At 71.1% G+C, this 56256-nt stretch carries 54 protein-coding genes, 1 tRNA gene and 1 riboswitch (2 of these 56 cut by a window edge); of the genes, 27 read left to right on the forward strand and 28 right to left on the reverse strand.

What is annotated here, in order from left to right:
* Positions 1-599, reverse strand: the 5' end (the start) of a protein-coding gene (thrC, locus tag ABZ939_RS22225; protein WP_361857751.1) for a threonine synthase. The gene continues 688 nt to the left of window position 1, outside the view; 599 of the gene's 1287 nt are visible here — the first part of the coding sequence; it begins with the start codon at positions 597-599; its stop codon lies off the left edge, out of view.
* A gap of 17 nt (positions 600-616) precedes the next feature.
* A riboswitch (SAM riboswitch) is annotated at positions 617-808 on the reverse strand.
* Positions 809-929: 121 nt separating this feature from the next.
* Between thrC and ABZ939_RS22230 the strand changes: the two genes are divergently transcribed.
* The 4 genes from ABZ939_RS22230 (at position 930) to ABZ939_RS22245 (ending at position 6325) form a co-directional block, all read left to right on the forward strand.
* Entirely contained in the window at positions 930-1898 is a 969-nt protein-coding gene (locus tag ABZ939_RS22230; RefSeq protein WP_361857754.1) for a glucosyl-3-phosphoglycerate synthase, read from the forward strand.
* 56 nt (positions 1899-1954) lie between these two features.
* Complete coding sequence (locus ABZ939_RS22235) at positions 1955-2269, forward strand: hypothetical protein (RefSeq protein ID WP_361857757.1); 315 nt, start codon at positions 1955-1957, stop codon at positions 2267-2269.
* Positions 2270-2348: 79 nt separating this feature from the next.
* Positions 2349-3785, forward strand: coding sequence for a trehalose-6-phosphate synthase (locus ABZ939_RS22240; RefSeq protein ID WP_361857760.1), 1437 nt, complete (start codon positions 2349-2351; stop codon positions 3783-3785).
* Positions 3786-4024: 239 nt separating this feature from the next.
* A complete protein-coding gene (locus ABZ939_RS22245; RefSeq protein ID WP_361857762.1) occupies positions 4025-6325 on the forward strand; it encodes an immune inhibitor A domain-containing protein in 2301 nt (766 codons plus the stop codon).
* A 61-nt stretch (positions 6326-6386) separates the two neighbouring features.
* Here the strand turns inward: ABZ939_RS22245 and ABZ939_RS22250 are convergent, their stop codons facing one another.
* The 4 genes from ABZ939_RS22250 to ABZ939_RS22265 form a co-directional block, all read right to left on the reverse strand.
* Positions 6387-8138, reverse strand: coding sequence for a hypothetical protein (locus ABZ939_RS22250; protein ID WP_361857765.1), 1752 nt, complete (start codon positions 8136-8138; stop codon positions 6387-6389).
* 219 nt (positions 8139-8357) lie between these two features.
* Positions 8358-9203, reverse strand: a complete 846-nt coding sequence (gene otsB, locus ABZ939_RS22255; protein ID WP_361857768.1) for a trehalose-phosphatase — start codon at positions 9201-9203, stop codon at positions 8358-8360.
* A gap of 23 nt (positions 9204-9226) precedes the next feature.
* Positions 9227-9472 (reverse strand): DUF3263 domain-containing protein, encoded by a 246-nt coding sequence (locus ABZ939_RS22260; RefSeq protein ID WP_361857771.1) that lies wholly within the window; start codon positions 9470-9472, stop codon positions 9227-9229.
* A gap of 17 nt (positions 9473-9489) precedes the next feature.
* Positions 9490-10761 carry an extracellular solute-binding protein gene (locus ABZ939_RS22265; RefSeq protein ID WP_361857773.1) on the reverse strand — a complete coding sequence of 424 codons (1272 nt, stop codon included), beginning with the start codon at positions 10759-10761 and terminating at the stop codon, positions 9490-9492.
* 219 nt (positions 10762-10980) lie between these two features.
* On the opposite strand from ABZ939_RS22265, the gene ABZ939_RS22270 reads away from it, so the two are divergent.
* From ABZ939_RS22270 to ABZ939_RS22280, 3 genes are all read left to right on the forward strand, one after another.
* Positions 10981-11919 carry an ROK family protein gene (locus ABZ939_RS22270; RefSeq protein WP_361857776.1) on the forward strand — a complete coding sequence of 313 codons (939 nt, stop codon included), beginning with the start codon at positions 10981-10983 and terminating at the stop codon, positions 11917-11919.
* A complete protein-coding gene (gene nagA / locus ABZ939_RS22275) occupies positions 11919-13064 on the forward strand; it encodes an N-acetylglucosamine-6-phosphate deacetylase (RefSeq protein ID WP_361857779.1) in 1146 nt (381 codons plus the stop codon). The genes ABZ939_RS22270 and nagA overlap by 1 nt, the downstream gene beginning before the upstream one ends.
* 144 nt (positions 13065-13208) lie before the next feature.
* The gene (locus ABZ939_RS22280; RefSeq protein WP_361857782.1) at positions 13209-14135 is read left to right on the forward strand and encodes a 1-phosphofructokinase family hexose kinase; all 927 of its coding nucleotides are present in this window, start codon (positions 13209-13211) and stop codon (positions 14133-14135) included.
* Positions 14136-14214: 79 nt separating this feature from the next.
* Here ABZ939_RS22280 and ABZ939_RS22285 read toward each other — a convergent pair whose 3' ends face one another.
* Together ABZ939_RS22285 and cdgB are read right to left on the reverse strand one after the other, a co-directional pair.
* Entirely contained in the window at positions 14215-15195 is a 981-nt protein-coding gene (locus ABZ939_RS22285; RefSeq protein ID WP_361857784.1) for a CBM35 domain-containing protein, read from the reverse strand.
* Between the two features lie 109 nt (positions 15196-15304).
* Positions 15305-16924: a diguanylate cyclase CdgB gene (gene cdgB / locus ABZ939_RS22290; RefSeq protein WP_361857787.1), complete on the reverse strand. Its 1620-nt coding sequence runs from the start codon at positions 16922-16924 to the stop codon at positions 15305-15307.
* Positions 16925-17237: 313 nt separating this feature from the next.
* Here cdgB and ABZ939_RS22295 point away from each other — a divergent pair, with 313 nt between their 5' ends.
* A complete protein-coding gene (locus tag ABZ939_RS22295; protein ID WP_361857790.1) occupies positions 17238-17801 on the forward strand; it encodes a flavin reductase family protein in 564 nt (187 codons plus the stop codon).
* Between the two features lie 46 nt (positions 17802-17847).
* Here the strand turns inward: ABZ939_RS22295 and arfB are convergent, their stop codons facing one another.
* The gene (arfB, locus tag ABZ939_RS22300; RefSeq protein ID WP_361857793.1) at positions 17848-18285 is read right to left on the reverse strand and encodes an alternative ribosome rescue aminoacyl-tRNA hydrolase ArfB; all 438 of its coding nucleotides are present in this window, start codon (positions 18283-18285) and stop codon (positions 17848-17850) included.
* A 114-nt stretch (positions 18286-18399) separates the two neighbouring features.
* Between arfB and ABZ939_RS22305 the strand changes: the two genes are divergently transcribed.
* On the forward strand, positions 18400-18975 hold the full coding sequence (locus ABZ939_RS22305) for a TerD family protein (RefSeq protein ID WP_361857796.1): 576 nt from the start codon (positions 18400-18402) through the stop codon (positions 18973-18975).
* Between the two features lie 55 nt (positions 18976-19030).
* On the opposite strand, the gene ABZ939_RS22310 is transcribed toward ABZ939_RS22305, so the two are convergent.
* Both ABZ939_RS22310 and ABZ939_RS22315 read right to left on the reverse strand, forming a co-directional pair.
* Positions 19031-20437: a M1 family metallopeptidase gene (locus ABZ939_RS22310; RefSeq protein ID WP_361857799.1), complete on the reverse strand. Its 1407-nt coding sequence runs from the start codon at positions 20435-20437 to the stop codon at positions 19031-19033.
* A gap of 152 nt (positions 20438-20589) precedes the next feature.
* The gene (locus ABZ939_RS22315) at positions 20590-21132 is read right to left on the reverse strand and encodes a heme-binding protein (protein ID WP_361857802.1); all 543 of its coding nucleotides are present in this window, start codon (positions 21130-21132) and stop codon (positions 20590-20592) included.
* A gap of 293 nt (positions 21133-21425) precedes the next feature.
* On the opposite strand from ABZ939_RS22315, the gene ABZ939_RS22320 reads away from it, so the two are divergent.
* From ABZ939_RS22320 to ABZ939_RS22335, 4 genes are all read left to right on the forward strand, one after another.
* The gene (locus ABZ939_RS22320; RefSeq protein ID WP_361858120.1) at positions 21426-22553 is read left to right on the forward strand and encodes a sensor histidine kinase; all 1128 of its coding nucleotides are present in this window, start codon (positions 21426-21428) and stop codon (positions 22551-22553) included.
* Positions 22550-23176: a response regulator transcription factor gene (locus tag ABZ939_RS22325; protein ID WP_361857805.1), complete on the forward strand. Its 627-nt coding sequence runs from the start codon at positions 22550-22552 to the stop codon at positions 23174-23176. The genes ABZ939_RS22320 and ABZ939_RS22325 overlap by 4 nt, the downstream gene beginning before the upstream one ends.
* Before the next feature lie 63 nt (positions 23177-23239).
* On the forward strand, positions 23240-24466 hold the full coding sequence (locus ABZ939_RS22330) for an FAD-dependent monooxygenase (RefSeq protein ID WP_361857808.1): 1227 nt from the start codon (positions 23240-23242) through the stop codon (positions 24464-24466).
* Positions 24467-24576: 110 nt separating this feature from the next.
* The gene (locus ABZ939_RS22335; protein WP_361857811.1) at positions 24577-25077 is read left to right on the forward strand and encodes a hypothetical protein; all 501 of its coding nucleotides are present in this window, start codon (positions 24577-24579) and stop codon (positions 25075-25077) included.
* A gap of 6 nt (positions 25078-25083) precedes the next feature.
* On the opposite strand, the gene ABZ939_RS22340 is transcribed toward ABZ939_RS22335, so the two are convergent.
* Entirely contained in the window at positions 25084-25749 is a 666-nt protein-coding gene (locus ABZ939_RS22340; protein ID WP_361857814.1) for a pentapeptide repeat-containing protein, read from the reverse strand.
* Between the two features lie 97 nt (positions 25750-25846).
* On the opposite strand from ABZ939_RS22340, the gene ABZ939_RS22345 reads away from it, so the two are divergent.
* Together ABZ939_RS22345 and ABZ939_RS22350 are read left to right on the forward strand one after the other, a co-directional pair.
* Complete coding sequence (locus ABZ939_RS22345) at positions 25847-27022, forward strand: NAD(P)-binding protein (protein WP_361857817.1); 1176 nt, start codon at positions 25847-25849, stop codon at positions 27020-27022.
* A gap of 52 nt (positions 27023-27074) precedes the next feature.
* Positions 27075-28073, forward strand: a complete 999-nt coding sequence (locus tag ABZ939_RS22350) for a zinc-binding dehydrogenase (RefSeq protein ID WP_361857820.1) — start codon at positions 27075-27077, stop codon at positions 28071-28073.
* A gap of 3 nt (positions 28074-28076) precedes the next feature.
* Here ABZ939_RS22350 and ABZ939_RS22355 read toward each other — a convergent pair whose 3' ends face one another.
* The 3 genes from ABZ939_RS22355 to ABZ939_RS22365 all read right to left on the reverse strand — a co-directional run bounded on the left by ABZ939_RS22355 (position 28077) and on the right by ABZ939_RS22365 (position 29970).
* Positions 28077-28487 (reverse strand): Rid family hydrolase, encoded by a 411-nt coding sequence (locus ABZ939_RS22355; RefSeq protein ID WP_361857823.1) that lies wholly within the window; start codon positions 28485-28487, stop codon positions 28077-28079.
* Between the two features lie 90 nt (positions 28488-28577).
* The gene (locus ABZ939_RS22360) at positions 28578-29054 is read right to left on the reverse strand and encodes a GNAT family N-acetyltransferase (RefSeq protein WP_361857826.1); all 477 of its coding nucleotides are present in this window, start codon (positions 29052-29054) and stop codon (positions 28578-28580) included.
* A 19-nt stretch (positions 29055-29073) separates the two neighbouring features.
* Complete coding sequence (locus ABZ939_RS22365) at positions 29074-29970, reverse strand: aminoglycoside phosphotransferase family protein (RefSeq protein ID WP_361857828.1); 897 nt, start codon at positions 29968-29970, stop codon at positions 29074-29076.
* A 213-nt stretch (positions 29971-30183) separates the two neighbouring features.
* Between ABZ939_RS22365 and ABZ939_RS22370 the strand changes: the two genes are divergently transcribed.
* A complete protein-coding gene (locus ABZ939_RS22370) occupies positions 30184-31575 on the forward strand; it encodes an FAD-dependent oxidoreductase (RefSeq protein WP_361857831.1) in 1392 nt (463 codons plus the stop codon).
* Between the two features lie 128 nt (positions 31576-31703).
* Here the strand turns inward: ABZ939_RS22370 and ABZ939_RS22375 are convergent.
* Positions 31704-31777 (reverse strand) — tRNA-Thr (locus ABZ939_RS22375).
* Positions 31778-32139: 362 nt separating this feature from the next.
* Here ABZ939_RS22375 and ABZ939_RS22380 point away from each other — a divergent pair.
* The 4 genes from ABZ939_RS22380 (at position 32140) to ABZ939_RS22395 (ending at position 36187) form a co-directional block, all read left to right on the forward strand.
* Positions 32140-33336, forward strand: a complete 1197-nt coding sequence (locus ABZ939_RS22380) for a transposase (RefSeq protein WP_361858123.1) — start codon at positions 32140-32142, stop codon at positions 33334-33336.
* Positions 33337-33693: 357 nt separating this feature from the next.
* Complete coding sequence (ugpC, locus tag ABZ939_RS22385) at positions 33694-34791, forward strand: sn-glycerol-3-phosphate ABC transporter ATP-binding protein UgpC (protein WP_361857833.1); 1098 nt, start codon at positions 33694-33696, stop codon at positions 34789-34791.
* A gap of 191 nt (positions 34792-34982) precedes the next feature.
* Complete coding sequence (locus tag ABZ939_RS22390; RefSeq protein ID WP_361857836.1) at positions 34983-35396, forward strand: hypothetical protein; 414 nt, start codon at positions 34983-34985, stop codon at positions 35394-35396.
* A gap of 74 nt (positions 35397-35470) precedes the next feature.
* Positions 35471-36187, forward strand: a complete 717-nt coding sequence (locus ABZ939_RS22395; RefSeq protein ID WP_361857839.1) for a nucleotidyltransferase family protein — start codon at positions 35471-35473, stop codon at positions 36185-36187.
* A 178-nt stretch (positions 36188-36365) separates the two neighbouring features.
* On the opposite strand, the gene ABZ939_RS22400 is transcribed toward ABZ939_RS22395, so the two are convergent.
* On the reverse strand, positions 36366-37889 hold the full coding sequence (locus ABZ939_RS22400; RefSeq protein ID WP_361857842.1) for a DoxX family protein: 1524 nt from the start codon (positions 37887-37889) through the stop codon (positions 36366-36368).
* Between the two features lie 302 nt (positions 37890-38191).
* Here ABZ939_RS22400 and ABZ939_RS22405 point away from each other — a divergent pair, with 302 nt between their 5' ends.
* Positions 38192-39685 carry a hypothetical protein gene (locus ABZ939_RS22405; RefSeq protein ID WP_361857845.1) on the forward strand — a complete coding sequence of 498 codons (1494 nt, stop codon included), beginning with the start codon at positions 38192-38194 and terminating at the stop codon, positions 39683-39685.
* Between the two features lie 89 nt (positions 39686-39774).
* A complete protein-coding gene (locus ABZ939_RS22410; protein ID WP_361857848.1) occupies positions 39775-40407 on the forward strand; it encodes an NUDIX hydrolase in 633 nt (210 codons plus the stop codon).
* A gap of 34 nt (positions 40408-40441) precedes the next feature.
* On the opposite strand, the gene rlmB is transcribed toward ABZ939_RS22410, so the two are convergent.
* The 5 genes from rlmB to ABZ939_RS22435 form a co-directional block, all read right to left on the reverse strand.
* Complete coding sequence (rlmB, locus tag ABZ939_RS22415; RefSeq protein WP_361857851.1) at positions 40442-41401, reverse strand: 23S rRNA (guanosine(2251)-2'-O)-methyltransferase RlmB; 960 nt, start codon at positions 41399-41401, stop codon at positions 40442-40444.
* A gap of 76 nt (positions 41402-41477) precedes the next feature.
* Entirely contained in the window at positions 41478-42878 is a 1401-nt protein-coding gene (cysS, locus tag ABZ939_RS22420) for a cysteine--tRNA ligase (RefSeq protein WP_361857854.1), read from the reverse strand.
* Between the two features lie 55 nt (positions 42879-42933).
* Positions 42934-43449: a 2-C-methyl-D-erythritol 2,4-cyclodiphosphate synthase gene (ispF, locus tag ABZ939_RS22425; RefSeq protein ID WP_361857857.1), complete on the reverse strand. Its 516-nt coding sequence runs from the start codon at positions 43447-43449 to the stop codon at positions 42934-42936.
* Positions 43439-44188 carry a 2-C-methyl-D-erythritol 4-phosphate cytidylyltransferase gene (gene ispD / locus ABZ939_RS22430; RefSeq protein WP_361857860.1) on the reverse strand — a complete coding sequence of 250 codons (750 nt, stop codon included), beginning with the start codon at positions 44186-44188 and terminating at the stop codon, positions 43439-43441. The genes ispF and ispD overlap by 11 nt, the downstream gene beginning before the upstream one ends.
* A gap of 323 nt (positions 44189-44511) precedes the next feature.
* Positions 44512-44994 (reverse strand): CarD family transcriptional regulator, encoded by a 483-nt coding sequence (locus ABZ939_RS22435; RefSeq protein WP_003953493.1) that lies wholly within the window; start codon positions 44992-44994, stop codon positions 44512-44514.
* Between the two features lie 615 nt (positions 44995-45609).
* Between ABZ939_RS22435 and ABZ939_RS22440 the strand changes: the two genes are divergently transcribed.
* Positions 45610-46242: a DUF461 domain-containing protein gene (locus tag ABZ939_RS22440; RefSeq protein WP_361857863.1), complete on the forward strand. Its 633-nt coding sequence runs from the start codon at positions 45610-45612 to the stop codon at positions 46240-46242.
* A gap of 118 nt (positions 46243-46360) precedes the next feature.
* Here ABZ939_RS22440 and ABZ939_RS22445 read toward each other — a convergent pair whose 3' ends face one another.
* Both ABZ939_RS22445 and ABZ939_RS22450 read right to left on the reverse strand, forming a co-directional pair.
* A complete protein-coding gene (locus ABZ939_RS22445; RefSeq protein WP_017242433.1) occupies positions 46361-47041 on the reverse strand; it encodes a response regulator transcription factor in 681 nt (226 codons plus the stop codon).
* Positions 47038-48273, reverse strand: a complete 1236-nt coding sequence (locus tag ABZ939_RS22450) for an ATP-binding protein (RefSeq protein WP_361857866.1) — start codon at positions 48271-48273, stop codon at positions 47038-47040. The genes ABZ939_RS22445 and ABZ939_RS22450 overlap by 4 nt, the downstream gene beginning before the upstream one ends.
* Before the next feature lie 263 nt (positions 48274-48536).
* Here ABZ939_RS22450 and phoU point away from each other — a divergent pair, with 263 nt between their 5' ends.
* Both phoU and ABZ939_RS22460 read left to right on the forward strand, forming a co-directional pair.
* Entirely contained in the window at positions 48537-49217 is a 681-nt protein-coding gene (gene phoU / locus ABZ939_RS22455; protein WP_361857868.1) for a phosphate signaling complex protein PhoU, read from the forward strand.
* Between the two features lie 100 nt (positions 49218-49317).
* A complete protein-coding gene (locus ABZ939_RS22460; RefSeq protein WP_175439337.1) occupies positions 49318-49473 on the forward strand; it encodes a hypothetical protein in 156 nt (51 codons plus the stop codon).
* Positions 49474-49529: 56 nt separating this feature from the next.
* On the opposite strand, the gene ABZ939_RS22465 is transcribed toward ABZ939_RS22460, so the two are convergent.
* Positions 49530-50000 carry a GNAT family N-acetyltransferase gene (locus ABZ939_RS22465; RefSeq protein ID WP_361857871.1) on the reverse strand — a complete coding sequence of 157 codons (471 nt, stop codon included), beginning with the start codon at positions 49998-50000 and terminating at the stop codon, positions 49530-49532.
* Between the two features lie 591 nt (positions 50001-50591).
* On the opposite strand from ABZ939_RS22465, the gene ABZ939_RS22470 reads away from it, so the two are divergent.
* The gene (locus tag ABZ939_RS22470) at positions 50592-50798 is read left to right on the forward strand and encodes a hypothetical protein (protein ID WP_361857874.1); all 207 of its coding nucleotides are present in this window, start codon (positions 50592-50594) and stop codon (positions 50796-50798) included.
* 109 nt (positions 50799-50907) lie between these two features.
* Here ABZ939_RS22470 and ABZ939_RS22475 read toward each other — a convergent pair whose 3' ends face one another.
* Positions 50908-51669, reverse strand: a complete 762-nt coding sequence (locus ABZ939_RS22475; protein ID WP_361857877.1) for a phosphoglyceromutase — start codon at positions 51667-51669, stop codon at positions 50908-50910.
* 125 nt (positions 51670-51794) lie between these two features.
* Between ABZ939_RS22475 and ABZ939_RS22480 the strand changes: the two genes are divergently transcribed.
* The gene (locus ABZ939_RS22480; RefSeq protein ID WP_361857880.1) at positions 51795-53066 is read left to right on the forward strand and encodes an MFS transporter; all 1272 of its coding nucleotides are present in this window, start codon (positions 51795-51797) and stop codon (positions 53064-53066) included.
* Here ABZ939_RS22480 and ABZ939_RS22485 read toward each other — a convergent pair.
* The 3 genes from ABZ939_RS22485 to mshA form a co-directional block, all read right to left on the reverse strand.
* A complete protein-coding gene (locus ABZ939_RS22485) occupies positions 53056-54693 on the reverse strand; it encodes a glycosyl hydrolase family 28-related protein (protein WP_361857883.1) in 1638 nt (545 codons plus the stop codon). The genes ABZ939_RS22480 and ABZ939_RS22485 overlap by 11 nt on opposite strands.
* Before the next feature lie 111 nt (positions 54694-54804).
* Positions 54805-55293 carry a YbjN domain-containing protein gene (locus ABZ939_RS22490; protein WP_361857885.1) on the reverse strand — a complete coding sequence of 163 codons (489 nt, stop codon included), beginning with the start codon at positions 55291-55293 and terminating at the stop codon, positions 54805-54807.
* Positions 55286-56256, reverse strand: the 3' portion of a protein-coding gene (mshA, locus tag ABZ939_RS22495; RefSeq protein ID WP_361857888.1) for a D-inositol-3-phosphate glycosyltransferase. The gene runs 373 nt beyond the window's last position; only the last 971 of its 1344 coding nucleotides appear in the window; the start codon falls outside the window, past its right edge; it ends in the stop codon at positions 55286-55288. The genes ABZ939_RS22490 and mshA overlap by 8 nt, the downstream gene beginning before the upstream one ends.

Here is a 56256-nt window from a genome sequence, read left to right on the forward strand (position 1 = left end):
TCGTCGTAGTTGCCCTCGATGCCGACGAGTTCACCGCCGTAGACGGCGGCCATGACGACCTTGCCCTGCTCCAGGTCGTGCGGGATGAACACGCAGGAGCGGAAGCCGGCGCGGGCGGCCGCGGCGCCGACGGCGCCGGCCAGGTTGCCGGTGGAGGAGCAGGAGAGGGTGGTGAAGCCGAAGGCACGGGCGGCCTCGAGGGCCTGGGCCACGACGCGGTCCTTGAAGGAGTGCGTCGGGTTGCCGGAGTCGTCCTTGACGTAGAGCTTGCCCGGCTCGACACCCAGCTCGCGGGCGAGGTTGTCGGCCTGGACGAGCTTGGTCCAGCCCGGGTTCAGGTTCGGCTTCTCGGCGACGTCGGCCGGGACGGGCAGCAGCGGGGCGTAGCGCCAGATGTTGGCCGGGCCGGCCTCGATCTGCTTGCGCAGCGCCTCGGGGTCACCGGTGGGAAGGTCGTACGCGACTTCGAGCGGGCCGAAACAGAGCTCGCAGGCGAAAATCGGACCGAGGGCGAAAACTTCACCACATTCCCGACAGGAAAGGCCCGAAGCGGGACCGAGATCAACGGTCGGGGTGGTGGAAACAGTCTGTACAGCCATGGAGGCGAGGCCCTTTCTCCTCATCTTTCCCATGACGAACGTCGCCATGAGACGGATTTGGCACCTTCCCTAGCCGGGAGCCTCGCGATAAGAACCGCGCCCGAAGGGCACCACTAGGGGTGGTGGCCGGGAGACGGGTGGGCGAGTAACCGACTGGAGGGTTGCCGGGGCTTCAACGGGCCGTTTCCCTCTGCCCCTCTGGATGAGCGGTATTCGGTTGTAGGACGCGGGCGGCACCCCGACATGCATCGGGCTTCCGCGTTGTTCAAGACTGTAACCGAAGGCATGGACGGGTGAGATGGTCGTCCGAACCGCGAGATGGAGATCACGTTGCTGGATGAAGTGGAGCGCTGGCTGGCCCGGCGGTCCTGGTCCGTGGCAGACCGTCCACTGGAGCAGCTGCTGGCCGCCAAGCGGGGGACGACGGTCAGCGTCGTGCTGCCCGCGCTCGACGAGCAGGCGACGGTCGGCGACATCGTCTCCGTGATCCGCCGCGAGCTGATGACCGAGGCGGTCCCGCTGGTCGACGAGCTCGTGGTGATCGACTCCGGTTCCACCGACCGTACGGCCGAGGTCGCGGCGGCGGCCGGGGCGCGGGTGGTGGCGCGGGACGAGATCCTCCCGCGGATACCGGCCGTGCCCGGCAAGGGCGAGGTGCTGTGGCGGTCACTGATGGTCACCGAGGGTGACATCGTCTGTTTCGTCGACGCGGATCTGCGGGACTTCTCGGCGGACTTCGTCACCGGCATCGTCGGTCCGCTCCTCACCGAGCCGGACGTCGACTTCGTGAAGGCGATGTACGACCGGCCCCTCGGCCCGGAATTCGACGGGCTCGCCTCCGGCAAGACTCCAGGTCAGGGCGGTCGGGTGACGGAGCTGGTGGCGCGGCCGCTGCTCAATCTGCACTGGCCGCAGCTGGCCGGGTTCGTCCAGCCGCTGGGCGGCGAGTACGCGGCGCGCCGCTCGCTGCTCGAACGGCTGCCCTTCCCCGTCGGTTACGGAGTGGAGCTGGGCCTCCTCGTCGACGCGCTGCACACGGTCGGTCTCGACGCCCTCGCCCAGGTCGACGTCGGGGTCCGCAAGCACCGCCATCAGGACGGACAGGCGCTCGGCCGGATGGCGGCGGCGATCTACCGGACCGCGCAGCTGCGACTGTCCCGCGGGCATCTGGTGCGGCCGCGGCTGACCCAGTTCGAGCGAGGCGAGAAGGGGTTCGCCCCCCGGACGTACGAGGTGGACACCGAGGAGCGGCCGCCGATGCTCGAGATCACGGAGTACGCGCACCGCCGCGTGGCGTAACGTCACGCGATGACACTTCTTGCCTAAATTTTCGTTTTATGCGGTTCACCTATCGAATGACCACATTTCCGGCGGCGCTCGGCCTCGCCGCCGGCACGCTCGTCTCGCTCGTCCCACTGACCCTCGCCGCGGCCGGTCCCGCCGCCGCGGACCCGGGCGGCGACAACCACACCTTCGTGATGGAGCGGATCGACACCACCCCCTCCGCCCTCCCCCGCCGGCCGCGCCCGGTCCCGCACGGGCCCGGCGGCTCGATGGCGGAGACCGGCGGCAACGGTGAGCGCCTCTGGCTGCTCGGCGGCCTCACCCTCGCCCTGGCCGCGACGGGCCTCGTGGCGAAGGCGGCCCTGCGCGATCGTGGCGACCACTAGGCCTGGCGCGCCGAGGCGTGGATTCGCCACACTTGTATACGTACGTTTGAGCGTTTACGGGACGGGCTAGGTTCGGCACATGGCTTCTGTGCTTGTGGCGTCCAACCGGGGTCCGGTCTCGTACGCCCTCGCCGCCGACGGCACGCTCAGTGCCCGGCGCGGCGGGGGCGGTCTCGTGTCCGGACTGAGTGCCGTGTCCTCCGAGGACAGTGTGTGGGTGTGCGCGGCGCTCGGGGAGGGCGACCGCGAGGCGGTCCGGCGCGGGGTGGCCGAGCCCGGCATCGGCATGCTGGCCATCGATCCGGGCGTCTACGACGACGCGTACAACGGCATCGCGAACTCGGTGCTGTGGTTCCTGCACCACCACCTCTGGAACGTGCCGCGCGACCCGGTCTTCGACGCGGAGTTCCGGCGCAGGTGGGAGTCGTACCGGGCGTACAACCGGGCCTTCGCCGAGGAGCTGGCGGACCGGGCGGACGAGGGCGCGGCGGTCCTGGTGCAGGACTACCACCTGGCGCTGGTGCCGGGGCAGCTGCGGGAACTCCGCCCTGACCTGCGGATCGGCCACTTCACGCACACGCCGTGGGCGTCGCCGGAATACGCGCACATGCTTCCGGAGGACATCCGCGAGGAGCTGCTGTGGGGGATGCTGGGCGCGGACGAGCTCGGTTTCCACACCTGGGGATGGGCGTCCTCCTTCATCGCCGGCGCGCACATCGACAGCGCGGGCGGCGTGGCCGCGGCGTCCATGCGCAGTGACGACCCCTGGCGCGGGGTGCGCCACCACAGAGCGGGCGGCACGCCGCGGCGCACCCGCGTCCACGTCTACCCCCTGGGAGTCGACGGGGACGATCTGCGGGCGCTCGCCCACACGCCCGAGGTCGACGAACGGCTGGCCGCGCTGCGCGCCGAGGTGGGTGACCGGAGGACGATCGTGCGGGTGGACCGTACGGAGCTGTCGAAGAACGTGCTCCGCGGCCTGCTCGCGTACCAGGAGCTGCTGCGCGAGCGGCCCGAGTGGCACGACCGGGTCGTCCATCTGGCCTCCGCGTACCCGTCCCGCCAGGACCTGGCGGCGTACCGCGCGTACACGGCGGCGGTCGCGGAGCTGGCGGAGGAGATCAACACGGAGTTCGGCACGGCCGACTGGCAGCCGGTGCTGCTGTCGGTGAAGGACGACTTCGCACGCTCGCTGGCGGCGTACCGGATGGCCGACGTGGCGCTGATCAACCCGGTCCGCGACGGGATGAACCTGGTGGCGAAGGAGATCCCGGTGGTGTCGGAGGCGGGCTGTGTCCTGGTCCTCTCGACGGGGGCGGGGGCGTACGACGAGCTGCGCGAGGACGCGCTGACGGTCAGCCCGTACGACGTGTCGGGGACCGCGCGGGCGCTGCACGACGCCCTGTCGATGGGCCCGGCCGAGCGGGCGGACCGCACGAAGCGCCTGGCCGCGGCGGCGACGGCGCTGCCGCCGCAGCAGTGGTTCCTGAAGCAGCTGGAGGCGTTGCGCGGCTAGGGCGTGTCCGGTGGATCAGGGTCGAACCCGGCCATGATCCGCCGGACACGCCCTAGCGTCGCGTCGACTGCGGGGCGCCACCGGATCGCCGCGGCGATTTTGCGGTTTCGACCCCTCCTCGCGACGACTCCTTCCGTGTCAGACTCTGCGCTGATCGTTCCCCCAGGCGATCTGCAGACGACACACGGCACCACGCGAAACACGCGAAGGGATCGTCAGTGAACAGATTTGTCGTGGGCATGACCCTTGGGTCGGCGCTCACCGCACTCCTCGCCGCCGGGCTGCAGCCGGCCGTCGCGCAGGAGTCCCGGGACACCTCCCCGGAATCCACGGGAAGCGCCGGGGCCGCCACCGCGCCCCGGGCCGACAACCGTCCCGGACCGCTCACGAAGCAGCGCACCGAGCTGCGCGAGCAGGCCATCGACAAGATCGCCAAGGGGAAGGCGAAGGCGAACGCCCGCGGCGTCGTCGAGCTCGAACCCGGCAAGTTCGTGGAGACCACGACCACCACCGCCGTACGGCAGGAGAAGATCTTCACGATCCTCTCCGAGTTCGGCGAGCAGGCCGCCGGGAAGTACGGCACCGTCCCTGGCCCGCTCCACAACCGGATAGCCCAGCCGGACCGGAGTGTGGACAACTCCAACGCCTGGACGGCCGACTTCGACAAGGCGTACTACGAGAACCTCTTCAACGGCCCCGGCGAGTCGATGAAGACGTACTACGAGAAGCTGTCGAACGGCCGCTACTCGGTGACCAACACGGTCGAGGACTGGGTCAAGGTCCCGTACAACGCCTCCTTCTACGGCGACAACGCCGTCGAGGACAACGGCGGCTCGTGGGCCTTCGTCCAGGACACCGGCGACGCCTGGTGGAACGCCCAGATCGCGGCCGGCAAGACCCCCGCCGAGATCGACGCGTACCTCGCCCAGTTCGACGTCTGGGACCGCAACGACTGGGACCACGACGGCAACTTCGACGAGGCCGACGGCTACATCGACCACTTCCAGGCCGTGCACGCCGGCATGGGCGAGGACGCCGGCGGCGGCGCCCAGGGCGAGGACGCCATCTGGTCGCACCGCTGGTACGTCAACGGCGACGACTACGGCCTGACCGGCCCGGACGTGTCCGGTACGCAGAACAAGGCGGGCGGCGCCCGGATCGGCCAGTCGAAGTACTGGTTCGGCGACTACACCACCGAGGGCGAGAACGGCGGACTCGGCGTCTTCTGCCACGAGTTCGGCCACGACCTCGGCCTGCCGGACTACTACGACACCAACGGCGGCGAGAACTCCACCGCCTTCTGGACCCTGATGAGCTCCGGCTCCTGGCTGAGCCACGGCGCCGCCGCCAACGCCGGCATCGGCACCCACCCGGGCCTGATGGGCGCCGAGGAGAAGCTGTTCCTCGGCTGGCTCGACCACACCACCGCCGAGCTCGGCACCTCGGGCACCTACACCCTCAACCCGGCGCAGCTCCAGGTGACCGGCAAGGACCAGGCGGTCCGGGTCGCGCTCCCGGACAAGACGGCGAGCACGTCGTACGCCACCCCCACCTCGGGCACGCACGCCTGGTGGACCGGCTCGGCCGACGGCCTGAACCAGTCCCTCACCCGGTCCGTGCCGGCCGCCTCGCGCGTCACCGTCAAGGCGAGCGCCTGGTACGAGATCGAGGCCGACTTCGACTACCTCTTCGCCGAGTACTCCCTCGACGGCGGGGCGAACTGGCTGCGCGCGGGCGCGGCGGTCGACGGCTCCTCCGCCGGCAAGTGGACGACGCTGCGCTACGCGTACGACTCGGCGGGCAAGCCCTCGCTCTTCCGCTTCCGCTACCAGACCGACGGCGGGGTCCACTTCGCCGGCGCGTTCCTGGACGACATCACGCTCACCTCGGGCGGCACCACGCTGGCGACGGACGATGTCGAGCAGGGCGTCGGCGGCTGGACGGCGACCGGCAGGTGGAAGATCTCGACCGGTACGGAGACGTCCACCTCCTCGCGCTACTACCTGGTGGAGAACCGCGAGTACGTCGGCAGCGACGCGCTCCTGGCCGAGGGCCCGTACCAGTTCAGCAAGGGCGTCACGGCGCCCGACTGGGTGGAGTTCTTCCGCTACCAGAACGGCATGCTGGTCTGGTACGTGGACCGTTCCTACGACGACAACAACGTCAGCACCCACCCGGGTGGCGGCTCGGCCATGGCCGTCGACGCCCGGCCGACGCCGTTCACGTTCGACGACGGCACCGCGCCGAGCAACCGCCGCCAGCCCTTCGACGCGACCTTCGGCCTGGAGCCGACGGACGCGACCTGCCTCCACAAGGAGGTGCTGTCGGGCAAGGGCAACAGCCAGACGGTGGTCACGAAGGCGGCGTGCGCGCCGTCGGCGGCCGGCATCCCGGTCTTCGACGACACGGACCCGAACGCGTACTACAGCCCGGCGGCCCCCCAGGCCAGCGTCAAGGTCGCGGGCCACGGCGTGAAGGTCACCGTGACGGGCGACGCCGGTGACGACCTGACGATCACCGTGGTGAACCCGGCGGCGTAAGGAGACGGCGCGAAGAGGGGGCCCCCGGTGATTCCGGGCGCCCCCTTCTCGTGTTTCGTGCCTACGGGTTACAGCTCGTGCCCGCGCTGGGGTTGGTGCACAGGTCGTTGCTCGAACCTCCGTTGTTGGTGTTCGACCCCGCACCGCCGTCGAGGGTGTCCCGGCCGCTGTCCCCGTTCAGGAAGTCGTCGCCATTTCCACCCAGGAGCGTGTCGTCACCGCTGCCGCCGTTGACGATGTCGTTTCCGGCACCGCCGTCGATCTGGTCGTTCCCACTGCCGCCGGTCAGCGTGTCGCCGTCGGCACCGCCGCAGATGAGGTCGTTGCCGCCGGCGCCGTCGACGATGTCGGTACCGCCGCGGGCGAGGATGACATCACGCCGTGAGGTGCCCTGGAGCCGGTCGTTGCCGGACGTCCCGATGATGGTGGCCTGCTGGCCGAAGCACCGGTTCGTCTCGACGGTCGTCGTCTCCTGGTCGGTGTTGTTCGCCGGAGTGGGGTCGGAGACCTGCCCGGTCACGAAGGCGGTGTCGGTGTGCGTGCCCTCGGTGAGGGCGGTCGCGGTGATGGTTCGCGTCGTGCTGGTCCCGGAGGCGAGCGCCCCGATGGTGCAGGTGACCGTGTTCGCGCTGGTCTCGCTGCACCCGGCGGACGCCTCGGTGAAGTCGAGCCCGGCGGGCAGGGTGTCGGTCAGGACGACGCCCGTGGCGTTCTCGGGGCCGTTGTTGGTGACGGTGAACGTGTACGTCACGCTCTGGCCGACCAGGACGGGATCGGAGCCGACTTCGGACTTGGTCACCGCCAGGTCCGCTTCCGGCTTGAGCTCGACGCGCCCGATCCGGTTGCCGTCGTACTCCGTGAACCACATGTTCCCGTCAGGCCCGGCGGTGATCCCGAGCGGGGTGCTGTCTGCGGTGATCCCGGACGAGAACTCCGTGACGACGCCGGTCGTGGGATTGATCCGCCCGATCCGGTCACTGAGTTGCTCGGTGAACCATAGGTTCCCGTCAGGCCCGGCGCTGATACCCGAGGGGCCGCTGCCTGGGGTGATCCCCGAGGAGAACTCCGTGACGACGCCGGTCGTGGGATTGATCCGCCCGATCCGATCACCCAGCTCGGTGAACCACATGTTCCCGTCAGGCCCGGCGGTGATCCCGAGCGGGGCGCTGTCTGCGGTGATCCCGGACGAGAACTCCGTGACGACGCCGGTCGTGGGATTGATCCGCCCGATCCGATCACCGAACCCCTCGGTGAACCACAGGTTCCCGTCCGGCCCGGCAGCGATCTCAACAGGATCACTCCCGGGCGTGATCCCGGAGGAGAACTCCGTGATGACTCCGGTCGCGGGATTGATCCGGCCGATTCGGTCAGCGCGCTCGGCAAACCACAGGTTCCCGTCCGGCCCGGCGGTGATCCCGAAGGGGGTGCTGCCTGGGGTGATCCCGGAGGAGAATTCCGTCACGACGCCGGTCGTGGGATTGATCCGCCCGATCCGGTCACCGAACACCTCGGTGAACCACAGGTTCCCGTCCGGCCCGGCAGTGATCCCGGTCGGGGCGCTGCCTGGGGTGATGCCGTTGGAGAACTCCGTGACGACGCCGGTCGTGGGATTGATCCGCCCGATCCGATCACTGCCTTGCTCGGTGAACCACAGGTTCCCGTCAGGCCCGGCGGTGATCCCGAGCGGGCGGCTCCCCGCAGTGATCCCAGAGGAGTACTCCGTGATGTCCCCCACCGCCCCCTGGGCAGGCGCGGCCGCCACGGACAAGCCGATCAGCGCGCCTGCGAGGGCGGAGGCGAGGCGGCGGCCCACGCGTGACCGCCGTCTCGAAGAAGTCGATGGTGGAGGCACGCTCAGGGTGGTTCGGGGCATGGAGGCAGCGCCTTTCGGCTGGGGATCTCGGTCACGGGTAGCTCCGTGGTAACAGATCCCTGACGCACCGTCAGCCAACGCGCACGCGGGCTCCCTCAGCCGGAGCAGCGCGCCCGGGGCATTCGGACGCGCCGCACGGGGAGCCGTACGGGCGGGTCGTCAGCGGGCCTCCCGTACCGCCTCCGCCAGGTCTGCCAGGAACCCCACCACCGCTCCGGGCCCCGGGACCGACAGGTCGGCGCGTTCGGCCAGCTCCGGGACCTCTGTGGAGCCGCTGCAGACCAGCAGACCAGGGGTGCCGTTCGAGCGGAGCTTCTCCACCGCGGCGAAGGCCGGGAGGTCGCCCAGGTCGTCGCCCGCGTACAGGACACAGCCGGCACCCACCTCCCGTACGTACTCCGCCAGGGCCACGCCCTTGTCCATGCCCGGCGGGCGGAGTTCGAGGACCATGCGGCCCGGTTCCAGGACCAGGCCGTGGCGGGCGGCGAGGCCGGCGAGGGGGGCCTTGAGGGCCTCGAAGGCGGCCTGGGGGTCGGTGGAGCGGCGGGTGTGGACGGCGACCGCGCGCCCCTTCTCCTCGATCCAGGTGCCCGGCCAGGCGCCGACGCTGTCCAGGAAGCCGGGGAGCTCGGCGCGGACCGAGGCCACGCCGGGGTGGACGGCGGAGGCCTGGACGGTGCCGGTGACCGCGTCCCAGCGTTCCGCGCCGTAGTGGCCGAGGACGACGAGGTGTTCCAGGCCGGGGACGCCGGCGAAGCCGCCGTAGCGGACCGCGACCCCGGCCGGGCGTCCGGTCACCACCGCGACCGACGCGACCTCGGGGGCGAGTGCGGCGAGCGCGGGGACGGCGCCGGGGTGGGCGCGGGCCTGTTCGGGGTCCGGGACGATCTCGGCGAGCGTCCCGTCGAAGTCGAGGGCGACGACGGCCTTGTCCGGGCGCGCGAGAAGCGCGGCCAGGCCGTCGCGGCCTGCGGGTGTGGTCGGGTGCGGAAGGCTGCTGACCATACGACGACCCTACCGACGCGGGCTCAGCGGCGCTGCTCCTTCTCCGCACGGACCCGCCGCAGCCGGTTGACGGTCACCGGATCGTGGGCGAGGGCCCGCGGGTCGTCGAGGAGCGCGTTGAGGAGCTGGTAGTAGCGGGTCGCGGACAGGCCGAGCCGCTCACGGACGGCGCGCTCCTTGGCGCCGGGGCCGGGCCAGGAGCGGCGCTCCAGGGCGAGCACGGCACGCTCGCGCTCCCCGAGGCCCGAGTCGTCGCTGTCGTTGGTCATACGAGCCAACTTATGCGCTACTCCGCGTTCTCCGCCTCCGTCGCCTCGCGGGCGATCTTCCCCAGGACCTCGGCGGGCTTCTGCCCCGGCGTGACGGCCTTGCCGATGTTCTGCTTGATGTTCTCGCTGACCTGCGCCCAGGACGTCTTGCCGACCGGCGGGAGCTGGGAGTTCGGCAGCTCCTTGAGGAACTCCCGGAGGTTCTTGTGCTCCTCCTCGTTCTCCATGCGGGAGTACGCGCTGACCGTCACGGGCAGCAGGTCGTTGCCGCCCGCGAACTCCAGCACGTTCTCGTCGCTGAAGACGAAGTCGAGGAACTCGCCGATCTGCTCACGGTGACCGTTCTGGTTGAAGCCCATGATCCAGTCGGCGACGCCCATGGACGCCTTGGCCCTGCCGTTCACGCCCGGCAGGGCGACCTTGCCGACCTTGACGCCCTTCTTCTCGGCCTCCTGCATGAGCGAGGGGTGGCCGTTGAGCATGCCGACCTCGCCGCGCGAGAAGGCCGCGAAGGCGTCCTTGCGGTTGAGCTTGGCGGGGGCGACCGGGCCGGTGAGCTCCTTCTCGACCAGGTTCTTCTTCAGCCAGTCGAAGGTCCTGACGTTCAGGTCGGAGTCGATGCGGTAGCGGTCGGTGGCGTCGGTGTAGCCGTCGCCACCGCTGAGCAGCCACATCATGGTCTCGGCCTGCGCCTCCTCCGGGCCGAGCGGCAGCGCGAAGGGGTAGGGGACGTCGTCGTCCTTCAGCTTCTCGGCCGCGGCGGCCAGCTCCGCCCAGGTCGTCGGCGCCTTGGTGATCCCGGCCCGGTCGAAGAGCTCCTGGTTGAAGAAGAGCAGCCGGGTGGAGGCGGCGAACGGCAGGCCGTACTGGGTGCGCCGCATCTCGCCGGCGGAGGCGAGCGGGGCGAGGAAGTTGGCCTGGACGGGGATGGAGAGCAACTCGTCGGCGGAGTAGAGCTCGCCTGCGGCGGCGTAGTCCGCGTAGGCGCCGATCTGGGCGATGTCGGGGGCCTGGTCGGCCTTGACCATCTCGGCGACCTTGCGGTCGACGTCGTTCCAGGACTCGATCTGGACCTCGACCTGCACGTCCGGGTGCTTGGCCTCGTACGCGGCGGTGAGCTTGTCCCAGTACTTCTTGGTGGTGTCGCCGCCGGTGAGGTCGTAGTCGGCGGCGACCAGCTTGAGGGTCACGTCGCCCGACTCGTCGCCGGTGAGGCCGCAGCCGGAGAGACCTGCGGTCAGGCCCAGCGCGGCGATCGTCGCGGTCAGTCCAAGAAGTCGCCGCTGCACAGCGTTGCCCCACCCTCTTGCTCGTCGTTGAGCTGTGATTTTCACAGGAGAGAAAGCATAAGGTCTACACCACTTGGGTATCGCTTCGGCATCGCGCCCAGGCCCCGTCGGGCGCCCGCCGGCCCCACGCCGATCACCTCGCCGGTCATTTGTATGCTCGCGCAACAATATCGGCCAGTGGACTAGACCTTTCGGGCGTTCACACGCGAGACTGTCCTCGTGAGACACGTCATCGCCCTCGATGTGGGCGGCACCGGCATGAAGGCCGCCCTCGTCGGGGCGGACGGCACCCTGCTCCACGAGGCACGGCGCGCCACCGGACGCGAGCGCGGACCGGAGGCCGTCGTCGAGACGATCCTCGGCTTTGCCGCCGAGCTGCGCGCCTACGGCCTGGAGCGGTACGGGCAGCCCGCCGCGGCCGCCGGCGTCGCCGTCCCCGGCATCGTCGACGCCGAGAACGGCATCGCCGTCTACGCCGCCAACCTCGGCTGGCGCGACGTCCCGATGCGCGCCCTCCTCAGCGAGCGCCTCGACGGCATCCCCGTGGCCCTCGGCCACGACGTCCGCACCGGCGGCCTCGCCGAGGGCCGCATCGGCGCCGGAAACGGCGCCGACCGCTTCCTCTTCGTGCCCCTGGGCACCGGAATCGCCGGCGCCATCGGCATCGGCGGAGCCATCGAGGCCGGCGCCCACGGCTACGCCGGCGAGATCGGCCACATCGTCGTCCGCCCCGGCGGCACCGAGTGCGGCTGCGGCCAGCGCGGCTGCCTGGAGCGGTACGCCTCCGCCTCCGCCGTCTCCCTCGCCTGGGCCGCCGCCTCCGGCGACCCGGACGCGGACGCCGCCGACTGCGCCAAGGCCGTCGAGTCCGGGGACGCCCGGGCCGTCCAGGTCTGGCAGAACGCCGTCGACGCCCTCGCGGACGGCCTGGTCACCGCGCTCACCCTGCTGGACCCCCGCACGCTCATCATCGGTGGCGGTCTCGCCGAGGCAGGGGAAACCTTGTTCACACCACTGAGAGCCGCGGTGGAGGAACGCGTGACGTTCCAGAAGTTGCCCGCCGTCGTCCCCGCGGCCCTCGGGGACACCGCCGGATGCCTGGGCGCGGGCCTCCTCGCCTGGGACCTTCTCTCCCTCGACTCGGAGGTATCCGCCTGATGGCCGTATCCACAGTTCTCGCCGGAGCCCGCGTGGTGCTGCCCACCGGCATCGTCGAGAACGGACGGGTGATCGTCGACGGCGGTCGCATCGCGGGCGCCGCGCCCGCCGACGCGCCCGCGCTCGACCTCACCGGCCACTGGGTCGTCCCCGGCTTCGTCGACATGCACAACCACGGCGGCGGCGGGGCCTCCTTCACCTCCGGCACGGTCGAGGACATCCTCACCGGCGTCCACACCCACCGGCTGCACGGCACCACCACCGTCGTCGCCTCGTTCGTGACCGGCGAGCTGGACTTCCTGAGCGCCCGCGCCGGTCTGCTCTCCGAACTGGCGGAGCAGGGCGAGATCGCCGGCATCCACTTCGAGGGACCGTTCATCTCCCCGTGCCGCAAGGGCGCGCACGACGAGACGCTGCTGCGCGACCCCGACCCGGCCGACGTCCGCAAGCTCATCGACGCCGCCCGCGGCCAGGCCAGGATGGTCACCCTCGCGACCGAGCTGCCCGGCGGCATCGACTCCGTACGCCTGCTCGCCGAACACGGCGTGATCGCCGCGATCGGCCACACCGACGCGACGTACGAGCAGACCGTCGAGGCCATCGACGCGGGCGCCACCGTCGCCACCCACCTCTACAACGCCATGCCCGGCCTCGGCCACCGCGCCCCCGGCCCGATCGCCGCCCTCCTGGAGGACGAGCGCATCACGGTCGAGCTGATCAACGACGGCACGCACCTGCACCCGGCCTCGCTGGAGCTGGCGTTCCATCACGCGGGGCCGCGGCGCGTCGCGTTCATCACGGACGCGATGGACGCGGCCGGCTTCGGCGACGGCCACTACTCGCTCGGCCCGCTGGCCGTCGAGGTGAAGGACGGTGTCGCGCGCCTCGTCGAGGGCGGCTCCATCGCGGGCTCGACCCTCACCCTGGACCGCGCGTTCAAGCGGGCGGCGACCATCGACGGGCTGCCCGTCGAGGCCGTCGTGCAGGCCATCTCCGCCAACCCCGCCCGGCTGCTCGGCATCGACGACCGGGTCGGCTCGCTTGAGCCCGGCAAGGACGCCGACCTGGTCGTTCTCGACGAGAACTTCGACGTCAAGGGCGTGATGCGCAAGGGCACCTGGGTGGTTGAACCCCAAGTGGCCTGATTTCGACAGAACATAGCGCAGGGCGGTTGGTCCGGGGACTGGGCCAACCGCTTTCTGTTTGGCATGATCGGGGCGCGTTCCACAGCTGTTCCGGCTGGTCCGGCCGGTCCACGATCTTTCGACGGCGTACGGGGGTTACGGCAGGTGATTCTCACGGTCACCCTCAACACGGCACTGGACCTCACCTACCGCGTCCCCGCCCTCACCCCGCACGCCTCCCACCGCGTCACCCAGGTGATCGAACGCCCCGGCGGCAAGGGCCTCAACGTCGCCCGCGTGCTCGCCGCCCTCGGCTACGAGACGGTCGTCACCGGCTTCGCGGGCGGCCCGACCGGCGAGGTCCTCCGCGCCCACCTCGCGGAACTGCCGCTGACCGACGCGCTCGTCCCGACCGCCGGGCCGACCCGCCGTACCGTCGCGGTCGTCGACACCACGACCGGCGACACCACTCAGCTCAACGAGCCGGGCCCCACCCTCACCCCCGCCGAGTGGTCCGTGTTCACCGACCGCTACACCGGGCTGCTCGCCGGCGCCGAGGCGGTGGCCCTGTGCGGCAGCCTGCCGCCCGGTATCCACGTCGGCGCGTACGCGGAGCTGATCCGGATCGCCCGTGGCGCCGGCGTCCCGGTCCTGCTCGACACCAGCGGAGAACCCCTGCGGCGCGGCATCGCGGCCCGCCCCGACCTCGTCAAGCCCAACGCGGACGAGCTCGCCCAGCTCACCGGCTCCCGGGAACCGCACCGCGCCACCCGCGACGCCCGCCGCCGGGGCGCGCACGCGGTGATCTCCTCGCTCGGCCCGGAGGGGATGCTCGCCGCCACCGCGGACGGCCTGTGGCGGGCCGCCCCGCCGTCCGCGGTGCGGGGCAACCCGACCGGAGCGGGCGACTCGGCCGTCGCGGGCCTGCTGTCCGGTCTTGTCGACGGGCTCCCGTGGCCGGACCGGCTGACCCGCGCGGTCGCACTGTCGGCGGCCACGGTGCTCTCTCCGGTCGCGGGCGAGTTCGACCGCACGGCGTACGAGGAGCTGCTGCCCCGGATCAAGGTCACGGAGCAGGCCGAGGCCGCGTGACGAAGCCCGCACGACCGCACAACGAAGGCCCCGCGGAACCGGGTTCCGCGGGGCCTTCGTCACACCGGAGCCGTACGGCTCAGAGCTCGCCCTTGCTGATCTTCACCCAGTCGAAGATCACGTCGCACTGGTTCCCCTGCGCGCAGGAGAGCATGATCGTGTTCTCACCCTTCACCAGCGACACCTGGGACCAGGTGGTCTGCCAGTTCTTCTCGAGGTTCGGGTCCGAGGAGCCGATGAAGTTCTTCAGATTCATCGGGTTCGTGTTCGCCTTGCCGTTGACGGTCACGGTCGCGTTGGCGTCCTTGGCCGGGATCGCGTACCGCACATACATCCGGTACGTGCCGGAATCGGGCACCTCGGTCTGCCAGGTGACCGACGAGCCGACGGCGTTGAACCCGGTCACGTAGGCGCCGTCCGCGCCCTCCGCTCCCTTGATGTCCTTGGCGAGCAGCGCGGTGCCGCCCAGCTTGAGCGTCGCCGCGTCCTGCTGCGGCAGCGCTGCCGGGGTCTCGTCGGCGCTGGGCTTGCTCGAGGGCGTCTCCTGGACCTGGGTGGACCCGCCGGTCGGCTTGCCGCCCGCGGACCCGCCGTCGGAGTTCTCGTCACCGGAATTGCTGATGACGGCGGCGGTGATACCGATCACGACGACGGCGACGACGGCGATCGCGCCGATCAGCAGCCCCTTGGTGTTGGGTCCGCGGCCGCCGCCACCCCCGCGCTGGGGCGGGATCGGCGACTGCCGGGTCCGCTCGCCACCGGGGTACGTCTCGGGCGCGGCGTACTGCGGGTGCGGCTGGCCGTACTGCTGCTGGCCGCCGTAGGTCTGCTGCTGCGGCACGTGCGGCTGGCCGTGGCCACCGCCGTACTGGCGCTCGCCGACCGTCCTGACCTGGTTGTACGAGGTTCTGGGGACACCCGGCTGCGCGGCCGGTCCGGGGTAGCCGTAGCCACCGGCCTGACCCGGCGGCTGGGCGCCTGCCGCCTGGCCGTCCGCGTACAGGTAGCCGAACGGATCGTCGTCCTCGGGCGTGTTCGCGCCGTCGTTACCGGCAGCCATCCCTGGTCACTCCTATCCATGCTCGCCAGCCGTCGCCGACCGGCCGAGCCTACCCCGAACGGACCACCCGCCGATCCGTCCCTTGACCGGGCGGCGGACGACCGGGCGCCTATCCGGCGCGGCGGTGGACCTTCGACCGGGACCGCTTCTCTATGTACATCCGCTGGTCGGCGGAGTTCAGAACCTCTTCGACGGTCATACCGCATTCGGCCCAGCCGATGCCGAAACTCGCCCCGACCCTGACCGCCCGTCCGTCGACCCGGATCGGCGGAATGATGGCGTTCCGCAGCCGTACGGCGAGGTCGGCGGCGTCGGCCGCGCCGAGGCCGTCGGCGAGGACGACGAACTCGTCACCGCCGAGACGGGCGACGGTGTCCCCGTCCCGTACACCGGTGGTGAGCCGTCGGGCGACCTCGATGAGGACGGCGTCGCCCGTGTGGTGCCCGAAGCGGTCGTTGATCGACTTGAAGCCGTCGAGGTCGCAGAAGAGGACGGCGAGCCCCTTCGTCCCGTCGTCGATGTCCCCACCGGTGGGCGCGACGGTGTGGACGTGGTGGTCGTACGGCCCGCCGGCACCGGGCGCGTCGAAGCCGAAGCCGTGCTCGTGCCCGTACGGGGCGTCGTATTCGGTCTCCGGCGCCGCGTGCGGGCGCTCGCAGAGCCGGGCGCTGAGCCGGGAGCGCAGCTCGGCGCTGTTGGGCAGGCCGGTGAGGGCGTCGTGCGAGGCGCGGTGGGCGAGCTGGAGCTCGTGGCGCTTGCGCTCCTCGATGTCCTCGACATGGGTGAGGAGGAAGCGCGGTCCGTCGGCGGTGTCGGCGACGACGGAGTTGCGCAGCGAGACCCAGACGTAGGTGCCGTCGCGGCGGCCGAGGCGGAGCTCGGCGCGGCCGCCCTCGGCGGAGGTGCGCAGCAGGGTCCCTATGTCCTCCGGGTGGACCAGGTCGGCGAAGGAGTAGCGGCGCATGACGGACGCGGGGCGGCCGAGGAGGCGGCAGAGGGCGTCGTTGGTGCGCAGCAGGCGGCCGTGCTGGTCGCCGCCCATCTCGGCGATGGCCATGCCGGAGGGGGCGTACTCGAAGGCCTGCCGGAAGGACTCCTCGCTGGCGCGCAGGGCCTGCTGCTCGCGTTCGAGGCGGACGAGGGCGCGCTGCATGTTTGCTCGCAGCCGGGCGTTACTGATCGCAATGGCCGACTGGGAGGCGTACATCTGCAGGGCCTCCTGGCCCCACGGTCCGGGGTGACGGCCGTTGCGGGGCCGGTCGACGGAGATCACGCCGAGCAGTTCGCGTTTGGAACCGGAGGCGTACATGGGCGCGTAGAGGCGGTCGTGGGGGTGCCACTCGTCCTCGAAGCGGGGGGCGGGGCCCTCGGTGTGCCACTGCGGGACGTCGTCCTCGATGAGGACCCAGCCCTCGGTGTGCGGGATGAACCGCAGGTCACCCCAGGCGACGCCCATGGAGAGGCGGCGTTCCCAGGACTCGCGGGAGCCGACGCGGCCGGTGATCAGCGCTTCGGCGGCGGGGCTGCCGGCGAAGGCGGCGACGACGAGGTCGCCGTCGGGGCGTACGAGGTTGACGCAGGCCAGTTCATAGTTGAGGCCGGCGACGATGCCGTCGGCGACGGTCTGCAGGGTGTCCGCCAGACTGCGGGCTGTATTGAGGTCGGCCACGACCTGATGCAGCTGCCGCAGGGTCGCAAGACGGACGTACGGCTCCGACTCGGTCTCCATCGCTCGCTCTCCCCGAGACCTCGACAGCAACTCCAGGGTTCTCATCGGCGTTCCATCTGCACTGTCCTTGCCACTGAATCACAGCGAGCTGTGCACCCGGTACACAGGGTCAACAAATACTGCACTCTGTGACTCAAGTCACAACAGGTCATGAAGCGTTGCAGGGGGTACAGGAAAGCGCTCCCGTTCTTTCTTGAACGCAAAGCGAACGGTGCGGGACGGGAGCTCACGGGAGGTCCTAGGACCGGCGAGGGGGCCGGGACTGGTCCCCCGGCCCGATGTAGGGCGCGCCGGGCGGGGCTAGCGTGCGGGTGTGCTGACGACGACTCCCGCCCCGCCCCCCGCCTCGGATCTGGCGATCCCTCATGCTGAGGGGGTGAGCAACGACGAGTTCCGGGCGGCGATGTCCCGCCTCGCGGCGGGCGTGGTGCTGGTGACGGCCCACGACCCGGACGACGGTCCGCGCGGCGAGGACGTCGGGATGACGGCGACGGCGTTCATGTCCGTCTCCCTGGACCCGCCGCTGGTGCTCGTCAGTCTCCGCAACGGCTCCCGCATGGACGACCTGCTGGCCGAGGTCCCGGTCTGGGCGGTCTCGGTCCTCTCCGAGAGCCAGCGCCACATCGCGGGCCGCTTCGCGATGAAGGGCCGGGTGAGCGACCGTCTCCTCTTCGAGGACGTCCCGTACACCCGCGGGGAGGAGAGCGGCGCCCCGCTGGTGGGCGGCGCGCTGGCGACCCTGGAGTGCCGCACGGAGAGCCGCGTGGTGGCCGGCGACCACACCCTGGTCGTCGCCCGCGTCCTGACGGCCGACTTCCCCTCCTCGGACGGCGCACCGTTGACGTACTTCCGCGGCAAATACCGCCGCCTGGCCTGACGACACCGGGCCCGACGCCACGTCCGGGCAGGACGCAGCGCGCGGGTCACCCCCAGTCGCGGCCCTGGCGGCCCCGCTTCGTCTCCGACCGCTGCTTCTTCACCCGCAGACGGCGCTCGTTGATCCCCCGCGGGATCTTCGTGGGCCGGCGCGGCTTCGGCGGTGGGGCCGTCGCCTCCGCGAGGAGCGCCGCGAGGCGGACCGCCGCCGTCTCGCGGTTGCGCCACTGCGAGCGGTGCTCCGACGCGCGGACCGTCACCACCCCGCCGACCAGCCGCGAGGCCAGCCGTTCGAGCGCGCGTGCCTTCCAGACCTCCGGCAGCGACTCCGTCGACGCCAGGTCGAAGCGGAGTTCCACCTGTGAGTCGCTGGTGTTGACGTGCTGACCGCCCGGCCCCGACGACCGCGAGAAACGCCACATGAGCTCGGCCTCGGGAAGCGAGACGGAGCCGCGGATGAAATACGGACCGGACATGTCATCCATGTTCCCCGGACCGGCTCCCGCACGTCATCCTGTTTTCGCGGTGGAACCGCCGTGCCTCCGCACGCGTTATCCCCTGCGACGACATCACGAAGGTCACGAAGAAAGGCACTTCCCATGGCTGTAAGCCTCTCCAAGGGCGGCAACGTCTCCCTGACCAAGGAGGCCCCGGGCCTCACCGCCGTCACCGTGGGCCTCGGCTGGGACGTCCGCACGACCACCGGCACCGACTTCGACCTCGACGCCTCCGCCATCGGCGTCGACCCCGCCGGAAAGGTCGCCTCCGACGCGCACTTCGTCTTCTTCAACAACAAGGCCACCCCGGACCAGACCATCGTCCACACCGGTGACAACCGCACCGGCGAGGGCGGCGGCGACGACGAGCAGATCAACGTCAACCTCGCCGCGCTGCCCCCGAACGTCGACAAGATCGTCTTCCCGGTCTCCATCTACGACGCGGTGAACCGCGCGCAGAACTTCGGCCAGGTCCGCAACGCGTACATCCGCATCATCAACCAGGCCGGCGGCACCGAGATCGCCCGCTACGACCTCTCCGAGGACGCCGCCGTCGAGACCGCCATGGTCTTCGGCGAGCTGTACCGCAACGGTGCGGAGTGGAAGTTCCGCGCGGTCGGCCAGGGTTATGCCTCCGGTCTCGAGGGCATCGCCCGCGACTTCGGCGTCAACCTCTGACGTAGCGGCAAGGCAGCAGGAGCCCCGGCGCGAGGACCGCGCCGGGGCTCCGGCCTTACGGGCGCTTCGGCTTCCCGTCCCCGTACAGCCACACGTCCCACACCTCGCCGAGGTCCTCCCCCGCCACCTCCTCCGCGTACGCGGTGAAGTCGGCGGTGGAGGCGTTCCCATGACGGTGTTTCGCCGCCCAGCCGGCCAGGATCTCGTAGAAGGTGTCGTCGCCGACCTGCTGCCGGATCTTGTGCAGCACCATGGCGCCCCGCTGGTACACCGGCGGGTCGAAGAGGTTCTCCGCGCTCGGCGGATCGGCCGGCGGGAAGTCCCAGTTGGCGTCGGTGGCGAAGGCCGCCTCGAAGTTCACCTGCGCCGGGACGTTCTCGAAGTCCTCCGCGTACAGCCACTCGGCGTAGACCGCGAAGCCCTCGTTCAGCCACATGTCCTTCCAGTCGGCGGGCGTGACCGAGTTGCCGTACCACTGGTGCGCGAGCTCGTGCACGAGGATCTCGACGGTGAGCGAGTCCAGGGGGAAGAACGGCCGCGTCTGGGTCTCCAGCGCATAGCCGGCGTCGCCGGTCCGCTCGACGATCGCACCGGTGGCGGAGAAGGGGTACGGCCCGAAGTTCTCCTCCTGCCAGGCGAGGAGTTCGGGGATCCGGGCGAGCAGCGGGTCGCTCTTCGCCGCGACGGACGGATCGGCGGCGGTGAGCACGGGCAGCCCGGAGGGCGTGGCCGAGACCTTCGTCCGATACTGCCCGACGGCCACGGTCGCGAGGTAGCTCGCCATCGGCTCGGCGGAGTGCCAGACGGAGGTGGTCCGGCCGTTCGCGGTCCGCTCGGAGGTCCGTACGCCGTTGGAGACCGCCTGCGTCCCCTGCGGCACGGTCAGGGTGACGTCGTACGTCGCCTTGTCGGACGGGTGGTGGTTGCCGGGGAACCAGGCCATGGAGCCGGCCGGTTCGCCGAGTGCGACCGCCCCGTCCCGGGTCCGCAGCCAGCCCTCCTTCGAGCCGTCCGCGTCGGTGATCGTCCGGGGCACGCCGGAGTACTCGATCGTCGTACGGAAGACCTCGCCCTTGCCGATGTCCGCGCGCGGCCGGAGCGTCAGCTCGGTCCCGGCCCGGTTGACGGAGGCCGGGTCGCCGTCCACCACGGCGGAGTCGACCGCGAGGCCGGCGAGGTCGAGGTTGAAGGCGCTGAGGTCCTGGGCGGCGCGGGCCGTGATCATGGCGGTGCCGTCGAGCCGACCGCTCCTCGGGTCGTAGGCGAGGTCGAGCGCGTAGTGCGTGACGTCGTAGCCGCCGTTGCCGAGCTTGGGGAAGTACGGGTCGCGCAGCCCCGCCGCGCCGGGGGTGCCCTCCACCCCGCCGATGTCCACACCACCGCCGTCGGCGGTACTGGTGCAGCCGGCGAGGAGCAGCAGCGCGGCGACGGCTCCCAGGGCGGCGCGGGTACGTGGTTCCACTCACCGATCTTAGGACGGTGGCGCCCGGCGGGGGGTCCGGGCGCCACCAGCATGGGTGACCGGGCACGGGGGTCCTGCCCGCCCGGCCCGCGCCCGCCGCGTACGGGTCCTGCCCGCCCGGGCCGCGCCCGCCGGGCCGGCGTTCGCCGGGCTTACTTGTTGAGCGCCGCGACACCCGCCTGGGCGAACTTCTCGTCCAGGTCGCCGCTCGGCGCACCGGCGACACCGATGCCGGCGATCGGCGCGCCCTTGGCGGTCACCGGGACGCCGCCGCCGAGGAACAGGGTGCCGGGGATGTCCTTCAGGTTCGGGGCCTGGGCGAGACGGCCCGCGAGCACGGAGGTCGGGGCGTTCCAGGAGACCGCGGTGAACGCCTTGCGCTCGGCGGACTCGTAGGACTGCGGGCCGGCGCCGTCGCCGCGCAGGGTCACGATGGTGTTGCCGTTGCGGTCCACGACGGCGACCGTGACACGCTGGTTCTCGTCCTCGGCGGCGTCCAGGGTGGCCTGCGCGGCCTTGGTGGCGGCCTCGATCGTCAGGTGCGTGGTCTGCTGCAGGTTCTCGTTCGACGCGTCGGCCTTGGCGGCGACGGCGGGCGCGGCGGCGGGGGCGGAGGCGTTCGCGGAGACGGCGCCAAAGGTACCGGCGGCGACGACGGCGACGGTGGCGGCACCGAAGAGGATCTTCTTCTTCATGGGAGGTCTCCTTGAGGCTGGGGCGATGGTCGGGCCAGGCGGTCGAGCGGGCCGGTCGACCCAGGTGGTCGAGCCAGGCGGTTCGTTCGCTCTGCCCTCCACTCTCCGGCCGGATCCGGGCCCGTACGGTCCACGAACCGGCTGCCCCCGTCGCGCATGATGGACGACGGGGGTGTCAGCCGATCGGTTGATGCCCCTCTGGTCCCCCTGGGCCAGGATGGATACGTATCCCCAGGTCAGAGGAGTGTCACGTGAGCGAGCAGGACCCCGACGCCCGCTGGCTGGCGCGGGTCATGCACATCGCCTTCTTCCTCCTCCTCGGCGCCTCCCTGGCCCGCTTCCTGCTGCGGCACCCCTGGGAGGACCGCAGCCCCTGGATCGTCGCCCTCTCCGGCGCCCTCGCCTCCCTCTACCTCCTCGGCCCCGTCCTCGGCACCCGCGCCACCCCCCGCCGGATCGCCTGGCTCTTCACGGTCGTCGCGGTCTGGATGGTCCTGGTGGTCCTCGCGCCGAGCTTCGCCTGGTGCGCGGTGCCGCTCTTCTACACCGGCCTGCGCACCCTCCCCCCGCGCGCCGCCCTCGTCCTCGTCACGCTCCTCACCGCGTTCGTCGTCACGGCGCAGGTCCAGCTCTCGGACGACGGCTTCGACCCCAACCTCGTCTTCGCCCCGCCGGCCGTCGCCGCGATCGCCACCGCCGTCTTCGTCCACGCGCAGCGGCAGGCCGACCGCCAGCGGGCGCTGATCGACGACCTGATCCGCACCCGGCGCGAGCTGGCCGCCATAGAGCGCCGCGAGGGCACCCTCGCCGAACGCCAGCGGCTCTCCATGGAGATCCACGACACCCTGGCCCAGGGCCTGTCCAGCCAGCAGATGCTGCTCCAGGCGGCCGACCGCACCTGGGACGCCGACCCGTCGACGGCCCGCCGCCATGTCCGTACGGCCGAGTCGATCGCCGAACGCAACCTCGCCGAGGCCCGCCGCTTCGTCCACGACCTCGCCCCGGCCGACCTCGCCGAGGGCGGCGGTCTGGAGGAGGCGCTGCGCGCCCTCGCGGGGCGCGAGTCCGCCGCGTTCCGCGTGGACGGCACCCCGGTCCCGCTGCCGGAGCGCGTGCAGTCGGCGCTGCTGCGCATCGCCCAGGGCGCCCTCGCCAACGTCCGCGAGCACGCCGCCGCGACCTCCGCCGCCCTGACCCTGACCTACCTCGACGACCAGGTCGTCCTCGACATCGCCGACGACGGCCGTGGCTTCGACGCCTCCCGGGCCCGCGAGGCAGGGGTACGCGGCCACGGCCTGCCCGCCATGCGGGTGCGGGCGCAGCAGCTCGGCGGCACACTCACCGTGGAGTCCACCCCCGGCGAGGGCACGGTGCTCTCGGTCGCGATCCCCCTGTCCACGCCTCTGGAGGTCGGCGCATGACCGTACGGATCCTGCTCTGCGACGACCACGCCGTCGTCCGCGCCGGGCTGCTCGCCCTGCTCGGCAGCGCCCCCGACATAGAGGTCGTCGGCGAGGCCGGCAGCGGCGAGGAGGCGGTCGCGATGGCCGCGAAACTGCGCCCGGACGTCGTCCTGATGGACCTGCAGCTCGGCCCCGGCATCGACGGCGTCGAGGCGACCCGCCGGATCGCGCGGACGGGGTCCGGCGTGCACGTCCTGGTCCTCACCACGTACGACACGGACGCGGACGTCACCCGCGCCATCGAGGCCGGCGCCACCGGCTACCTCCTGAAGGCCGAACGCCCCGAGGAGCTGTTCGCCGCGATCCACTCCGCCGCCCAGGGCCGTACGACCCTCTCCCCGCCGGTCGCCAGCCGGGTCATGGACCGGATGCGGGGAGCCGCCGGACCCACCCTCACCGACCGCGAACGGGACATCCTCGGCCAGCTCGCACACGGCCTCGGCAACCGCGAGATCGCCCGCGCGCTCTTCATCAGCGAGGCGACCGTGAAGACCCACCTCGGCCGGATCTACGCCAAGCTCGGCGTGGACACACGTGCGGGCGCGGTCGCCGTGGCGAAGGAACAGCGCCTGCTCCCCTGACGCTGCTACCCTGCGTTGCCATTCCATCGCAGGGTGTCAGTTTTTCGTTGAGTGGGAGCGCACGTGAAGATCGCCTGCGTCGGCGGTGGCCCCGCCGGCCTGTACTTCTCGATCCTGATGAAGCGGCAGGACCCGTCCCACGACATCACCGTCTACGAGCGGAACCCGGCCGGCTCCACGTACGGCTGGGGCGTGACCTACTGGGCCGGGCTCCTGGACAAGCTGCGGGCCGGCGACCCGGAGTCGGCGCGCGCCATCGACGAGGCCTCCGTCCGCTGGACCGACGGCGTCGCCATCGTCCGCGACGAGCGGACGGTCCACCGCGGTGACCAGGGCTTCGGCATCGGCCGGCGCCGGATGCTCACCCTCCTCGCCGAGCGGGCCGCATCGCTCGGCGTACGCGTCGAGTTCGAGCACGGGATCACCGGCCCCGACGCTCCCGAGCTCGCGGACGCCGATCTGGTCGTCGCCGCCGACGGGGTCAACAGCGCGCTGCGCGAGGCCCACGCCGCCCACTTCGGCGCCGAGGTCGCCACCGGCCGCAACCACTACATCTGGCTCGGCACCACCAAGGTCTTCGACTCCTTCAGCTTCGCCTTCAAGGAGACCGAGCACGGCTGGATCTGGTGCTACGCGTACGGCTTCAGCGGCGAGCGGTCCACGTGTGTCGTCGAGTGCTCCCCGGAGACCTGGACGGGGCTCGCCCTTGACGCCATGTCCGAGGCGGACACCCTGAACCTCCTGGAGAAGACCTTCGCGGACCTCCTCGACGGCCAGGCGCTGATCGGCCGGGCGCAGACCGACGAGGCCGCCGCGCAGTGGCTGAACTTCCGCACCCTGACCAACCGCACCTGGCACCGCGGCAACCTCGTCCTGCTCGGCGACGCCGCCCACACCACGCACTACTCGATCGGCGCCGGCACCACCCTGGCGCTGGAGGACGCCCTCGCCCTCGCGGACGCCCTGCGAGGCCAGGACCAGGGCCGCGAGGACCTGGACGCGGCGCTCACCCGGTACGGGAAGCGGCGACGGGCGGAGCTCCTCTCGGCCCAGAGCGCGGCCCGCTACAGCGCCCAGTGGTACGAGAACCTCCCCCGCTACATGCGCCTGGAGCCGCGGCAGATGTTCGCGCTCCTGGGCCAGCGCCACTCGCCCCTGCTCCCGCACATCCCGCCGCAGCTCTACTACCGGATCGACCGGGCGGCCGAACAGCTGGAGCCGCTGCGCCGCTTCAAGCGCTGGCTGGGCCCTCGTATGGCCCGCGCCCTGCACGCCCGGACGCGCGCCTGACGGCGGCTTGACCCGAGCCCGGTAGGAGGCGGCCCGCCGCGGGGGCGGCCGCGTCCGCTCGGCGCCCCGGGCGGGCGGTGGGGTGCCGGGCACGTGGGACCATCGTCTCCGTGCTCGACATCGGCTACTCCCTCTCCCGTCGCTTCCCCGACCCCCCGCAGACCGACTACCGGCGCGCGGACGTCCACGCGCTGCGCCACGACCTGTTCTGCGGGGATGTCTACCTCGCCGACCCCAAGGCCGACCGCGAGGTGTCCACAGCCTGGGGATGGGTGCCGGTCCTCGACTTCGCCTGGGCGCTGTGCGACATCGTCGAGCAGCTCGACCGCGACCCGCGCGGCAGCCGGTCCTCGCAGCCCCAGTACGCGGAGCTCGACTTCACCGAGTCCTCGGACCGGATGCTCTTCGAGCGCCGCTTCGGCTGGGTGGACGTGGAGGCCGACTGGATGCCGGGCGACGAGCCCCCGCTCACCTTCAACCACGCCGAACTGCGCCGCGAGGCCCGCGACTTCCTGCACGACCTGATCGCCGACCTGACCGACATGCACGAGGGCCTCGGCGACGACCCGGTGATCTGGGACCTCCAGGCCCGCTTCCCCCGCCTCCCGTAAGCCCCCTCAGTCCTCCACCCGCACCCCCAGCTGCGCCGCGAACACCGGCGCCAGATCCAGCAGCTGCGCCGTACTGATCACCGCACCGGACAGTGCGTCCACCCCGCGCGCGATCTCCAGACGCTCCACCGTCCGCAGATCGACGTCCTTCATCCGCGCCCCGCTGAAGTCAGCACCCTTCAGCGCACAGTCCCGGAACTCGACCCGCTCCAGCACCGCGCCCCCGAAGTCGGGCTCGCTCAGCACGCAGCCCTCGAAGACGACGTCCTTCAGCTTCGCCGTCCGCAGATTCAGATAGTCGATCTTCCCTCCCCGCACGAGCACCCGCTCCAGAACCGCCCCGTGCAGCTGCGTCCCCCCGAGACGCGCGTCCACGACCTCCACGTCCCGCAGCGACGCCCCCGCCAGGTCCGTACCCACGCCCCGGATCCCGCTCAGCACACAGTCGAGGACCCGCGCCGCCCTCAGCCGTGTCTCGTCGAGCGCGCAGTCCCGCAGCGCGCAGTCCATGAACCGCGCGCCCGCCCCGTCCTGCCCCGCCAGATCGAGCCCCGCGAACTCCAGGCCGTCGTAGTCCCCGTCCGGATCGAGCCCCCCTTCGTACGCCACCAGCCGCGGCAGCCGCACCTCCGGCCGACGCACGACCGCCGGCTTCTTCTTCCCTGTCGCCATGCCCCCATGGTGACGTGCGCCACTGACAACGCCCCGATGTCACATTCCGCACCCCCTGCGCCGTCCCCTGTGCAAGACCGAAACAAGGGAGCACGAGATGCAGCGGAGCAGGAAGCACATCACCGTCATCGGCGGCGGATTCGCCGGACTCACCGCGGCGATCACCGCCGCCGAGAGCGGAGTCAAGGTCACCCTCCACGAGGCCCACCACACCCTCGGCGGCCGCGCCCGTACGGCCGAAGGCCCGTACCTCACCAACGAGGGCCCCCACGCGCTCTACCGCGGCGGCCCCCACTGGACCTGGCTCGAGCAGCGTGACCTCCTCGGCCCGCTCGCACCCCTGCCGCTGTCCGAAGCCGCCCGCTTCCGGTTCCACCGCGCCGGGGCCCTGCGCCGCACCCCGCCCCTCGGCTTCCTCCGCCACACCCTCCGGACGGCCGAACAGGCCCCCGTCGACACCGACTTCCTCACCTGGGCCACCCGCGTCGCCGGCCCCGAGGCCGCCCGTCAGGCCGCCGCGTACAGCGGAGTCGCCCTCTTCCACCACGACCCCGGCGCGCTCTCCGCCCGCTTCGTCCAGGAACGGCTGCACCGGGCCGCCGCGCTGCCGCCCGAGGCGCAGTACATCCGCGGCGGCTGGGGACAGTTGACCGACCGCATGGTCGACCGCGCATGGAATCTGGGCGTACGGATCGAGACCTCCTCCCGCCTCGACGAACTGCCGCTCGCCGACGGCCCCGTCGTCGTCGCCACCTCCCTCCCCGCGGCCGCCCGGCTCCTCGGCGACCCCGGCCTGACCTGGGAGAGCGGCCGCACCGTCCTGTTCGACCTGGCGCTGCGCACCCGCAAGGGCGACCCGTTCGTCGTCTCCGACCTGGACGCGCCCGGCTGGATCGAGCGCTTCACCGCACAGGACCCCTCCCTCGCCCCGGCCGGCGAGCAACTGATCCAGGCCCAGCTCCCCATCGGGCCCGGCCGGTCCAAGGCCGAGGGCGTCGCCCACGCCGAGCGCCTGCTCGATCTCGGCTTCCCCGGCTGGCGGGAGCGCACGGTCTGGCGCCGCGAGGCCCTCTGCGCCGGCCGTACCGGAGCGCTCGACCGCCCCGGCACCACCTGGCGCGACCGCCCCGCCATCGACCGCGGCGACGGCGTCTACCTCGCGGGCGACCAGGTCGCGGCGCCCGGGGTGCTCTCCGAGGTGTCGTTCACGAGCGCGATCGAGGCGGTGTCCCTGGCGCTGCGCACGAAAAAGCTTGACCTCAAGTCCGCTTGAGGTTGAAAGCTGTCGTGCGTCAACGGGAGAACATTCACCAGGGGAGCCCACCATGCACGCCATCCGCCTCCACGCCTTCGGCCCGGCCGAGAACCTCACCTACGAGGAGACCGCGGACCCCGTACCCGGCCCCGGCCAGGTACGGATCGCGGTCACCGCGGCCGGCGTCCACGTCCTCGACACCGCCCTCCGCATGGGACAGACCGGCCCGTTCCCCGCCCCCGCCGAACTGCCCACGATCCCCGGCCGCGAGGTCGCCGGCACCGTGGACGCGCTCGGCGAGGGCACCGACCCGGCCTGGCTCGGCAAGCGCGTCGTCGCCCACCTCGGCCTCGCCCCCGGCGGCTACGCCGAACTCGCCGTCGTCGACGCCGCCAAGCTCCACGCCCTGCCCGACACCCTCGGCGACGCCGAGGCCGTCGCCATGATCGGCACCGGCCGCACCACCCTCGGCATCCTCCAGTTCACCGAACTGGGCCCCGACTCGATCGCGATCGTCCCCGCCGCCGCCGGCGGCATCGGCACCCTCCTCGTCCAGTACGCCAAGAACGCCGGCGCGACCGTCATCGGCCTCGCGGGCGGCCCCGAGAAGGTCGCCGTGGTCAAGGAGAACGGCGCGGACCTGGCAGTCGACTACAAGCTCCCGGACTGGCCCACAGAGGTCCGCGCCTTCCTGGGCTCCCGTACCGCCACGGTCGTCTTCGACTCGGTCGGCGGCAACACCGGCCGCGCGGCGGTCGACCTCCTCGGCAAGGGCGGGCAGCACGTCGTCTTCGGCTGGTCCGACAAGGGCCCCCACGGCGGCGGACCGCTCACCTTCACCGACGAGGAACTCGCCACCCGGGGCATCACCTCCGAGAGCGTCCTCGGCCCGGTCATGATCCAGAAGGCCGGAGGCGACGTCCGCAACCTCGAACTCGCCTCCCTCGCCGCGGCCGCCGAAGGCACCCTCCGCCCCGCAGTCCACCGCTTCGCCCTCGCCGAGGCGGCAGCCGCCCACCACGCCCTGGAGACCCGGGGCACGATCGGCAAGGTGGTCCTGATCCCGTAGGACCTACGAGTCGAGGACGGCGGCGACACCCTCGATCTCGACGAGCTGATCGTCGTAACCGAGCACCGTGACGCCCATCAACGTACTGGGGACATCGTGGTCACCAAAGGCGTCCCGCACGACCTGCCAGGCGGTCACCAGGTCCTCCTGCCGCGTGGACGCCACGAGCACCCGCGTACTGATGACGTCCTCCAGCGACGCGCCGGCGGCGGCGAGAGCCACCCGCATGTTCTCGACGGCCTTCGCCGCCTGCCCCGCGTAGTCCCCGACCGCCGCCGTGGAACCGTCCTCGTTCAACGGACAGGCCCCGGCGAGAAAGACGAGCCGGGCCTCCGCGGGCGCCGTGGCCGCGTACGCGTACTCGGCGACATCGGAAAGGGAGTTGGCGCGAATCAAGGTGATGGCACGGCCCACGGTCGTCTCGTTCCCCTCTGGACGTCACAAAACGCGCCCATCCTGCCAGCGCCCCCGCGACCCCGCCTCCCCTTTTCCACAGAGGCCGCGTCACCCCCGCGCCCCCAGCTCCGCCAGCGCCGCATCCGTCAGCCGGTACACCGACCACTCGTCCTGCGGCTTCGCCCCCAGCGACTTGTAGAAATTGATCGACGGAGTGTTCCAGTTCAGGACCGACCACTCCAGACGCTCGTACCCCCGCTCCACACAGATCCGCGCCAGCTCCCGCAGCAACGCCTTCCCGTACCCGCCGCCCCGGCTCGTCGGGCGCACGTACAGGTCCTCCAGGTAGATCCCGTGCACCCCGCGCCACGTCGAGAAGTTCAGGAACCACAGCGCGAAGCCCACCACCTCGCCCCCGTCCGTCTCCGCGATGTGCGCGAACGCCGCCGGACGCTCCCCGAACAGCGCCTCGCGCAGCTGCTCCTCCGTCGCGCGGACCTCGTCCAGCGCCTTCTCGTACTCGGCGAGCTCACGGACCATCGCGTGGATCGCAGGGACATCGGCAGGTGTGGCGGTACGAATCATGGACCCAGCCTGCACCCGATCACCCCGCGCGTGCCAGCAGCGTCCGGGCAATGAGCACCTGTCCCTCGTCCAGCGCGGGCTCCCCGTCCGCCACGTCCCACAGCCCGTTCTGCAGCACCCGCCCCCACGTCCACGCCACCGCCCGCCCCCGGTCGAGACCCAGCACCTCCGTCAGCAGATCGAACCGCCACAGCGTCTCCGCCGGATCCGGATCGAACCCGCTCGTCAACGCCGGCAGCAGATCGAACCCCGGATCCCCCGCCAACGGCTTCGGATCGATCGCCAGCCACGGCTCCCGCTCCGCCGCCAGGACGTTGTCGAAATGCAGATCCCAGTGGAGCAGCCGATCCCCCGGCTCACCCGCCACCTCCCGCACCGCCGCCGCACAGTCCCGCAGCAGCCGCGCGTCCGCCTCCCCCAGCTTCCCCGCCGCCTCCGGTACGGCCTCCAGCATCCGGGCCGCGATCTCCCCCAGCCCCCGCAGCCCCTCCGGCGCCGGCACCGCCACCAGCCGCGCGAGCAGCTCCGCCAGGATCCGCGTCGCCTCCCGCGAGTCCCCCAGCGCCGACAGATGCCGGCCCTCGTCCAGCCGCTCCAGCAGCAACGACCCCGTGCCCGGATCGTCCGCGAGAAGCCGCACCGCACCGCCGCCGCCCCACACCCGCAGCGCGACCGCCTCGCCCTCGCTCTCCTCGTCCACAAGCTGCAACTTGAGCGCGGCACGCACACCGTCGGACACCCGCGTCACCGGCAGCACCAGCGACGCCACCCCATACATCGAAGGGCCCGTCTGCCGAAGCCCCCACCTGTCCAGAAAGTGCGCGGCCCGCGCAGGCAGCGAGGCGACGAACGCCCGCCCGGCGTCACCGTTGAACCGAGCCTGGGACGCGGCGAGTTCCTCCGGAACATGAATCACACGGCGATGCTAGGGGAGCGACAGCACGAACAGCCCTGCGTACGGGCATGAAAAGGGCCTTTCGGAACGACGAAATCCGCACCCCAGGACCCAGGCGCGCACCCCCCGTCCGCCACCCCGCCGAAAGACCCCGATCCGAGGGTCGAAGGCCCCCGGAACATCCAGTAGCCTCCCGCCCACACCTCTCCGTACGCATGACGCATCGAGGAACACATGAGCAGCACGGTCAACGGCGGCATCTCGTTCTGGTACGCCCAAGAAGGCACCCCCGCCCCCCGCGAGCCGCTGCCCGGCGACACCACTGCCGACGTCTGCATCGTCGGCGGCGGCTACACCGGCCTCTGGACCGCCTACTACCTCAAGAAGGCCGTCCCCTTCCTCAACATCACCCTCCTCGAAGCCAAGTTCTGCGGCTACGGAGCCTCCGGACGCAACGGCGGCTGGCTCTACAACGGCATCGCCGGCCGCGACCGCTACGCCAAACTCCACGGCCACGAGGCGGCGGTCCGCCTCCAGCAGGCCATGAACGACACGGTCACCGAAGTCATCCGCGTCGCGACCGACGAAGGCATCGACGCCGACATCCACCAGGGCGGCGTCCTCGAAGTCGCCCACTCCCCCGCCCAGCTCGCCCGCCTCAAGGACTTCCACGCCGTCGAGATCGCCTTCGGCGAGAAGGACCGCGAGCTCTACGGCGCCCGCGAGACCGCCGAACGCATCCGCGTCACCGGCGCCGTCGGCTCCAGCTGGACCCCCCACGGAGCCCGCCTCCACCCCGTGAAACTCGTCAAGGGCCTCGCCGCGGCCGTCGAAGCCCTCGGCGTCACCATCCACGAACACACGCCCGTCACCGAGATCAGGCCCAAGCACGCGATCACCCCGTACGGCACCGTCCGCGCCCCGTACATCCTGCGCTGCACCGAAGGCTTCACCGCCTCCCTCACCGGCCAGCGCCGCACCTGGCTCCCCATGAACTCCTCCATGATCGCCACCGAGCCCCTCACCGACGCCCAATGGGAATCCATCGGCTGGGACGGCCTCGAAACCCTCGGCGACATGGCCCACGCCTACATGTACGCCCAGCGCACCGCCGACGGCCGCATCGCCCTCGGCGGCCGCGGCGTCCCCTACCGCTACGGCTCCAAGACCGACAACGACGGACGCACCCAGCCCCAGACCGTCGAGGCCCTCCGCGAGATCCTCATCCGCTTCTTCCCCTCCCTCGCCGGCCTCGGCATCGCCCACGCCTGGTCCGGCGTCCTCGGCGTCCCCCGCGACTGGTGCGCCACCGTCACCCTCGACCGCTCCACCGGCCTCGGCTGGGCCGGCGGCTACGTCGGCTCGGGCGTCACCACCACCAACCTCGCCGCCCGCACCCTCCGCGACCTGATCCAACAGGACTCCGGCCAGTCCGGCCCCACGGACCTGACCGCCCTCCCCTGGGTGAACCACAAGGTCCGCAAATGGGAACCGGAACCCCTGCGCTGGCTCGGCGTCCAGACGATGTACGCGGCCTACCGCACCGCCGACCGCCACGAATCCACGACCCACACCCCCACGACGAACCGCATCGCCAAGCTCGCAAACCGCCTCTCCGGCCGCTGACAACCACAAAAGCCCGGGCCGGCAAAACGGTCCCGGGCAGCACCCGGCCCCCTCCCGCACCGGCCAGATATGCCCCCGTAACGCACAAGTGTCCCGGACCTGAGTGGTCCGGGACACGAGATTGGTTGAGCCTCCTGTCGGAATCGAACCGACGACCTCGAGATTACAAGTCACGCGCTCTAGCCAACTGAGCTAAGGAGGCATCACGCGCGTACACACGCGTGAGACACCCTCACTCTACACAGCGCCGCGAACCGCCAGCCAAGAACTTCTCGACCGCCGTAACCACCCGCCCACACGTTCGTTGAGCGCACTGAAGTGCCGTTCCGACTATCGGACAGCACGGCGGGGAGGGGCGATGGCGGAGAAATCGGAGGGAGCGCCGGTACGGGTCGTCGGCGCCCAGGCCAAGCGCGTGAAGCGGGAGGCGCTGGGCATCACTGACCGGCACGAGCGGCACGGCCGCGCATCGGGGCGGATGAAGCAGCGGGCCAAGGCAGCGGGTACGCAGCCGCGGGTCTACCGCTACCGCTTCTACCCCACTCCCGAACAGGCCGAGCGCTGCTGCAGACCTTCGGTGCCTGCCGGTGGGTCTACAACGAGGGGCTGGCCCTGCGGTCCGGCGCCTGGGAGCAGCACCGTGTGTCGGTGGGGTTCGCGGAGACGTGTCGGGCGCTGACGGGATGGAAGCGGGAGGCGGGGCGGGAGTGGCTTCGGGAGGTGTCGTCGACGGTGCTGCAGCAGGCGCTGCGGCATCTGGATGGGGCGTTCTCTCGGTTCTTCCAGCAAGCGGCGAAGTACCCGAAGCGGAAGAAGAAGGGCCGGTCACGGGATTCGGCGACGTACGTGCGGACCGGTTTTCGGTGGGTGGAGGATCCGGAGCGGCCGGGTACGGGCCTGGTGACGTTGGCGAAGCAGTCGACGCCGCTGGACATCCGCTGGTCCCGGCCGTTGCCGGCGGGTCAGGTGCCGGTGCGGTTGAACGTGACGCGGGATCGAGCGGACCGCTTCTTCCTGTCGGTGATGGTCGAGGAGCGGATCGAGCCGCTGCCGCCGGTGTTCCTGGCGGGCGGGTCCGAGCCGAAGGCCGTGGGGCTGGATCTCGGTCTGGCAGCGCTGGTGACGTTGGACGACGGTTCGTTGCTTGAGCATCCACGTCTGCTGAAGAAGTACGGGGACGAGCTGGCCCGCCGCCAGCGGGCACTACATCGGAAGAAGAAGGGGTCGAAGAACCGGGGGAAGGCTCGGGAGCGCATCGCGCGTCTGTACGCACTCATCGGCGATGTCCGCAGGGACCTGCTGGATCAGTTCACCACCCGCCTCGTGCGCGAGAACCAAGTGCTCGTGGTGGAGGACCTGCCCATCGCCAACCTGATGCGTCCTGCCGTCGGGAAAGGGCGGCGTCGTAAGGCGAAGCTGAATCAGACGATCAGAGATGCGGCCTGGGGTGAGCTGCTCCGGCAGCTCCGCTACAAGTGCGAGTGGTACGGACGGACGCTGGTGATCGTGGACCGGTTCTTTCCGTCGACGCGGCGCTGCTCTGCCTGTCATACGAAGGGGCCTCGACTGGACGTGTCGGTCCGGGAGTGGGCCTGCGAGGAATGCGGCGTGGTCCACGGCCGGGATGTGAATGCGGCGGTGAATCTCCGGAACGAGGGGATGCGGCTGTACTGGCTGGTGGCGGCTGCGCTGCCGCCGGGCAGGCCAGCGCTTTCGATGATCCGGGCGTCGGAGCTGCCAGACGCCGTCCTGGCGGCGTAGGGCAAAGTACGGTACGGACCGACGGGCCGTCGGCCGGAATGCCTGTGGAGCCCGCGTAAGACCGGCCCGGTGCGGCCTCAGGCTCGTACCAGATCGGCAATGGGTGCTGAAGCAGGAAGCGTCACGTGCGTGGCAGGGCCAAAAATCCCGCGCTCTACCTCGCAGAGACGCCGGGTCAAAAGTGCACTGCTCTGCCTCCGCCGAGCAGCTCCTCGAAAATCTCTCCGCCTCCGACTGCTGACAGATCGGACATCGCCAAGGTAGCGTCGCCTGGAGTTCACTCCGGTGGACTAGACCTCAATCCTTCCTTTACTCGGATCGTCCGGCACGTTCCTGCCGGTGAAGGGACACATCACCATGGCTTCTGTCACTTTCGACAAGGCGACCCGGCTCTACCCGGGTTCCGACAAGCCCGCCGTCGACCAGCTCGAGATCGAGATCGAGGACGGCGAGTTCCTCGTCCTCGTCGGCCCGTCCGGCTGCGGCAAGTCGACCTCCCTGCGCATGCTCGCCGGTCTGGAGGACGTCAACGGCGGCTCCATCCGCATCGGTGACCGCGACGTCACGCACCTGCCGCCGAAGGACCGGGACATCGCGATGGTGTTCCAGAACTACGCGCTGTACCCGCACATGACCGTCGCCGACAACATGGGCTTCGCGCTCAAGATCGCCGGTGTCAACAAGAGCGAGATCCGCGCCAAGGTCGAAGAGGCCGCGAAGATCCTCGACCTCACGCCGTACCTGGACCGGAAGCCGAAGGCGCTCTCCGGTGGTCAGCGGCAGCGTGTCGCCATGGGTCGCGCCATCGTGCGTGAGCCGCAGGTGTTCCTCATGGACGAGCCGCTGTCGAACCTCGACGCGAAGCTCCGTGTCTCGACCCGTACGCAGATCGCCAGCCTGCAGCGCCGGCTCGGCATCACCACGGTGTACGTCACCCACGACCAGGTCGAGGCCCTCACCATGGGCGACCGGGTCGCCGTGCTGAAGGACGGCCTGCTGCAGCAGGTCGACTCGCCGCGGAACATGTACGACCGCCCCGCGAACCTCTTCGTCGCCGGCTTCATCGGCTCCCCGGCCATGAACCTGGTCGAGGTCCCGATCACCGACGGCGGCGTGAAGTTCGGCAACAGCATCGTCCCGGTCTCCCGTGACGCGCTCTCCGCCGCCTCCGCCAAGGGCGACACGACCGTGACGGTCGGCATCCGCCCCGAGCACTTCGACGTCTCGGGTGCCACCAGCAAGGAGGGCCTGGCCGTCTCCGTGAACGTCGTCGAGGAGCTCGGCGCCGACGGTTACGTCTACGGCTCCGCGCGCGTCGGCAGCGAGGACAAGGACCTGGTCGTCCGCGTCGGCGGCCGTGCCGTGCCGGAGAAGGGCTCCACGCTGCACGTCGTGCCGCGCCCCGACGAGCTGCACGTCTTCTCCACCTCGACGGGTGAGCGTCTCTCCGACTGACCCGAGCGACCGCTGAACGGCCCCGCATCTGTTGCAGATGCGGGGCCGTTTGCCTATGTCGACAAATACCCCGGCAGAGCGGCCAATTCGGACACCTGCGTCAACACGGGATTCGAAAAGCCGCCTCGAACCATCCCTCGCGAGAGTGACTAAATGTCGCCATATCACTACCGGCCGCTACGCTCGCCTGCGTGACGCATACTGCCCGCCGAATCGGCCGCTCTCTCGCTCTCGTCCTGCCCGTCGTCCTGGTGCTCTCCGGGACGCTCGCGGTATCCGCCGTTCCGTGGGCCGGCCAGGCCTCCGGGACCCAGATGCTCACCGCGTCCTCGGAGAACGTCTCCGTCCCCGCCAAGTCCCGTGCTCCGCAGGATATTCTGCGCGACCGCCTCCTCGCAGAACTTCAGGAGAAGGACCCCGGCACGGCGTTGACGCACCTCCAGCGCGAGGTCGAGAACAGCCCGTCGCTCGCCAAGCACTGCATGTCCATCGCCCGCGCCCTCGGCAAGGCGGCCGTGCGGTACTACGGCCCGACCCGCGCCCAGTCCTACTCCCGTCCGGTCTGCGACACCTCGTTCGCGACCGGTGTGATGTACGCGAGCTGAGCCGTCGAAGGAACCGCGACACCGCGCCACGACGCTGAACAGCGGCTCCGAGAGGTGCGCATATCGTTCCCGGTATGGATACCTCTCCGACGCAGGCCGTGGTCCTGGCGGGCGGCCAGGGCTCGCGCCTGCGCCCGTACACCGACGACCGCCCCAAGCCGATGGTCGAGATCCCGGGCACCGGGACCCCGATCATCGGCCATCAGCTGTCCTGGCTCGCCGCCGAGGGCGTGACGGATGCCGTCGTGTCCTGCGGCCATCTCGCCGAGGTGCTCCAGGAGTGGCTCGCCTCCGCCGATCTGCCGCTGCGCGTGAAGACGGTCGTCGAGACGGAGCCCCTGGGCCGTGGCGGCGGCCTCAAGTACGCCGCCGCGCATCTGCCCGAGCCCGGGCAGCCCTGGTACGCCACGAACGGCGACATCTGGACCCGCTTCTCCCTGCGTGAGATGGCGGCGTTCCACGCGGAGCGGGACGCCACCGCCACGCTCGCCCTCGCCCGCCCGCGGATCCCGTGGGGCGCCGTGGAGACGGACACGTTCGGGCACATCACCGACTTCATCGAGTCGCCGCCGTCGCCGTATCTGATCAACGCGGGCGTGTACGTCTTCTCCGCGGAGTTCACCGAGCTGCTCCCCGACCGGGGCGACCATGAGCGCACCACGTTCCCCCGGCTGGCGCGAGAGCGCCGGCTGGCGGGCTTCCCGCTGCCCCAGGGGGCCTACTGGCGGGCGATCGACACCGCGAAGGACCTGACCGAGGCGGCGAAGGAGCTGGCCGCTCAGGGCGTCTGACAGCGGTCGCGTCAGCCGTTCCGACACCGGTTCCGGCAGCGGCTTCGGCAGCGGCCGCGGCAGCCGTTCCGGCAGCGGCCCCGGCAGCGGTTCGGCAGCCGTTCCGGCGGCCTTCGTACGTACCGAAAGGGCGGCACCACTCGGAAGTGGTGCCGCCCTTCGCGTACAGGCCGGTGTGTCAGCCCAGCAGGCCGCCGATCGGGTTCCGGTTGCCTCCGGAGGTCGAGCCGCTCGTGGGGTCGCTGCTGCCGGTGCCGCCGCTGCTCGTACCGCCCGAGCTGGTCGGCCCGGAGCTGGTGGACGGCGGGGCCGCGGGCCTCGACTGGGTCGGGGAGCTGTCGGTACCGCGGGTGGCCGTCGGGCGGCTCTCGGAGATCCGGCCCGTCTCCCGTACGGTCTCGGTCGGCTCGGCCTTCTCGTCGTCCTCGCGCTCGCCGCTCGCGCCGGCCGTCGCGGACGGCTTGGGGCTCTTGGGGGCGGTACGGGACGGGCTGCCGGTGCCGGGCTCCTGCGGGAGCGGCTGGCCGGGCAGGTGGTTCATCGGGTCGTCGTTGGGGCCGGGCACGGTGACCATCTCGGTGGACCGTACGGCGCCGCCGAGCATCGAGCCGAGGAGGAGCGTGAGGCCGACGACGACGGAGGCGACGAGGGCGCCGCGGCGCAGGACCCGGCGGCGGAGCTCCCACAGTTCGGAGCGGGGGCCGAGGGTGCGCCAGGCTTCGCCGGCGAGGCGTCCGTCGATGGAGTAGACGGGGGCGCCGGCGATGATCAGCGGGGACCAGGCGGCGAGGAAGATGATGTCGGCGGAGTCGTAGACCGGGACGGTCTTCCAGCTGACGGTCAGGAGGAGGGCGGCGGAGAGCAGGGCGCCGATGACGGCGGCGACCCGCTGCCAGAGTCCGAAGACGGTGAGGACGCCGACGACGACCTGGAGGAAGGCGACGGTCAGTCCGGCGCCGACGGGGTGCTGGAGGGCGAAGTCGCGCAGCGGCTCGGCGAGCGCCCAGGGGTGCAGCGAGTTGAGCCACTTGACCATGGAGCCGCGTTCGCCGCCGTCGAAGTAGACGGGGTCGCAGAGCTTGCCCATGCCGGCGTAGATGGAGATGAAGCCGAGGAAGACGCGGAGCGGGAGGAGTACGACGCCGAGGTTCATCCGGCGCCCGGGGTAGTAGGCGTGCCGGACGGGGTCGGCGCCGTGGCGGTTCGGTCGGGTGCGGTCGTCGTCCCCGGTGGCCATGTCGTCCCCGGCGTGCATGTGGTCGTACGTCACCTCCGCCGGGAGGTCGTACGCGCCTTCGGCCCGCCGCATGGGCGGCAGGAGCGGGGGCGGCCCGTCGGGGAAGACGGGGGTCTCCATGGTGTCGTCGATGCGCGGGATGGCCTGGGTGATCCCCGCGTCCAGCGGTTCCAGCGTCGAGACGGAGGACTCGCGTACGGCCTGGAGCAGTCCAGTGGCGCCGGGCGCGGACTTTCCGGTCCAGACGACGGGTCGGCGGCGGCCCGCGGCCGTACCCGCCGATGCCCCCATGGCGGAGAGCCGGGGGGCGGCGGCGGCGAACTTCGGCTGCTGGGCAGGCGCGAGCCGCACACGGAAGCTGGCGTGGTTCACGATGACCTGCGCGGGGTCGGAATCCACTTTGACCATGCTCAACGCGGGCTGATCGTCGAACCCCGGCCGGGGCGTTCTGGTGTCCACACTCATCTAACCGAGTGACGCGGGGTTAGGACACTGCCTTGACGGGCGGGAAATGTCCGAGGCCCGTCAAGATCAATGTCACGGGGTGGGCAGCCGGGGCGTCCGATACCTCATGATGCGCCGTCAGTTGACTTTACAATCGCGGGACGCCAGTCGAGGGGAGCGACATCATGGCCAGTCCCATTCAGCACGGTCGGAACGTTCAGCCCGGTCCGTCGGCACCACCGCAGGTCCCGCAGCAGCGGGCATCCGGCGAGGCCCCCTTACCGGGAACCGCGCCCGCACCTGACACGCCGGACGCGCCTCCCGTGGCGGAACCGGCGCGGCGGTCGAACCAGCTCGTCTTCTCCGACCTGACGCACTACCCGGTCATGGCCCAGGCCCTCGACGATCAGTGGCTGCCGGCGGAGCTGGCCGCGGGTCGGCAGGAGCCGGGCGCGCCGCGGAGGGTGCCCGGAGGGGTGGCGGCGGCCTCCGCCGAGCTGCGGCGCTCGCTCGTCAACAGCGGGACGCTGGTGGTCAATCGGGCCTTCTTCGTGAACAACGAGGCGCTGTACTCGAATTTCGTCCCGCAGGCGGAGGCGGGTGAGCGCAAGGCGTTCGCGCAGCTGCTGAACGACCGTGTGATCGTCCCGTACCTGTACAAGGAGCGGGACGGCACCGAGGACTTTCCCTTCACGCACGACGCGGTCGCCGGGCGTGCCTGGCGGCGGCTGGTCTCGGAGGAGTCCGACCCGGCGTTCGTGCGTCTGGACTGGGACGAGGAGGCGAACCGGGCCGGCGCCGACCGCATAGGCCAGCGCTTCACGCGGCAGCTGGCCGGGCTGCGGTGGCTGCGCGCCCCGCAGCTCGCGAAGGACCTCGGTATTCCGGAGGAGCTGGCGCACGCGATGGGCGAGGGGATCCTGAAGGAGATCCTCGTCTGGGCGGCCTCCCAGGACCGGACGAGCAACATCAGCCGGAGCGCTCTCTACGAGCAGTTCCTCACCCGCCCCGGTACGGCCCCGCACGAGAACCTGCTGCGGGACGGCGACGAGATCGTGCCGACGAAGCAGCTGATCGATCTCATGTACAACCTGGGGGTGCCGGACGCAAGCGGGCTGGTCGCGGCGACGCCGCCGGGCTCTCCTCCGCGCCGCACGCTTCAGGAGGAGGTCTCGCCCGACGCCCAGGCGCAGGATCCGGAGGCGGTCGGCCGGCTGGTGCGGAATCTGGTCGCGGATTCGCTGCACCGGGCGGTGGACGGTCCGAACTCGTACGCCGGTCTGACGCTCGCCGACATCATCGGTCTGCGCGAGACCGGTGAGTGGCAGGCGTATGTGGCGTCGTTGGAAGCGTTCATCCACGGCAGCTTCCGGGACGGGCGGATTCCGGATTCGGAGGAGTTCTCGGAGCGGACCGCGACGATCGCCCGGAACCACGCGCGGATGCTGAAGGCGGCGCGGGCGGCCAGCAGTTCGCGGCAGGGGTTCGCCCGGGAGATCACCACGTTGCTGGTGCTCGAGTCGGGTGGGGTGGCGCTTCAGGTGGCGAGTGGTGAGGAGGTGTCGCTGCTCGCCGGTTCGCTGCAGATGCTGACGGCGGTGGGCGGGGCGCTGAGTGTCCGTCTGGAGTTCTGGGACCGGGGTGCCCGGGACCGCCGGGCCGGCCTGGGGCACTCGCTGACATTGCCGACGCTTCGGCTGGGCAACCTGAAGAAGGACTGGGAGGCCATCCTGGGCGCGTACGGCGGTCGTGTCGTCGAGACGGGGCGGGCGCCCGGCGGGAACGGGCAGGCCGACCAGCAGGGGCGGCACGGCTAGGGCGTGGCTTCCGGATCAGCCCGGCAAGATCCGGAGGACAGGCCCTGGGACGTGGCCGGTGGAGCGGGCCGGGCGTGGAGGGGAAGACCATGAGCAGGGAGCCGGTGCGGCGGTACGAGCTGCTGCGCAGCGAGCGGCCGGAGCTGTTCCGGAATGACCCGGGCGGCATCGAGATCCTCACGGACCCGGCGGCCGTCGAGGCCGCGGGCGGGGTGCTGTACCAGGACCCGTACGTGATTTTCGTACGGGACGCCGTGCGCTTCCCCGACGGCCGCACCGGTACGTACATCCGCTCGCTGAGCCCTGCCGCCGAGCCGGGCTGTGTGATCCTGCCGCTCCTGGGCGACGGGATGGTGCTGATCGAGCATTACCGGCATGCCACCCGGTCGTGGCAGTGGGAGATTCCGCGCGGCTTCGGCACTCGGGGTCTGACGGGCGAGGCGAACGCCGCGAAGGAGCTCGAGGAGGAGATCGGGGCGCGGGTGCGGGAGCTGATCCCGCTCGGGTCCCTGCATCCCGATTCGGGGGTGACGGGCGATCGGGTGCTGCTGTTCGCGGCCCGGATCGACGCGGTGGGGCGTCTGGGGGTGGGCGAGGGGATCCGCAGCTCGCTGACGGTGACGTTCGCGGAGGCGGAGTCCATGATCGCCGACGGGCGGATCACGGACGGCTTCACCATCGCCACCATGACGCGCGCCCGCCTGGCAGGCCTGACGGCCTGAGGCGGGCGCGGGTGCGGTTGCCGGTGGGGGCGGCTCAGCCCTGGCGGCGGCGGGCGACCTCGTAGAGGACGATGCCCGCGGCGACGCCGGCGTTCAGCGACTCGGCGCCACCGGGCATCGAGATGCGGACGCGGTAGTCGCAGGTCTCGCCGACGAGGCGGCCGAGGCCCTTGCCCTCGCTGCCGATGACGATGACGACCGGGCCGTCGAGGGCCTCCAGGTCCTCCACGGTGTGCTCGCCGTCGGCGGCGAGGCCGACGACCGTGAGGCCCTCCTTCTGGAAGCCCTCCAGGGCCCGGGTCAGGTTGGTGACGCGGGAGACCGGGGTGCGGGCGGCGGTGCCGGCCGAGGACTTCCAGGCGCCGGCGGTCATGCCGGCCGCGCGGCGCTCGGGGACGACGACGCCGTGGCCGCCGAAGGCGGAGACGGAGCGGACGATCGCGCCGAGGTTGCGGGGGTCGGTGACGCCGTCGAGGGCGACGATCAGCGGGTCCTCGTGGGCGTCGTAGGCGGCCGCGGTGAGGTCCTCGGGGTGCGCGTACTCGTACGGCGGGACCTGGAGGACGAGGCCCTGGTGGTTCAGGCCGTTCGTCATCCGGTCGAGCTCCTGGCGCGGGGCCTCCATCAGGTTGATGTTGCCGCGGTCGCCGGCGAGCTTGAGGACGTCGCGGACGCGCTCGTCGTTGTCGATGAACTGCTGGACGTACAGCGTGGTCGCGGGGACGCCGTCGCGCAGCGCCTCGAAGACCGGGTTGCGGCCGACGACCATCTCCGAGGTGCCCTTGGGGCCACCGCGGCGCGGGGCGGGGCGGCGGGCGGCTGCCTGCTTGGCCTGGGCGTTGGCGATGCGGTTCTTCTTGTGGCCCTTGCGGGCGGAGGCGGGCGGCGTGGGGCCCTTGCCCTCGAGGCCCTTGCGCCGCTGGCCACCGCTGCCGACCGTCGCGCCCTTCTTGTTGGACGTGCGGCGGTTCCTGCGCTGGCTGTTCCCGGCCATGACTACCTAATCCTCGGTGTTGCGTACGTAGGTCTGTAAGTGAAGTGTGCCGCCCGGCTCCCCGAGCGGCACATCATCAGCGGTTGCCCAGCGTCCAGCGGGGGCCGTCGGGGCTGTCCTCGATGGCGAGGCCGGACTGGCCGAGCTGATCGCGGATGGCGTCCGCGGTCGCCCAGTCCTTGCGCTCGCGTGCCGACTCGCGCTGCTGGAGCACGAGCCGTACGAGGGTGTCGACGACGCCGTGGAGCTCCTCGCCGCGGTCGGTCTCCTCGGCCCAGTGCGGGTCGAGGGGGTCCAGGCCGAGGACGCCGAGCATGGCCCGGACCTCGGCGAGGCGGGCGATGGCCTCGTCCTTGTCGTCCGCGGCGAGCGCGCTGTTGCCCTGGCGGACGGTGGTGTGGATGATCGCGAGCGCCTGCGGGACGCCCAGGTCGTCGTCCATGGCCTCGGCGAAGGCCGGCGGCACCTCGGGGGCGGGCGGGACGGTCTTGCCCGCCTTCTCGGTGACGCGCTGGACGAAGCCCTCGATCCGCGCGAACGCGGACTCGGCCTCGCGCAGGGACTCCTCGCTGTACTCGATCATCGAGCGGTAGTGCGGGGTGCCCAGGTAGTAGCGCAGGACGATGGGTCGCCAGTTCTTCACCATCTCGGAGACGAGCACCGAGTTGCCGAGCGACTTCGACATCTTCTCGCCGCTCATGGTGACCCAGGCGTTGTGCACCCAGTACGAGGCGAAGTCGTCGCCGAAGGCCTTGGCCTGGGCGATCTCGTTCTCGTGGTGGGGGAAGATCAGGTCGAGGCCGCCGCCGTGGATGTCGAAGGCGGAGCCCAGGTACTTGTGCGCCATGGCCGAGCACTCCAGGTGCCAGCCGGGGCGGCCGCGGCCCCACGGGGTCTCCCAGTCGGGCTCGCCGGGCTTGGTGGCCTTCCACATGGCGAAGTCGCGCGGGTCGCGCTTGCCGGTGATGCCTTCCTCGGCGGGCTGGCGCAGGTCGTCGATGTCCTGGTTGGACAGCTGCAGATAGCCCGGGAAGGAGCGGACGTCGAAGTAGACGCTGCCGTCGGCCTCGTAGGCGTGTCCGCGCTCGATGAGGCCGCGCATCATCTCGACCATCTCGGTGACGTGGCCGGTGGCGCGGGGCTCGTAGGTGGGCGGGAGGCAACCGAGCGCGTCGTAGCCGGAGTTGAAGGCGCGCTCGTTCTCGTAGCCGATGGACCACCAGGGGCGCTTCTGGTCGGCGCCCTTGGCGATGATCTTGTCGTCGATGTCGGTGACGTTGCGGATGAACGTGACGTCGTAGCCGCGGTACTCGAACCAGCGGCGCATGATGTCGAAGTTCAGCCCCGAGCGGATGTGACCGATGTGCGGGGCTGCCTGGACGGTGGCGCCACAGAGGTAGATCGAGACACAGCCCGGTGTGAGCGGGGTGAAGTCACGGATCTGCCGGGCGCTGGTGTCGTACAGGCGAATAGTCACCACTCCAGGGTAGTGGGCGTGTGGTAGTGCCCCGCGCACGATTCGGGGACGCGCCTCAGGTTTGTGGCCGCGCGGGTTCGTTCCGTCGGATCACCAGTGCGGTGGCGATGGCGGCGAGGCCCTCCGCGCGGCCGGTGAGGCCGAGTCCGTCCGTCGTCGTGCCGGAGACGGAGACGGGGGCTCCGACCGCCTCGCTCAGCGCCTTCTGGGCTTCGTCGCGGCGCTTGCCGACCTTCGGGCGGACGCCGATGACCTGGACGGCGACGTTGCCGATCTCGTAGCCCTCGGCGCGGACGATGCGGGCGGCCTCGGTGAGGAGGGTGACGCCGGAGGCGCCGGACCACTCGGGGCGGGAGGTGCCGAAGTGGGCGCCGAGGTCGCCGATGCCGGCGGCGGAGAAGAGTGCGTCGCAGGCGGCGTGGGCGGCGACGTCGCCGTCGGAGTGCCCGGCCAGTCCGTACTCCTCCTCTTCCCAGAGGAGGCCGGCGCACCAGAGCTCGCGGCCCTTCTCGAAGGCGTGCACGTCGGTGCCGATGCCGGTGCGGGGCATGTTCAGGGGCTCAGAAGCCATCGTTGGCCCTCCTGCGGGCGAGTACGGCCTCGGCCAGTACGAGATCGAGCGGGCGGGTCACCTTGAACGCCTCTTCGTGGCCGGGTACGACCACGACGGGGGCGCCGAGCTTCTCGACCATGCCGGCGTCGTCCGTGGCGCCGTCACCGGTGAGGGCGACGGTCGCGTGCGCGTTGACGAGGGTCTCGTAGTCGAAGCCCTGCGGGGTCTGGACGGCGCGGAGGCGGGAGCGCTCGGGGGTGGCGACGACGCTCTCGGGGTCGCCCTTCGTCTCCGCGGGCTCGACCTCCTTGACGGTGTCGGCGACCGGGAGGGCGGGGACAACGGCGACGGCGCCGTCCCGGACCGCCTCGATGACGGCGTCGACGGTGTCGACGGGGACGAGCGGGCGGGCCGCGTCGTGCACGAGGACGGTGCTGACGCCCTCGGGCAGCGCTTCGAGACCGAGGCGTACGGACTCCTGGCGGGTGTCCCCGCCGGGGACGACCAGGTAGTCGGTCCGCTCGGGCAGCGCGTGGGCGTCGAGGAGGTTCTTGACCTCGGTGGCGCCGTCGGAGGGGGCGACCACGACGACGAGGGAGACGGCGCGGGAGGCTGCCATCGCCCTGACGGCGTGGATGAGCATGGGGGTGCCGTTCAGCGCGCGGAGCGCCTTGGGGGCGCCCGGGCCGAGCCGTACGCCCCGGCCCGCCGCGGGGATCACAGCGGCGGTGCGCGCGGGACGCGTTTCGTCTGTCATCGGTTGCACTCCGGCAGGTTTGTTTCCTCGGCCGACATGGGTATGGCCTCACCGTGCTGGACGCGACGCCTTGACCGGGCCCTTTCCGTGACGACGGTCGGGGCGTACCGCGCGGCACAGGGGATGTGGCACGGGAGGACGCGAGGGAGGCGGTTGTAGCAGCGCCGTGGACGACTGGGTCGCGACGCGGCGAACGTCCGGCGACGGATGCCGACGGACATCGGTGCGGTGGATGTGTCGCGAGGACGCGAACATGCCGCAGCGCCCGGCGACAGCACTGTGAGGTTCACAGCACGTCAACGGGCACCGCGGCATCGCTTCATTCAGGACGCGAGGACCTCGTCGAGGAGAGCCTCGGCCTTGTCCTCGTTCGTGTTCTCCGCGAGGGCCAGCTCGCTCACCAGGATCTGCCGAGCCTTGGCGAGCATGCGCTTCTCACCTGCGGAAAGTCCGCGCTCGCGCTCCCGGCGCCACAGGTCGCGGACTACTTCGGCGACCTTGATGACATCGCCGGAGGCGAGCTTCTCGAGATTTGCCTTGTAGCGCCGGGACCAGTTGGTCGGCTCTTCGGCGTACGGTGCACGCAGCACCTCGAAGACCCGGTCCAGCCCGTCCTGACCGACCACATCGCGAACACCGACGAACTCCGCGTTGTCCGCCGGTACACGAACCGTCAGGTCGCCCTGGGCGACCTTGAGCACCAAGTAGGTCTTGTCCACGCCTTTGATCTGGCGAGTTTCGATGGCCTCGATCAGCGCGGCCCCGTGATGGGGATAGACCACGGTGTCGCCAACCTTGAACGTCATGTGACAGGTACCCCTTCCGTGGCTATCCAGGGTAACACGGATACGGCTTCTTCTGAATGGCGTTTTCGCAGGTCAGGGCATATCTCGGGGCTTGACAACAGCAACGCGAACGTGCTGCGGAGGGCTTGCGGAAGGCGGTATTCGCAGGTCGGAGCCGCTGCGCGGACGGAGAGAAACGCGCACGTTACACCCGTCCGGAGCGCTCCGATGGAGGAGCGATGTCCCGTTTTGCCGGGTTCGCGTCGGGCATCTTCATGTACTCCGTTCGAGGATCGGCCACCCGTACGGATGCTTCCCGGACCGAATCCCGAATTGATCACCCGGAGACCGGAGCGGGTTTTTCCGCGAGCCGGGTGGAGGAATGCGCGGACGGCCGTCGAATTGATCAAGGCTGTTATGTGAACGGCGGGTCAATGCGGCGTGATCCGGCCATCACGGCGAGTGCCGGGAGGGCCCGGGAGCGCGAAGGGGCGGGTCGGGTGCGGGACGGAGAGTGCGGCTCGGTAACCTAAGCGCGCTGACGCACCTTTAGCTCGTCCTTAGCCGGTTGGTCCTGAGCTCGACCCCAGCCGGCCGCCCTTAGCCCGTCCGTACGTCCTAGGAGTTGCCGCCGCCGTGAGCCGCAGCCTTCGACGCGGCGCCCTCGCCGCCACCGCCATCGTGTTCTCGATCGCCTCGCTGTCCGCCTGTGGCGCGGGCAATGACGCGCAGACGCTCGGCGTGCGGCCGGACAACGCCGCCGTCACCGTGGACGATGTCAAGATCCAGAACGCGCTCGTGATCACCCAGCCCACCGCCGGTGCCGCGGGTCCGGCCGTCGTCTCGGCGACGGTCTTCAACAACGGCAGCGCGCCGCAGACGCTCGACTCGATCACCCTGGCGGGCGCCTCCTCGCCGGTGAAGCTCAAGGCGGCCGAGGGCACGGGTCCGATCACCGTCCCCGCGGGCGGCTCGGTCGTCATCGGCGGCGAGGGCAACGCCTCCGCCACGATCGAGAACGGCCGCGAGGCCGTGAAGGACGGCGGGGTCCAGGAGCTCGTCTTCAAGCTGAGCCAGACCGGCGACGTGAGCCTGCAGGCGTTCGTCGTCCCGGCGAACAGCTACTTCAAGGAGTACGGCCCGACCGTGATCCCGCAGCCTCCGACCGCCTCTCCGACGGCGACCGCGACGGCGACGCCGGGCCACGGCGGCGAGGCGAGCCACGGGGCCACCCCGTCGGGCGAGGCCAGCCCCACGGCCGGCCACTGACGCACGCGCACACGTACGCGCACACGCGTACGAAGGGGCGCCCCCACCGGATCACTCCGGCGGGGGCGCCCCTTCGTATCCGTACGGGGTCACATCCGTACGGATCACCGCGTACGGTTTACGGCTCGAACTTGTAGCCCAGGCCCCGGACCGTCACCAGGTAGCGGGGCGCGCCCGGGTCCGGCTCGATCTTCGCCCGCAGGCGCTTGACGTGGACGTCGAGGGTCTTGGTGTCGCCGACGTAGTCCGCGCCCCAGACACGGTCGATCAGCTGCATGCGGGTCAGGACGCGGCCCGCGTTCCGCAGCAGCATCTCCAGGAGGTCGAACTCCTTCAGCGGGAGGTCGACCTTGCCGCCGGAGACCGTGACGACGTGGCGGTCCACGTCCATGCGGACCGGGCCGGCCTCCAGGGCCGCGGGCGTGACCTCCTCCGGCTCGCCGCGGCGGCGCAGGACCGCGCGGATGCGGGCGACCAGCTCCCGCGAGGAGAAGGGCTTCGTCACGTAGTCGTCGGCTCCTATTTCCAGGCCGACCACCTTGTCGATCTCGCTGTCCTTGGCGGTCACCATGATGACCGGGACGTTCGAGCGGCCGCGCAGCTGGCGGCACACCTCGGTGCCGGGCAGCCCGGGCAGCATCAGGTCGAGGAGGACGAGATCCGCTCCGTTGCGCTCGAACTCGTCGAGACCGTCGGGCCCGGTCGCGGCGACCGCGACCTCGAAGCCTTCCTTGCGGAGCATGTACGACAGGGCGTCGCTGAAGGATTCCTCATCCTCGACGACGAGCACTCGGGTCACGGAAGGACCTCCGGGGCAGGGAGCGGTTCGGTCATGAGATCGGGGGTGGGGGAGGCGGAGGCGGATGATCGGCGGTCCCGTACGGCGCCCGCCTCGGGCAGCCGCAGGGTGAAGGTGGAGCCCTGGCCTTCGGTGCTCCAGACCGTGACCTCTCCGCCGTGCGAGGCGGCCACGTGCTTGACGATGGCCAGGCCGAGCCCCGTGCCTCCGGTGGCGCGGGAGCGGGCCGGGTCGACGCGGTAGAAGCGCTCGAAGATGCGCTCCTTGTCCTTGTCGGGGATGCCGATGCCCTGGTCGGTGACGGCTATCTCGATGAGGTCGCCGCCGGGGGCGGCCACGCGGCGGGCGGCGATGCCCACCCTCGTACGGGCCGGGGAGTAGTTGACGGCGTTCTCGACGAGGTTGCCGAGAGCGGCGGCGAGCTGACCGCGGCTGCCCCAGACGTGCAGGTCGGTGGTGCCTCCGGAGACCATGGTGATCTGCTTGGTCGAGGCGGTGTGCCGGGAGCGGTCGATGGCCTCGGCGACCAGTTCGTCCACCCGTACGGGCTCGGAGTCCTCCAGCGGGTCGTCGTTCTGCACCCGGGAGAGGTCGATGAGTTCCTGTACGAGATTGGTCAGGCGGGTCGCCTCGATCTGCATGCGGCCGGCGAAGCGGGTGACCGCCTCGGGGTCGTCCGAGGCGTCCATGACGGCCTCGGAGAGCAGGGAGAGCGCACCTGTCGGAGTCTTGAGCTCATGACTCACGTTGGCGACGAAGTCGCGCCGTACCGCTTCGATACGGCGGGCCTCGGTCAGGTCCTCGACCAGGAGCAGCACCAGGCGGGAGCCGAGCGGTGCCACGCGGGCCGAGACGGCGAGGGCCTCGCCGCGTCCGGTGCCGCGCCGGGGCAGATCGAGCTCGACCTGCCTTATCTCCCCGTCGCGGCGGGTGTCGCGGGCCATGTTGAGCATGGGCTCGACGGCCAGCTTTCCGCCGCGGACCAGGCCGAGGGCGTACGCCGCCGAGCTGGCCTTGACCACGGAGTCGCTCTCGTCGAGGACGACTGCGGAGGAGCGCAGCACGGACAGCACGGTGTCCACGCCGGGCGGGAGCACGGCGTCGGTGTGCAGGGAGGTTCGGGTGGGTCGCGCCTGGTCGCGTTCGCTCCAGCGGAACGCCAGCATGGCGATCACGCCGGTGCACACCCCGGCGATCGCGGCCAATGCGGCGACCGCCGCGTTCACGTCCATGCCATCCAGGTTATGCGGGGTCCCGGACACTCTCCCAGCCGTCCGAGTGGCTGCTCGAACAGTCGTCGCCCAGAGTTCACCGTGGGGACGGTGGTGGTTCATTTGGGCTGTTCGGGACGGCGGCGCGCGTCGCCCAGAGTTCACCGAGGGGAAAGGGCTGATTCATTTGGGGTGGAGCCGCCCGACTTGTAGGGGCCCGAACGTGGGAGCGTGGGGGTCCGAGCCCCACCCGGACCCCGGACGCTTGTGAGAGAGGGACATCGATGCGGGACGCGTACCACGAGGAACTGGACTCGATCGGAGAGGGCCTGGTCGAGATGGCCCGCCTTGTCGGGTCGGCGGTCGGGCGCGCCACGACGGCGATGCTCGACGCCGATCTGAAGCTCGCGGAGAGCGTGATCGCGGCGGACCAGAAGGTCGACGATCTGCAGCACGACCTGGAGGCCCGGGCGATAGCGCTGCTCGCGCGGCAGCAGCCGGTGGCGACGGATCTGCGGATCGTGGTGACCTCGCTGCGGATGAGCGCGGATCTGGAGCGGTCGGGCGACCTGGCGCAGCACGTGGCGAAGCTGGCGCGGCTGCGGTTCCCGGACACGGCGGTGCCGCGTGACCTGCACGCGACGATCCTGGAGATGGGTCAGCTGGCGCAGCGCCTGATGGCGAAGGCGGCGGAGGTCATCATCACGAAGGACGTCGACCTGGCGCTCCAGCTGGAGCAGGACGACGACGAGATGGACCTGCTGCACCGGACGCTGTTCCAGCACCTGATGGACGACCGCTGGAAGCACGGCATCGAGACGGCGGTCGACGTGACGCTGCTCGGCCGGTACTACGAGCGGTTCGCGGACCACGCGGTGTCGGTGGCGAAGCGCGTCGTGTACCTGGTGACGGGCGAGCACGCGGACGAGCTGCAGCAGGCGGACGCTCCGGTCGAGGGCGCGTAGCCGCCGGGGGCGGCGTTCGCACTTCTGTGCGCCGTTGATGCGCCCGGTGGGGTGGGCATGGAATGGGGAGAGGCGACGTACGCCTTCGAGGAGGGACTCCATGGCCGAATCCGCCACCACCGATCCCCAGCCCCTGCAGGAGACGCCGCGTGACGCGGTCTTCCTGCCCGTCCTCGGCGCCTGCGGGTGCGGCTCGGGCTGCGGCTGCGGCTGCCAGTCCGGCGGGCCGTGCCAGTGCGGGGGCTGCTCGGGCTAGGCGCGTACGACGAGGTGGCCCCGCCCGGGTTCCGGGCGGGGCCACGTCGCGTCGCGTCACACGTCGAGCACGCCGACGGTCTGGTGGCCCGTGGTCTCGCCGGTCGTGCGGAAGCCCTGCTTGAGGTAGAAGTCCCCGGGCCCGTTCTCGCCCGGCTCCCACGACACGTACATCAGGCGACTGTCGCCGCGCCGCCGTATCTCCTCGCGGACGGCCTCGACGGCGAAGCGCCCGTACCCCTTGCCCTGGTGGCCGGCGGAGATGTTGAGCCGCCACAGCCCGCTGCGCCGGTCCTCGGGGTCCTTCTCCGGGTTCCACCGGATGTCCAGGAAGGCCATCAGGAAGCCCACGAGCTCGTCCCCGTCGAAGATCAGCCGCGGCCAGGCGGTGTCGCCGAAGGCGTACGCCTCCGCCAGCGAGGTCGCGACCGGCGCGACGTTCTTCTCCTGCTCGGGCCGGACGCGCAGCTCCAGGGCGGCGTCCACGTTCTCGGGGGTGATCTTCTCCAGACGGAGCGCAGAGGTCATGATCGGACCCTACCGACGGGTCATCAGGGTGGTCGCGGCATTTTCGGCGGACCAGGACAAGCCCCCTGCCCTGGTCCACTCCCGCGGACAGAACCCTGACCGTGACGGCCGAGGCGGCGTCACTTCCGCCGCTTGCCCGCCCTGGCCTCGCGCTCGGCCTCCTTGCGCCGCTGGACGGTGTAGGAGGACCAGTCACCCCGATGGCGATCGCACCGCGACGCGCCGATCATGGCGAGGCGCTGACACCGGGTGCCCTTCTGCGTTGTCGCTCCACACCTGGACTGCGTACGAGCCACGATTCCCACCCCTGGTCTCGGCTGACGTGCAGACCGGTCCAGGGTCGCCAGGAGGACCCCCGAGCGGAAGGCGCACGCCCCTCCGGAAGGGTGCACACCGGCTTTCCCCGGATGCGTCGGGGCGCACGCCGTTCCCCGCCTGCCGCTGCCCGGCGCCGGGTCCGAGGCGTGTCACGACATGACTGCTCCGACCTACGCGATTCGACAATCGCCGCGAGCATATGCGCCAACATTTCGTGACTATGCGTTACGATCCCACTACTGTCCGTCACTTTCGAAAGGATGCCCCATGGCCATGTCAATCGATGAAGCCCGCGACCTCAAGAGGACCCGCAGCAAGGAGAAGGCCGCAGCCGCGGGCACGGTGTGGGTGGCGGTCACCGGCTTCCCCAGCTGGCAGGACGCCGTTGACTACGCCAACACCGAACCGGCCCAGGCTGCGGGTGAGTTCTTCGCCAGCCACAACGGGGATGGAACGGTCGACGGCTCGTACTTCCTCTGACGAGCCGTCGCAGTTCAGAGCGCCGCCGACCCCGGGGGGCCGGCGGCGCCCAGGGCAAACGACAGCCCCCGACCTGCCATGTGCGCGGGTCGGGGGCTGATCGCTTTTCCTACTTCTTCTTGCCCTGGTTCTTCACGGCCTCGATCGCCGCCGCCGCCGCGTCCGGGTCCAGGTACGTGCCGCCCGGCTTGAGGGGCTTGAAGTTCTCGTCCAGCTCGTACGCGAGCGGGATGCCCGTCGGGATGTTCAGGCCCGCGATGTCCGCGTCCGAGATGCCGTCCAGGTGCTTGACCAGGGCGCGCAGGCTGTTGCCGTGGGCCGCGATCAGGACCGTGCGGCCGGCCAGGAGGTCCGGGACGATGCCGTCGTACCAGTACGGCAGCATCCGGTCGACGACGTCCTTCAGGCACTCCGTCTGCGGGCGCAGCTCCGGCGGGATGGTGGCGTAGCGCGGGTCCTCGGACTGGGAGAACTCGGTGCCGTCCTCGAGCGCCGGCGGCGGGGTGTCGTACGAGCGGCGCCAGAGCATGAACTGCTCCTCGCCGAACTCCGCGAGCGTCTGCGCCTTGTCCTTGCCCTGGAGCGCACCGTAGTGGCGCTCGTTCAGACGCCAGGAGCGGTGGACCGGGATCCAGTGGCGGTCGGCGGACTCCAGCGCGAGCTGCGCCGTGCGGATGGCGCGCTTCTGGAGGGAGGTGTGCAGTACGTCGGGCAGCAGGCCGGCGTCCTTCAGCAGCTCACCGCCGCGGACCGCCTCCTTCTCGCCCTTCTCGGTGAGGTTGACGTCCACCCAGCCGGTGAACAGGTTCTTCGCGTTCCACTCGCTCTCGCCGTGACGGAGGAGGATCAGCTTGTACGGTGCGTCGGCCATGCGTACGAGATTAATCGACGCCCGACGCTTGACGCTCCCCGTCAATTCGCTGGCGTCCAGGATAAGAGATGCGTAAGTTACGAGGGCCGTTAGAGGGACTTACGCATGCAGGGGGCCGGCCACACATGTCCATCGACTCGCTCAGACGATCAGCCCGTGCGACCGTCTCCGGACTCCCCGGCGGCTTCTGGTGGCTCTGGCTCTCCACCCTCGTCAACCGGACCGGGGCCTTCGTCCTCACCTTCCTGTCCCTGTATCTGACCCAGGAGCTCGGGCACTCGGCCTGGTTCGCCGGACTCGTCGTCGCCCTCCACGGCCTCGGCGGCGTCGCCGGTTCCCCGCTCGGCGGGACGCTCGCCGACAAGTGGGGCCGGCGCCCCACCATGATCACGATGCACCTGATGACGGCCTCCTGCGCCGCCGCCCTCTCCCTGGTCACCACCGCCTGGGGCATCGCCGCCGTCGTCCTGCTGATGGGCGTCTCCATGCAGGCCGTGCGCCCCTCCATCCAGGCCACCATCACCGACATGGTCCCCGAGCACGACCGCCGCAGGGCCTTCGCCCTCAACTACTGGGCCCTCAACCTCGGCTTCGCAGTCGCCGCCCTCGGCGGCGGCGCCGCGATCTTCCTCGGCTACCGGACCCTCTTCCTCGTCGAGGCCGTGGCCACCGTCCTCTGCGCCCTGATCGTCTTCCTGCGGCTGCGCGAGACCCGCCCCGAGGCCCGCCGGAACCCGGAGGGCGAGGTCGTCGAGAAGGACCGCGTCAGCGTCCTCGACGTCCTGCGCGACGCGCCCTTCCGCACCCTCGTCCTCCTCAACCTCCTCGTCTGCCTGGTCTTCACCGCCCCCTGGGTCGGTCTGCCGCTCTCCATGGCGGAGGCGGGCCTCGAGCCCGGGGCGTACGGCGCGGTCATCGCCGTCAACGGTGTGGTGATCGTCGGCTTCCAGCTGCTGGTGAACAAGGTGACCGACAAGCGCTCGCCGGCCATGCTGCTCACCGTCTCGGCGCTGCTCTTCGCCCTCGGCACCGGCGCCACCGCACTGGCCGGCACACCGCTGGTGTTCGCCGCCACGGTGATCGTGTGGACCATCGGCGAGATGGTCCACGTCCCCACCAACGCCGCCGCCACCGCCAAGCTCGCCCCCGAGCACGCGCGCGGCCGCTACCAGGGCGTCATGGGCATGTCCTGGGCACTGTCCGGCTTCCTCGCCCCGATCCTCGCGGGCTGGGTCGTCGACGGCCCGGGCCCGGACGTGCTGTGGATCGCCTGCGGGATCATCGGCTGCATCGCCGCCCTCGGCTACACCACCCGCCTCCGCAAGGCCCTCGACGACGACGAGCCGACCCCCGTCGTCGTGGAGAGCGACGGGCCCAAGCCCGCGGTCAGCGCCTGAGCGTCCGCTGCGCCTCGTACAGGTTCCGGGGGCGGACCGCCCCCGGACTCCCGTACGCCTCCACGCGCGCGTGGAGCTCGCCCGCGAAGTCCGGCACGTCGATCTGGTCGAACTCCCGCACCTCGCTGATGCCGACCGTCGCGCTGTACGGGGCGATCGTGTCGATCTTGACGAGGCCCGCCCGGCCGTTCGTCACCGTCACGTTCCAGTGGGTGAAGCGGGCACCGTACAGCGGTCCGGCCGAGGCGTCACCGCCGTGCCGGCCGTTGTTCTCGACCGTGATCTCCGTCCGTACGTTGGCGAACGGCATCCCCCGGTGAGTGTCGAAGGTGCCCATCTCCATCACCCCGCGCGACCAGACGTTGTAGCTGGACAGTCCCTCCACGTTGATGCCGTGGAGCTGGGTGCCCGCCGGGGCCGGGACCGTACGGGCCGCGATACGGAAGTCCTCGACGAGGTTGTCGTGCGCGCCCTCGCGGCAGAAGTACGGGTGGTGCGCGCCCCTCCCCTCGACCCGGGTGCGCCGCAGCGTGCAGGCGGAGGCGGCGACGAGACCGAAGCCGTTGTCGACATGGCGGACGACGACGTCCTCGGCCCAGCAGTCGTACGCGCACTGGAAGGTGACGCCGTTGTAGCCCTTGTCGAGGAGGTGCGGGGACTGGGGCGTCTCCACCGCTTCGAGGGTGAGGCCCTCGACCCCCGAGTCCGTGAGCGGCTCGGGGAGGGTCGTCAGACGCGGGTCCCACTCCGGGCGTACGTCGAGGGGCAGGGGGCGTTCGAACGTCACCTTGCGGCCCTGCACGGACGTGATCCGGACCGGCCACTCGTACGGGACGTACGAGGTCAGCTTGGTCTTGTCGTCCCAGTGGTACGCCTCCGGGCCCGCACCCCCGCCCGCCATGTGCTCCAGGAGCGTGTGGGCCGCGTCGTCGGCGAGCCGGAGCAGAACCAGCCGACCGCGGTGCAGGGCTGACGGATCGTCGACGGTCACGGACCAGTCGCCGCGCCGCGCGGGGCGGACGGTGGTCAGGGTCTGCCACTCGTCGCGCCTGTTGCCGGTCCAGCCCTCGAAGGGCCAGGCCCGGGCGCGGATCGCGGCGACGAGGGAGGCGTGCCGGGCGTGCGGGGCGAGCCAAATGAGGCCGCCGGCCCAGGACCAGGAGGACTTGTCGCCTCCGTAGCGCGAGCCGTACGGACCGATGAGCTCGGTGAGGTGCTTCGTCGCGAGGAGTCGCGTGCGCCCCGATCCCGCGCCGCGCAGCACCACGCCGCTGTGGCCGATGTGGAGGAAGTCGTCGATGCGGTACGTGCCGGGCGGGACGAGCACCGTGCCGCCGCCGCGCTCCCCCGCCTCGGCGAGGGCCCGGTTGATGGCCGCCGCCGAGTCGGCGGAGCCGTCGTGGGTGGCGCCGTAGGAGAGGACGTTCGCGACGACCGGCGGCCGGGTGGTGAGCGCTGCGCCGCGGCGGGCGCCGGCGCGGCCGACGTAGGGGATCTGGGGGTGGGTGTACGGGGCGTTCGCGTACTCCTCCCAGAGCGAGGCCGACGCCCCTGGCCGGAATCCCGTCGTGGCGGCCACCCCGACCGCCACCGCACCGCCCACGAACTGCCTTCTGCTGATTCCCATGAGCCCGCCTTTCATGGATGTGAACACCATTCAGGTGTGCGACGGCGGCGAGCATGGCACGGCCAGGGCAGGTACGGAAGGGGTGGTGCACGCCTGACGACGGGGGTGTGCCTAGCGCTTCTGGGTCAGATGCGTGAACGCGTCGAGGTTCCGGGTCGACTCGCCGCGCGAGACCCGCCACTCGTACTCGCGCCGGATCGCGCTCGCGAAGCCCAGCTCCAGGAGGGTGTTGAAGGAGCCGTCCGCCGCTTCGAGGACCGACCCGAGGAGCCGGTCCAGCTCCTCCGGGGTGACGGCGGCCAGCGGCAGCTTGCCGGTCAGATAGATGTCACCGAGGCCGTCGACCGCGTAACTCACGCCGTACAACTTGAGATTGCGCTCCAGGAGCCAGCGGTGGACCCCCGCCTCGTTCTCGTCGGGATGGCGGATGACGAAGGCGTTGAGGGAGAGGGAGTGGCGGCCGACGCGCAGCGAGAGGGTCGTGAACAGCTTGCGCGTACCGGGGAGTTTGACGACGTAGGAGCCGGGCTCGGGGGACTCCCACTCCAGCTCCGCGTCCTTGAACGTGTCCTCGATGACCCGCCGTACATCCTCAGCCATGGTGCGAGCGTACGCGACGGCGGTGATCGTGCATCGCCGCCGTGTACACGTCCGCCGTGCCGGAGGCCGCCGTGTCCCAGCCGAAGGACTCCGCGTGCCGGGCCGCCGCCGCGCCCATACGGGCGGACAGCCCCGGGTCGGCGACGAACCGCCCGAGTGCGCGGGCGTAGTCGGCCGGGTCGTGCCCCTGGACCAGGAATCCGGTGACGTCGTCCCGTACCGCGACCGGGAGCCCGCCCACCGCGGCCGCGACGACCGGGGTGCCGGCCGCCTGCGCCTCGATGGCGACGAGCCCGAACGACTCGCTGTACGAGGGCATGACCAGCACCGATGCCGCCCGGAACCAGTCCGCGAGGCGGTCCTGGCCGACCGGCGGGTGGAAGCGGACGACGTCCGCGATGCCCAGCCGGGCGGCGAGCTTCTGCAGCCCCTCCGGCTTGGCCAGGCCGCTGCCGCTGGGCCCGCCGACGACCGGCACGAGCATGCGCGAGCGCAGCGACGGGTCCTGCTCCAGGAGCCGGGCCGCGGCCCGCAGCAGGATGTCGGGGGCCTTCAGCGGCTGGATGCGGCCCGCGAAGACGGGGATGAAGGCGTCGGCCGGCAGCCCGAGGCGGGCCCTCGCGGCCGCCCGGCCGTCGGCCGGGCGGAAGTGGTCGAGGTTGACCCCCGGGTGGACGACGGCGACCTTGCCGGGCTCCGCCTCGTAGAAGCGGACGAGTTCGTCGGCCTCCTCGGCCGTGTTGGCGATCAGCCGGTCGGCGGCGCGGACGATCTGCGTCTCGCCGATCACCCGGGCCGCGGGCTCGGGGGTGTCGCCCTCCGCGAGCGCCGCGTTCTTGACCTTGGCCATCGTGTGCATGGCGTGCACGAGCGGGACGCCCCACCGCTCGGCGGCGAGCCAGCCGACGTGGCCGGAGAGCCAGTAGTGGGAGTGGACCAGGTCGTAGTGGCCGGGACGGTGGC

Source organism: Streptomyces sp. NPDC046712, from assembly GCF_040645695.1.
In the GTDB taxonomy this organism is placed as follows: domain Bacteria; phylum Actinomycetota; class Actinomycetes; order Streptomycetales; family Streptomycetaceae; genus Streptomyces.

Coding starts and splice junctions, on each gene's coding strand:
- ABZ939_RS22235 (WP_361857757.1), top strand. CDS start 1,955: ATGACCACATTTCCGGCGGCGCTCGGCCTCGCCGCCGGCACGCTCGTC.
- ABZ939_RS22240 (WP_361857760.1), top strand. CDS start 2,349: ATGGCTTCTGTGCTTGTGGCGTCCAACCGGGGTCCGGTCTCGTACGCC.
- ABZ939_RS22245 (WP_361857762.1), top strand. CDS start 4,025: ATGACCCTTGGGTCGGCGCTCACCGCACTCCTCGCCGCCGGGCTGCAG.
- otsB (WP_361857768.1), bottom strand. CDS start 9,203: ATGGTCAGCAGCCTTCCGCACCCGACCACACCCGCAGGCCGCGACGGC.
- ABZ939_RS22260 (WP_361857771.1), bottom strand. CDS start 9,472: ATGACCAACGACAGCGACGACTCGGGCCTCGGGGAGCGCGAGCGTGCC.
- nagA (WP_361857779.1), top strand. CDS start 11,919: ATGGCCGTATCCACAGTTCTCGCCGGAGCCCGCGTGGTGCTGCCCACC.
- ABZ939_RS22285 (WP_361857784.1), bottom strand. CDS start 15,195: ATGGCTGCCGGTAACGACGGCGCGAACACGCCCGAGGACGACGATCCG.
- cdgB (WP_361857787.1), bottom strand. CDS start 16,924: ATGGAGACCGAGTCGGAGCCGTACGTCCGTCTTGCGACCCTGCGGCAG.
- arfB (WP_361857793.1), bottom strand. CDS start 18,285: ATGGATGACATGTCCGGTCCGTATTTCATCCGCGGCTCCGTCTCGCTT.
- ABZ939_RS22305 (WP_361857796.1), top strand. CDS start 18,400: ATGGCTGTAAGCCTCTCCAAGGGCGGCAACGTCTCCCTGACCAAGGAG.
- ABZ939_RS22315 (WP_361857802.1), bottom strand. CDS start 21,132: ATGAAGAAGAAGATCCTCTTCGGTGCCGCCACCGTCGCCGTCGTCGCC.
- ABZ939_RS22320 (WP_361858120.1), top strand. CDS start 21,426: ATGCACATCGCCTTCTTCCTCCTCCTCGGCGCCTCCCTGGCCCGCTTC.
- ABZ939_RS22325 (WP_361857805.1), top strand. CDS start 22,550: ATGACCGTACGGATCCTGCTCTGCGACGACCACGCCGTCGTCCGCGCC.
- ABZ939_RS22340 (WP_361857814.1), bottom strand. CDS start 25,749: ATGGCGACAGGGAAGAAGAAGCCGGCGGTCGTGCGTCGGCCGGAGGTG.
- ABZ939_RS22345 (WP_361857817.1), top strand. CDS start 25,847: ATGCAGCGGAGCAGGAAGCACATCACCGTCATCGGCGGCGGATTCGCC.
- ABZ939_RS22350 (WP_361857820.1), top strand. CDS start 27,075: ATGCACGCCATCCGCCTCCACGCCTTCGGCCCGGCCGAGAACCTCACC.
- ABZ939_RS22360 (WP_361857826.1), bottom strand. CDS start 29,054: ATGATTCGTACCGCCACACCTGCCGATGTCCCTGCGATCCACGCGATG.
- ABZ939_RS22370 (WP_361857831.1), top strand. CDS start 30,184: ATGAGCAGCACGGTCAACGGCGGCATCTCGTTCTGGTACGCCCAAGAA.
- ugpC (WP_361857833.1), top strand. CDS start 33,694: ATGGCTTCTGTCACTTTCGACAAGGCGACCCGGCTCTACCCGGGTTCC.
- ABZ939_RS22395 (WP_361857839.1), top strand. CDS start 35,471: ATGGATACCTCTCCGACGCAGGCCGTGGTCCTGGCGGGCGGCCAGGGC.
- ABZ939_RS22400 (WP_361857842.1), bottom strand. CDS start 37,889: ATGAGTGTGGACACCAGAACGCCCCGGCCGGGGTTCGACGATCAGCCC.
- ABZ939_RS22410 (WP_361857848.1), top strand. CDS start 39,775: ATGAGCAGGGAGCCGGTGCGGCGGTACGAGCTGCTGCGCAGCGAGCGG.
- rlmB (WP_361857851.1), bottom strand. CDS start 41,401: ATGGCCGGGAACAGCCAGCGCAGGAACCGCCGCACGTCCAACAAGAAG.
- ispF (WP_361857857.1), bottom strand. CDS start 43,449: ATGGCTTCTGAGCCCCTGAACATGCCCCGCACCGGCATCGGCACCGAC.
- ispD (WP_361857860.1), bottom strand. CDS start 44,188: ATGACAGACGAAACGCGTCCCGCGCGCACCGCCGCTGTGATCCCCGCG.
- ABZ939_RS22435 (WP_003953493.1), bottom strand. CDS start 44,994: ATGACGTTCAAGGTTGGCGACACCGTGGTCTATCCCCATCACGGGGCC.
- ABZ939_RS22450 (WP_361857866.1), bottom strand. CDS start 48,273: ATGGACGTGAACGCGGCGGTCGCCGCATTGGCCGCGATCGCCGGGGTG.
- phoU (WP_361857868.1), top strand. CDS start 48,537: ATGCGGGACGCGTACCACGAGGAACTGGACTCGATCGGAGAGGGCCTG.
- ABZ939_RS22460 (WP_175439337.1), top strand. CDS start 49,318: ATGGCCGAATCCGCCACCACCGATCCCCAGCCCCTGCAGGAGACGCCG.
- ABZ939_RS22465 (WP_361857871.1), bottom strand. CDS start 50,000: ATGACCTCTGCGCTCCGTCTGGAGAAGATCACCCCCGAGAACGTGGAC.
- ABZ939_RS22470 (WP_361857874.1), top strand. CDS start 50,592: ATGTCAATCGATGAAGCCCGCGACCTCAAGAGGACCCGCAGCAAGGAG.
- ABZ939_RS22475 (WP_361857877.1), bottom strand. CDS start 51,669: ATGGCCGACGCACCGTACAAGCTGATCCTCCTCCGTCACGGCGAGAGC.
- ABZ939_RS22480 (WP_361857880.1), top strand. CDS start 51,795: ATGTCCATCGACTCGCTCAGACGATCAGCCCGTGCGACCGTCTCCGGA.
- ABZ939_RS22485 (WP_361857883.1), bottom strand. CDS start 54,693: ATGGGAATCAGCAGAAGGCAGTTCGTGGGCGGTGCGGTGGCGGTCGGG.
- ABZ939_RS22490 (WP_361857885.1), bottom strand. CDS start 55,293: ATGGCTGAGGATGTACGGCGGGTCATCGAGGACACGTTCAAGGACGCG.